Genomic DNA, 55010 nt, shown 5'->3' with positions numbered 1-55010 from the left:
TGGGCCAGGTCAACAGCAGCAAGCCGCTGAAGGCCGGCATCGTGAACCCGACCCGGGACGCGGCCGGCCTGTCCGGGCTGCTCTCGCTGACCACAGCCGCCGCCGCTGCCGGCAAGGACGCCCAGGCGTCCCGGGTCGGCGCGCTGCGCGCGCTGGCGACCGGCAGTTCGAACCTGCGCCAGGACCTGCTGGCGAAGTTCCCGACCGCCGCGGATCCCACCACGATCGCCCGTAGCCTCAACGCGGCGGCGCTGTCCGAGGAGGACGTGGTCTCGTACAACGCCAAGAAGCCGGCGGTGCCGCTGGCCGCGCTCTACCTGGAGCCGGCGGCGATGCCGCTGGACTACCCGTACGCGGTGCTGCCGGGGATCGAGCCGGCCAAGGCGTCGGCGGCGCGGGTGCTGTTCGAGGTGCTCACCACCCCCGGCTTCAAGGACCGGCTGGCGCCGCTGTCGCTGCGCGCGCCGGACGGCAACTGGGGCGCCGGGTTCAGCGCACCGCCCGGCGCGCCGAGCCCGGAGGCCGCCGGCGCGTCGGCCCAGCAGGCCGGTGGCGGCAACGCGGCCGGTGACCTGGATCCGCAGGCGGTGGACACGGCGGTCACCGGCTGGTCGGTCGCCACCCAGTCCGGCCGGATGCTCTGCGTCATCGACGTCTCCGGTTCGATGAAGGAGGCGGTGGCGACCGCCAACGGCGCGAGCCGCCAGCAGGTCACCGTCGACGCGGCCAGTCGTGGCCTCAACCTCTTCGACGACAGCTGGCAGATCGGCCTGTGGGAGTTCGCCACGAACCTCAACGGCGAGCGGGACTACCGGCGGCTGGTCGAGATCGGACCGCTGAGCACCCAGCGCGGCAAGCTCGAGCAGGCACTGGGCCAGATCCAGCCGACCCGCGGCAACACCGGCCTGTTCGACACGATCCTCGCCGCGTACCAGGCCGTCCAGGAGGACTGGGACCCGGGACAGGTCAACTCGATCGTGCTGTTCACCGACGGCAAGAACGAGGACGCCAACGGCATCAGCCAGCAGGAGCTGCTGAAGAAGCTGAAGGACATCAGTGACCCGGAGCGGCCGGTGCAGGTCGTCCTGATCGGGATCGGGCGTGACGTCAGCAAGGCTGAGCTGGAGTCGATCACCAAGATCACCGGCGGCGGCTCGTTCGTCACCGAGGACCCGACGAAGATCAGCGAGATCTTCCTGAAGGCCATCGCGCTGCGAAAGGCTGGTGCCTGAGGGTTGACTCAGGGGCGGGGCCTGTCGTCGACGGTGGATCCGGTACGGCAGGCCCCTTTCCGGCACCTGACGCGCCGGGAAAACTGACGGTAATACGTCCGAAGCAATCGGTAGTCATAATTCTCGGGGCAGGATGTCGTCGTGCTCCGGGCGACGACCGGGCCACCCCCGCCGGTCCCACCGGCGGGGCGGAGGCGAAGTGGGGAGAGGCCGTTGAGTTCGGCGACGCTGTTGACCCCGGCGCGGGCGACGGCTGCCGCCGGCCACGTGTCCCGCCCGGCGGCGCGCACCGCCGAGCGGTCCTACATCCGGGCCCTGGTGGTGCTCGACACAGCGGTGCTGATCGTCGCCGTCCTGGTGGCGTACGTCGCCCGGTTCGGTGACGAGCCGCCGACCGGCTCCGAGATCCCGTACGTGTTGGCCGCCCCCGGTCTGGTGCTGGCATGGCTGGTCTCGCTGAAGGCGCTGCGGTGCTACGACGACCGCGTCCTCGGCTACGGCGCCGACGAGTACCGGCGGGTGAGCTCGGCGAGCCTGCGGCTCGCCGGTGGCATCGCCATCGCCGGCTACGTGTTCGACGTCGGCTTCTCCCGGGGGTTCCTCGGCATCTCCATCGCGGTCGGCACGCTCGGCCTTGAGGCCGCGCGATTCGCCGCCCGCAAGCGGCTGCACCGGGCCCGTTCGCGGGGCAGCGGCTGGTCCCGCAAGGTGCTCGTGGTCGGCGACACGGCGCACGTGCTGGAGCTGGTGCACACGCTGCGGCGCGAGCCGTACGCGGGCTACCAGGTGGTCGGGGCGTGCATCCCCGACGCGCTGCTCGCGCCGGTCCCGCAGCGGCTCGGCGACGTGCCGGTGGTCGGCTCGTTCCGGGGCATCCCCGAGGCGGCCACCGCCATCGGCGCCGACACCGTCGCCGTCACCGCCTCCGGTGAACTGACCGCCACTCGGCTGCGCCGGCTCGGCTGGCAACTGGAGGGCACCGGGGTCGACCTGGTGGTCGCCCCGGCCCTGACCGACGTCGCCGGCCCCCGCATCCACACCCGCCCGGTGGCCGGGCTCCCGCTGATCCACGTGGAGGCGCCCGAGTTCCGCGGCGCCCGCAAGCTCGTGAAGGGCCTCGTCGACCGCTCGGCCGCCCTGTTCGCGCTGGCGCTGCTGCTGCCGATGCTTGCCGTCATCGCGCTCGCCATCAAGGTCGACAGCCGCGGGCCGGTGCTGTTCCGCCAGACCCGGGTGGGCCAGGGCGGCCGCGAATTCGGCGTCTGGAAGTTCCGCACCATGGTGGTCAACGCCGACGCCCTGCTGGCGGAGCTGTCCGCGCGCAACGAGACCGACGGCCTGATGTTCAAGATGCGCGACGACCCGCGGGTCACCCGGATCGGCCGCCTGCTGCGCAAGTGGTCGCTTGACGAGCTGCCCCAGCTCGTCAACGTCCTGCTCGGGCAGATGAGCCTGGTCGGGCCCCGCCCGCCGCTGCCGTCCGAGGTCGCCCGCTACGACGGCGACGTCGCCCGGCGACTGCTGGTCAAGCCCGGCATGACCGGCCTCTGGCAGGTCAGCGGCCGGTCCGACCTGAGCTGGGAGGACGGCATCCGGCTCGACCTGTACTACGTGGAGAACTGGTCGCTCGCGGCCGACCTGACGATCCTGTGGAAGACGTTCGGCGCCGTGCTCAACAGCCGCGGCGCGTACTGAGCCGGTCAGGAGCGGGGGCCGGTCCAGTCCAGGCAGACCACCACCGCGTCGTCGACCAGGTCGCCGGCGACGAAGGCACGCAGGTCCCCGATGAGTGAACGCACCGCGTCCAGCGGCTGCATCGGCCCGGTCCGCCGCAGGAACCGGTCCAGCGCCGTCTCCCCGTACCGGATGTCCCGGCCGGTCGCGTCCACCACCCCGTCGCTCACCACGAAGAGCCGGTCGCCGGGGCGCAGCGCGAAATGCTGCTCCCGGTAGTCGGTGTCCTCGAACATGCCCAGCGGGAACTGCTTCTCCAGCGGCTGTTCGTGGACCTCGCCGTCGCGCAGCAGCACCAGCCGGGGCGACCCGGCGTCGACCACCGTCAGCACCCCGGAGTGCAGGTCGAGTTCCATCAGCAGCACGGCCAGGTGCCGTTCGCCCCGGTGCACCTCGTACACGGCCTGGTCGGCGAGCGCCGCCTGATCGCCCAGGGACAGCCCGGCCCGCCGGGCGTTGCGCAGGGCGAACGTCGCGAGCGAGGTCAGCAGCGAGGCCGCTGTCCCGGTGCCGGACCCGTTGATCGTGGCGAGCCACACCCGGTCGCTGTCGTCGGACCAGTCGAAGCTGTCGCCGCGCACCGCGTACGCCGGCTCCAGCTGCCCGGCCAGGCTGAACGTCGGGCGGACCCGGCTGCGCCCCGGCAGCAGCTCCCACTGCATCTCGGCGGCGAGGGTGAGCCGTCGGCTGCGCCGGGCCACCCGGTACACGTCGGTCCCGGGGGCGACTGCGGTGATCTCGTGCGCCAGCGCGGTGGCGATCTCGGTCAGCTCCGCGAGGACGGCCACGTCGGCCGGCGCCGGCGACAGCCGCAGCACCCCACGGCGCTCGCCGCGCATCGAGACCGGCAGGTACGCCTGGCCGTCGGCCACCAGCGGGGTCTGGTGGTCGAAGCAGCGCCAGGCCGGGTGTCCGGGGTTCGTGACCGCCTCGTTCCCGGCCATCGGCAGCAGCGCCGACAGCCGGTAGTCGACCTGGAACAGATCCACCTGGTCGACCCCGTACGTCCGGCACACCACGTCGGCGACCCGGTCGACGAGGAGGTCGGCGGGTGCCTGGATGAGGGTTCTTCGTGCCCGCTCGACCGGTTCGCTCATGCCCGCTCCTTGATCGCCGGCCCGGCCGCCCGCACCGGCGGAGTACGCTCGGGCCCACCATGGTCGAAGTACAGGGTCCCGGAGGACCACAGACGAGTATGGCTGCCGAGGTGGACGCCGCGGCGAAGGCCCTGCTGACCGTATGGGAAACGGCGCGGGAGAGCACCACGAGCCGGGTCTCGGGAGCGCAGCTACGGGTGATCATGGTCGTCGAGCAGCACGACGGCATCAACCTGCGCCGCCTCGCCAACCGCCTCGGCATGCTGCTCTCGTCGGCCAGCCGGCTCTGCGACCGGCTGGTGGCCGCCGGGATGCTGGAACGCGAGCCGGGCCGCCTCGACCGGCGGGAGATCTCGCTGCACCTCACGGTGGAGTCCCAGCGGCTCCTCGCCGAGCTGCGGGAGCACCGCCGGAGCCAGCTCACCGAGATCCTCGCCGGGATGACCCCGGAGGGCCGGGAGGCGCTGCTGCGGGGCCTGCACGAGTTCGGCGAGGCGGCGCGCCGGCACGACGCCACCGTCCCGTACGCCGAGCCCTCCGCCCCCTGGCTCGGGGCGGCGGCCGGGCCGGAGCCCTCCGGCTGGCCGGAGGAACCGCCGGCCGTACGCTCGGCCTGAGGGCTCTGCCCGCCGGGGCGGAGTGTTAAGAAGGGGCCCTTGTACAACGCCAGGCGTTAAGAGGGGGCCCTTCCTTTCATCGCGAGCAGGGCGATGTCGTCCTGGCTCTGCCCGTCGAGCCACTCGTCGACGAGTTGGAGCAGCCGGTCCACAAGCACGGCGGGTGGCAGCCCGGCGGCGGAGGCGAGCGCCCGGTGGAGCCGGTCCTCGCCGAACAGCTCCCCGCCGCGCGGCCCGCCCCGCGCCTCGATCACGCCGTCGCTGTAGGCGAGGAGCACCTCCCCGGGAGCCAGCCGGACCTCGGCCTGGTGGAACCGGGCGGCGGCCAGCGCGCCCACCGGCATCCCGCCGACCGGGACCGGTTCCACCGTGCCGTCCGCCCGCAGCAGCAGCGGATCCGGGTGCCCGCCCCCGGCGATCCGCGCGCACACGTCGCCGTCCGGGCCGCGCTCCAGCGTCCCGAGCAGCAGGGTGGTGAACTGGCTGTGGCGGCCCGCCGCGGGGGTGTCCTGCAGGGCCCGGTCCAGCAGGCGCACGAGCTCAAGTGGCCGCCGCTCGACCAGACGGAGGGTCTGCAGGGACTGGCGTACCCGCCCGGTGAGCACCGCGGCGCCGACGCCCTTGCCGCACACGTCGCCGAGCGCGAACATCGCGCCGCGCGGGGTCGGGAACACCTCGTAGAAGTCGCCGCCGATCCGCAGGGTGTCCCCGGCGGCGCGGTAACCGCCGGCCAGGGTGAGGCCCGGCACCGCCGGCAGGTCGGGCGGGAGCAGACTGGCCTGCAGGACGCGCGCCAGGTGGGCCTGCTCGCCGTACAGGTCGGCGGTGGCGAGGGCGGCGCCCGTCCGGGCCGCGAACTCCCGCGCCAGCTCGATGTCCCGCTCGGCGAAGGTGCCGGTCCGCCGGAACAGCACGAGCGCGCCGGCGGGCCGCCCGGCGCCGGGCAGTGGGCTGACCAGCGCCGTGCCCGGACCGTCGCAGGAGGCGGGGAGCAGGTCGCCCAGGTCGGCCCGCGCGACGGGCCGGGGTCCCGGCGCACCGGCGAACGCCTCCGCCAGGGCGGGTGGCACGGCCGGCACCGGGACCGTGCCGGTCACCGGGGCGGGATCGCCGTCGGCGTAGCGCACCCAACGCGGCCGGCTCTCGGTCGGCGGGTGCGGCTGGCGTACCGTCAGCGCCACGTCGGCCAGGTACGGGACCGCCAGCGTGACCGCCGTGCGGAGCGTGTGGTCGTGGTGCAGGGACATGCCGAGCCGGCGGCCGGCGCGGGCGAGGAAGGCGGTGTGCGACCGCTCCGCCGAGAGCGCGACCGCCCGCTGGTGTTCCTCGGTGACGTCTCGGAGGTACCAGGCGTACCGGCCGCCGGTGAGACGGCGGCGCGTCCCGCGCAGCCGCCGGCCGTGGTGCACGGCGTCGAGGGTCGCCGCGTGCGCCAGCGCGGGCAGGGGGCCGGCGGCCAGGTCGGTGCCGGGGACGAGCTCCGGCAGGAGCTCGACCGCCATCGCGTTGACAAACGTCACCCGTCCGCTGCCGTCGGCGGTCACGACGGCCTCGGCCAGCCCGTCGAGCAGCTCCCGGGCCATCTCGGGCGGCGGGGACGCGGCGGCGGAGCGGGCGCCGTCGTCGCGGGCCGCCCGCACGGGGGCGCCGACCGGGCCGGTACGGCCGCCGGGCGGGGGCGTGCTCACCGCCCGGCGCCGGGCGCGCGGGTCCGGGTCCGTCGACCGGTGCGCATGCTTGTCGGGCACTCCTCGGCTGGGGGTCCTTGCTCCCGGGCTAGGGTACCGAGGGTGGGCGACGGCATGCCCGTGAAGGCGTGGGGTCAGGATCGGTGCGCGAGCCAGCCGGCCGGGTGGGCGATGATCCGGCGGACCACCGAGCCGGCCGCGCCGACGGCCGCCGCCTGGGTGCCGAGCACCGCCGGACGGACGGTCACCGGTGACCAGGCCGCCGTCAGGACCCGGCGGGAGACCTCGGCCAGCACCGGCGGGCGCAGCCACGGCTCCAGCGGGGCGTAGCCGCCGCCGAGGACCACCGTGTCGAGGTCGAGCAGGTTCACCACGCCGGCCACGGCCACGCCGAGCGCGGTCCCCGCGTCGCGCAGCGCGGCCAGGGCCGCCCCGTCCCCGGCCCGGGCCAGTTCGGCCAGCCGGTCGGCCGCCCGGTCGCCGGGCAGGTCCGCCCCGGCCAGGCCGGCCGCGGCGAGGACCGCCTCCTGGCCGGCGTAGCGTTCCAGGCAGCCGCGACCGCCGCAGCGGCACGGGCGGCCGTCCGGCCGGACCGGGATGTGGCCGATCTCGCCGCTCCAGCCCCGCGCCCCCCGGTACAGCGTTCCGTGCAGCACGATGCCGGCACCGATCCCGACCTCGCCGGAGATGTGCAGGAAGCTGGCCGGGCCGGGGGGACCGGCGTGCAGCTCGCCGAGGGCGGCCAGGTTCGCCTCGTTGTCGACGGTCAGGGCCGGTACGCCCGGGACCCGCTCGGTCAACGCCGGGTGCCGGGCGAGCAGCGCCGGCACGGGCACGTCCCGCCAGCCCAGGTTGGGCGCGAGCCGGACCAGGCCGGCGTCGTCGACGAGGCCGGGCACGGCGAGCGCCGCCCCGGCGAGGGTGAGATCCTGCCCGGCCGCGTCCGCGCGGGCGGCGGCGGCCAGGGCGGTGAGCCGGTCGAGTGCCTCGGCGGGCGGGACCGGGCGCAGGTCGGCCCGCTCGACCGTGTGGTGCCGCACCCGGCCGGCGAGGTCCACCACGCAGGCGGCCAGGTAGTCGACGTTCACCTCGAGACCCAGCCCGGCCGGCCCGTCGCCGGCGAGGACGAGCCCTCGCGCGGGTCGGCCGGCGCCGGCCCGGGGCGCCGGCTCCACCTCGCTGACCAACCGGCCGAGCAGCAGGTCCTCCACCACCGCGGAGACGGTGGCCCGGGTCAGGCCGGTCCGGGCGGCGAGGTCGGCCCGGGACGGCGGGCGGTCGGCGGCGGCGATCCGGCCCAGGACCAGGGCGAGGTTGTGCTCCCGCAGGCTGCCCTGTCGCGCGGCGGCGGCGGGTACGGCGGGTCGGGTCACCGCTTGACTTTGCCACACGGCCGCCAAATAATTCAACCACTGAACAAATAGCGGACGACACCCCGGAGGCCTGCCATGGCGACCCGTCCCACCCCCGCCGACAAGTTCTCCTTCGGTCTCTGGACGGTGGGCTGGCAGGCCCAGGACCCGTTCGGCGACGCCACCCGCCCGGCGCTGGACCCGGTCGAGACGGTGCACCGGCTCGCCGAGCTCGGCGCGTACGGCGTGACCTTCCACGACGACGACCTGGTCCCGTTCGGCTCCGACGCGGCCACCCGCGACCAGCACGTCGCCCGGTTCCGCAAGGCTCTCGACGAGACCGGCCTGGTGGTGCCCATGGTCACCACCAACCTGTTCAAGCACCCCGTCTTCAAGGACGGCGGCTTCACCAGCAACGACCGCGACGTGCGGCGGTACGCGCTGCGCAAGGTGCTGCGCAACGTCGACCTCGCCGCCGAGCTGGGCGCCCGCACCTTCGTCATGTGGGGCGGCCGGGAGGGCGCCGAGTACGACCTCGCCAAGGACGTGCGCGCTGCCCTGGACCGCTACCGCGAGGCGGTCGACCTGCTGTGCCAGTACGTCGTCGACCGCGGCTACGACCTGCGCTTCGCCCTCGAGCCCAAGCCGAACGAGCCGCGCGGCGACATCCTGCTGCCCACCGTCGGGCACGCCCTCGCCTTCATCTCCACCCTGACCCGTCCCGACCTGGTCGGTCTCAACCCGGAGGTCGGCCACGAGCAGATGGCCGGGCTCAACTTCGCCCACGGCATCGCCCAGGCGCTCTGGCAGGGCAAGCTGTTCCACATCGACCTCAACGGCCAGCGCGGCATCAAGTACGACCAGGACCTGGTCTTCGGCCACGGCGACCTGCTCAACGCGTTCGCCCTGGTCGACCTGCTGGAGCACGGCGGCCCGAACGGCGGGCCGGCCTACGACGGTCCCCGGCACTTCGACTACAAGCCCTCCCGCACCGAGGACCTGACCGGCGTGTGGGCCTCGGCCGAGGCGAACATGCGCACGTACCTGCTGCTCAAGGAGCGCGCGGCGGCCTTCCGGGCCGACCCGGAGGTGGCCGAGGCGCTCGCCGCGAGCCGGGTGGGCGACCTCGCCACGCCGACGCTGGCCGACGGCGAGAGCTACGCCGACCTGCTCGCCGACCGGTCCGCCTTCGAGGAGTACGACGTGGACGCGGCCGGTGCCCGCGGCTTCGGCTTCGTCCGGCTCAACCAGCTCGCCGTCGAGCACGTGCTCGGCGCCCGCTGAGGCGGTGGTCATGCCTCTGGTGGCGGGGGTCGACTCGTCGACCCAGTCCTGCAAGGTGGTGCTCCGGGACGCGGAGACCGGCGCCCTGGTCCGCGAGGGCCGGGCGCCGCACCCGGACGGCACCGAGGTCGACCCCGCCGCGTGGTGGTCGGCGCTGGGCGAGGCCATGACGGCCGCCGGCGGGCTCGCCGACGTCGCGGCGATCTCGGTGGCCGGGCAGCAGCACGGCATGGTGTGCCTGGACGAGGACGGCGCGGTCGTCCGCCCGGCGTTGCTGTGGAACGACACGCGGTCGGCGGCGGCCGCCGCCGAGCTGATCGCCGAGGCCGGCGACGGGGAGGCGGGCCGGCGGTTCTGGGCCGACGCGGTGGGCTCCGTACCGGTGGCCAGCTTCACCGTCACGAAGCTGCGCTGGCTGGCCCGGCACGAGCCGGCGAACGCCGCCCGGGTGGCGGCGGTCTGCCTGCCGCACGACTGGCTCACCTGGCGGCTCGCCGGCGCGCCCGGCCTCGACGCGCTGCGCACCGACCGCAGCGACGCGAGCGGCACCGGTTACTGGTCCCCGGCCGCCGGCGAGTACCGGCCGGACCTGCTGGAGCGGGCCCTCGGCCGGGCCGTCACGGTGCCCCGGGTGCTCGGCCCCGCCGAGACCGCCGGCCGGCTCGACCCGGCCGCGCTCGCCGGCCCGGCCGCGGCGGCCCTGCTCGGCCCGGGGGCGGGCGACAACGCCGCCGCCGCGTTCGGCGTCGGCGCTGGCCCCGGCGACGTCGTCGTCTCGATCGGCACCTCCGGCACGGTGTTCAGCGTCGCGGACGCCCCGGCCGCCGACCCGAGCGGCATCGTGGCCGGTTTCGCCGACGTCACCGGCCGGTTCCTGCCACTGGTCTGCACGCTGAACGCCGCCCGGGTGCTCGACGCCGCCGCGCGAATGCTCGGTGTCGGCCTCGACGAACTGGCCGATCTGGCGCTCGCCGCCCCACCTGGCGCGGACGGCCTGGTCCTGGTGCCGTACCTGGAGGGGGAGCGCACCCCGAACCGGCCGGACGCGACCGGCGCGGTGCACGGGCTCACGCTGCGCACGTCGACCCCCGCGCACCTGGCCCGGGCCGCCGTCGAGGGGATGCTCTGCGCGCTCGCCGACGGCCTGGACGCCCTCGTCGCGCAGGGCGCCACCGTCCGCCGGGTGGTGCTGGTCGGCGGTGGCGCCCGCTCGGCCGCCGTCCGGCGGATCGCCCCGCAGGTCTTCGGCGTCCCGGTGGTCGTCCCGCCGCCCGGCGAGTACGTCGCCGACGGCGCGGCCCGCCAGGCCGCCTGGGTCGCCCTGGGCGGGGCGGAGCCACCGGTGTGGACGCCCGCCGACACGCAGACGTACGAGCCCGATCCGGTGCCCGCCATCCGGGAGCGGTACGCGCAGGCCCGGGACCACGTTCTCGACCGGCGCCGCTGACCCGACCGCCGACCCCGGTGACCGGGCCGTGACCTCGCCCTGGTTGGCTGCCGGACATGACCTTGGCCACCGGCGGCCCGGCACGGGCGTGGGGCGGCGGCACGGCGCACCGGTTCTACAGCGTCGTGGTGTTCGTGGTGCTCGCCTCGCTGGACAACGTGGCGATCGGCCTGGTGCCCCCGCTGTACGGCTCGATCGCCGACGCGTTCGAGGTGCCCCAGCGCATGCTCGGCCTGGTCACCGCGGTCAGCTTCCTGGTCAGCGCGGTGGCCGCCGTCGGCTGGGCGTACGTCGGCGACCGCACCAACCGCAAGCCGCTGCTGATGGTCGGCACCCTGCTGTGGGCGGTGGGCACCGGCGGCAGCGCGTTCGCCGGGGACTACCCGACGTTCCTGGCCGCCCAGCTGATCGGCGCCGTCGGGCTCGGCGCGGTCGGCTCGGTCGGCTTCTCGGTGGTCACCGACCTGATCTCACCGCGCCGGCGGGGCCTGGTGATGAGCTTCTGGGGGCTGTCCCAGGGCGTCGGTACGCTGGCCGGCACCCTGGTCGGCGGGCTGCTCGGCGCGGCGGACTGGCGGCGGCCGTTCCTGGTCCTCACCGTCGTAGGGCTCGGCGCCACCGCCGCGTACCTGTTCACCTACGACATCCGGCGCGGGCAGAGCGAACCGGAACTCGCCGAGCGGCTCGCCGGCGGCGCCGACTACGACTATCGGATCAGCCGCGCCGACCTGCCGAGGATCCTGGGGCGGCGGACGAACCGCTGGCTGATCCTGCAGGGCCTCACCGCGCAGGCGGCGTTCGGCTCGCTGGTCTGGCTGCCGGTGCTCTTCACCGAGCGGGCGGAGGCCCAGGGCTACTCGGCGGCCACCGCGGTCGTGGTCGGCAGCGTCTTCGCCACCCTGTTCCAGCTCGGCGGTGTGTTCTCCATCGTCGGCGGGCTGGTCGGCGACGCGCTGCAGCGCCGTACGCCCTCCGGGCGGGCGCTTGTCGCGTCGGTCGGCATCCTCGCCGCGCTCCCGTTCTACCTGGTGCTCTTCTTCGTGCCGATCCGGATCGACGTGCCCGACGGCGCAGGCTCCGGCGCGGTCGTCCGCGCGGTGCTGACGAGCGTGCTGACCGAACCGACGGTCGGGCTCAGCCTGCTGGCGGCGCTGCTGGCGCTCGCCCTCACCTCGGCGAACTCGCCGAACTGGTTCGCCCTGATCGCCGACGTCAACCCGCCGGAGCACCGGGGGACCGTCTACAGCCTCGGCAACCTGGTGAACGGTGTCGGCCGGGCCGCCGGGAACGGGCTGGTCGGGCTGGCCTTCCACGGGCTGCGGGCGGCCTTCCCGCCGCCCCTGAACTACGCGGTCGGGCTCGCCGCCTTCCAGCTGTTCTTCGTGCCCACCGGCATCATGTACTGGCTCGCCGCGCGCACGTCCCCGCGCGACATCGCGGACGTGCACGACCTCCTGCACACCCGCGCCGAGCAGATGCAAGGAAGGGCCCCTTCTTAACGCCTCGCGTCGTAAAAGGGGCCCCTCTTAACACCTCACGTCGCCAGCACCCACACCGTCACGTCGGTGGGCACGAGACCCTCGTCGGTGAGCGGGGCGCTCGCGACGAGCACCTCGCCAGCCGGCGCCGGCACCGGCACGTCGCCGAAGTTGGTCAGCACGGTCAGCGGGCCGTTCCGGAAGCTCAGCACCTCGTCGCCGGTCGCGAGCCAGGTCAGCGCGCCCCGGCCCAGCCCGTGCCGGCGGCGCAGCCGCAGCGCCGCCCGGTACAGCTCGTACGTCGAGCCGGGCACGTCGCGCTGCCGGTCCAGGGCGTACTCCGCCCACACCGGCGGCTGCGGCAGCCAGCTCGCGTCGGTCGGCCCGAAGCCGTACGACGGGGCGTCGGCCTCCCACGGGATCGGCACCCGGCAGCCGTCCCGGCCGCGCTGGGTGTGGCCGCTGCGCTCCCACGTCGGGTCCTGCCGCGCCTCGTCCGGCATCGTGGTGTGCTCGGGCAGGCCCAGCTCCTCGCCCTGGTACAGGTACGCCGAGCCGGGCAGGGCGAGCATCAGCACGGTCGCCGCCCGCGCCCGGCGCAGGCCGAGCGCGGCGTCCGGCTGCGGATCGCCGATGCCGATGCCGTTCGGCCGCGGGGTACCGACGGGCAGGCCGAGCCGGGAGGCGTGCCGGACCACGTCGTGGTTGGACAGCACCCAGGTGGTCGGCGCGCCGACCGAGTCGGTGGCCTCCAGCGAGCGGGTGATCACCGCGTACTGGGCGGGCGCGGTCCAGGACGCCAGCAGGTACTCGAAGTTGAAGGCCTGGTGCATCTCGTCCGGGCGTACGTACCGGGCCAGCCGCTCCGCCGGCTCGACCCACGCCTCCGCGACCAGGACGCGCTCGCCGGGGTAGCCGTCCAGGAGCGCGCGCCAGTCGCGGTAGATGTCGTGTACGCCGTCCTGGTCCCACATCGGCGGGCGCGGCTTGTCGATCTCGGGGCCGGAGAGGATCTCCTGCGGCTCCTGCCAGTCGGCCAGGTCGGTCTGCTTGACCAGGCCGTGCGCCACGTCCACCCGGAACCCGTCGACGCCCCGGTCCAGCCAGAAGCGCAGCACGTCGAGGAACTCCGCCCGGATCTCGGGGTTGTCCCAGTTCAGGTCGGGCTGTCCGGGGTCGAACAGGTGCAGGTACCACTGCCCGGGCCGCCCGTCGGCCTCGGTGACCCGGCTCCAGGCCGGCCCGCCGAAGACGCTCTGCCAGTCGTTTGGCGGCCGGTCGCCGTCCGGCCCCCGGCCGTCGCGGAAGACGTACCGGTCCCGCTCCGGGCTGCCCGGAGCGGCCGCGAGGGCGGCGGTGAACCACCGGTGTGCCGACGAGGTGTGGTTGGGTACGAGGTCGACGATGACCCGCAGGCCTCGCGAGCGGGCCTCGGTGATCAGCTTGTCCGCGTCGGGGAGCGTGCCGAACAACGGGTCGACGTCCCGGTAGTCGGCGACGTCGTACCCGGCGTCGGCCTGCGGGGACGGGTAGAACGGCGAGAGCCACACCGCGTCCACGCCCAGCTCCACCAGGTGGTCGAGACGGCCGGTGATGCCGGGCAGGTCGCCGACCCCGTCGCCGTTCGAGTCGGCGAAGGAGCGCGGGTAGATCTGGTAGATGACGGCCTCGGTCCACCAGCCGGTGGCCGGGTCGGTGGACTGCTCCTGGTGCGTCGGGTTGCTGTTCAGGGCCTTCTCCCATGATCGAGCCGTACGGGGTTGGCGGTCTGCCGGGCGACCGGGTGGACTGTCGTTCAGTGTGCCCGTGGGGGTGCGGTCGATTCACGCACGACGAGCCGAGTGGGCAGGATCACCGGACCGTCCGCCGCGCCGGCGCAGAGCGGGTCGACCGGCCGGCCGGACAGCGCGCCGAGCAGGATCTTCACACCGAGCAGCCCCTGGTCGGTCGCGGACTGCGCGATGGTGGTCAGGCCGAGCACCCCGGAGAGCGCGTGGTCGTCGATGCCGACGACGCTCACGTCGTCCGGCACCCGCAGCCCGGCGTCGCGCAGCGCGGTCAGGGCCCCCATCGCCATCTCGTCGCACGCGGCGAAGATCGCCGTCGGTGGGTCACCCCGGCGCAGCAGCTCCTCCGTGGCCCGGGAGCCCCCGTCGACGTCGAACCGCGACTCGATGTCGAGGCTCGGGTCGGGGCGGACGCCCGCGGCGCGCAGCGCCTCCCGGTAGCCGCGGCGCCGGTCCAGGTGGGTGGTGAAGGCGAGCTCGTCGTCGGGATCGCCGGAGATGTGGGCGATCCGCCGGTGGCCGAGGTCGAGCAGGTGCCGGGTCGCGGTCCGCGCGGCGGCGACGTCGTCGATCCGTACGCACGGCCAGCCCGGCACGCTGGTCCCGGAGCTGACGGTCACGCCGGGCAGCTCCAACGCGCCCAGGAAGGCCAGCTCCGGGGCCCGCAGCGGGGTGGCCACCAGCATGATCCCGTCCACCCGCTTGTGCAGGTTGGTGGTGCGCAGCACCCGTTGCCGGGTTTGTTCGCGCCCGCCGAGGTTGTGCAGCAGCAGGTCGTACCCGGCCTGGTGGAGGAAGTCCTCGACGGCCTCGACGACGACGCCGAAGAACCAGCGGGTGATCCGGGGGACGACCACCGCGACGGTGCCGGTCCGCCCGCCGGCCAGCCGCGAGGCGCTCGGCGAGACGGCGTACTGGAGTTGCTCGGCGGCGGCGAGCACCCGCCGCCGGGTCGCCGCCGACACCGTCGGGAGCCCGCGCAGCGCCCGGGAGACGGTGGCCGTCGAGACCCCGGCCAGCCGGGCGACGTCGTCGATCCTGGTCACGCTCACCCCGCTTCCGCTTTCCGTCCCGCCGCCGGCGCCGGCGGCGGGACGCAAAGCGTGGATCAGCCCTTGACGCTGCCGGCGAGCAGCCCGCGCACGAAGTAGCGCTGCAACGACAGGAAGACGAGCAGCGGTACGATGATCGCGACGAACGCGCCGGACGTGAGGCGTTGCCATTCGTTGCCGCGGGTACCGGCCAGCTCGGCCAGGCGGACCGTGAGCGGGGCCGTCTCGTCGCCGCCACCGGCGAAGATCAGCGCGACCAGCAGGTCGTTCCAGACCCACAGGAACTGGAAGATGCCGTACGCGGCAAGCGCCGGGGTGATCAGCGGCAGCACGATCGTGCGGAAGATCTTCGGGTGGGTGGCGCCGTCGACCCGGGCGGCCTCCATCAGGTCCCTCGGCAGCTGCGACACGAAGTTGTGCAGCAGGAAGACGCCCAGCGGCAGTGCGAAGCAGGTGTGGGCGAACCAGACCTGGATGAACCGCTGCTCGTCGTCGAGGTTCCAGGCGGGCAGCAGGTTGACGCCGCCGACGCTGACGCCCTCGGAGAAGAAGCTCAGCAGCGGGACCAGCGCCATCTGCAGCGGCACGATCTGCAGCGCGAAGACGCCGATGTAGATCCAGTCCCGGCCCCGGAAGTTGATCCACGCCAGCGCGTACGCGGCCAGGGCCGCGAAGGCCAGCGGGAACAGCACCGACGGCAGCGTGATGACGATCGAGTTGACGAAGTAGCTGGCCAGCTGCCCGGCCGACGAGGAGCGGCCGAACAGCACCTGCTGGTAGTTCTCGAGGGTGACCTGCGGGTCGGAGAAGAACGTCCACCAGCCGGTCGTCTTGATCTGGTCCTCGGGCCGGAAGGACGAGATGAACAGCCCGAACGTCGGGATCGTCCAGACGACCGCGATCACGATCGAGGCGAGCGTCGCCCAGCGGGTGTTGAGCCGCTTGCGGACCCGTCCGGCGACGGTCTTCGGCTGCGGGTCGGGGGCCACACCGGTCAGCGGGGGAGTCGTCGTGGTCACGGGTCATACCTCCCGCTGCCGGCGCAGGTTGCGCACCTGGTAGATGACGATCGGGACGACCAGGATGAACAGGACGACGGCGAGCGCCGAGCCCTGCCCGGTCTGCCCGAACCGGAACGCCTGGTTGTACATCTCGGTGGCGATCACGTTTGTGTTGAAGTTGCCGTTCGTCATCGTGCGGACGATGTCGAACAGCTTCAGCGTGGCGATCGAGATCGTCACCACCACGACGATCAGCGCGGGCCGGATGCTCGGCAGGGTGATCCGCCAGAAGAGCTGCCAGGCGTTCACGCCGTCGATGCGGGCGGCCTCGATGATGTCGGCCGGGATGGCCTTGATCGCGGCGGAGAGCACCACCATGGCGAAGCCGGCCTGGATCCAGATCATCACCACGATCAGCAGCAGCGTGTTCAGCGGGGCGTTCAACAGCCACTGCTTGGGCTCGCCGCCGAGCCACACCCAGATCTGGTTGAGCAGGCCGATCTGGTCGGCTCCCTCGGGCCGGAAGGCATAGACGAACTTCCAGATGATGCCGGCGCCGACGAACGAGATCGCCATGGGCAGGAAGATCAGGGACTTCGCCAGGGCCTCCAGCCGGGCCCGGTCGACGAGCACCGCGTAGATCAGGCCGACGGAGGTGGCCACCAGCGGCACCAGCAGCACCCAGATGGCGGTGTTCACCAGGATGTCGATGATCTCGGGCCGGTCGAACATCCAGCCGTAGTTGCGCAGGCCGACCCAGTCCGTGCTGTCGCCGTTCTTGAAGGACAGCACGAGGGTGCGGATCGCGGGGATCACCAGCCCGATGCCGAGCATCAGCAACGCGGGCAGCAGGAAGAAGAGGGCGAACAGGCCCTCGCGGGATCGGCGGCGGCCCGGCTCGATCGGCGTCCCGGCGGCGACGGCCGCGGCAAGCCGGGCCTCCCGCATCCGGGCCAGCCGGGTGGGCACGAAGTCGAGCAGGAGCAGGAGGCCGCCCACCACCACCACGAAGGCGACCACCCCGTACAGCAGCATGACGAGTTTCGGTGCCTCGTCGGCGAAGTCGAAGTTCATCCGCCCCTCCTGTGAGCGTGCGGGCTGGGAAGCGGTGGCCCGGCCCGTGCGGGCCGGGCCACCGGGGCGGTCGGATCAGTTGGGCCAGGAGCTCTCGATGGCGTCGAGCGCCGCCTTGGTGTCCTTGCCGTTGATCCAGGACACCATCTCCTTCCAGAACGTCCCGGCGCCGACGGCGGCGGGCATCAGGTCGGAGCCGTCGAACCGGAAGACGCTGCTCTCGTCCTGGAGGATCTCGACCGACAGCTTGTCGATCGGGTTGGCGACGTTGGCCACGTCGAGCTTCTTGTTCGCCGACACCCAGTTGCCCAGCTTGGCGCGGCTGTTGGCGTACTCACCGGAGGCGAGGTACGTCTGCACCGCCTGGACCTCCGGCCGGTCGGCGAAGGCGACGGTGAACTCGCCGCCACCCAGCACCGGCTTGCCCTTGGCCGGGTCGATGGCCGGGAAGTAGAACGCGAAGACGTCGCCGTCCTCGGCCACCCGGGTGCCCTCGGGCCACTGGTTGGCGTAGAACGACGCCTGCCGGTGCAGGGCGCACTTGCCCTGGACGATCGGCAGGCCACCCTCCTGGAACGAGGTGGTGGCGATGCTCTTCACGCCGCCGTAGCCGCCGTTGACGTACTTCTCGTTACGCAGGATGGTGCCGGCGCGGTCGACGGCTTCGACGACCCGCGGGTCGTTGAACGGGATGCCGTGGGTCGTCCACTGGTCGTAGACCTCGGGCGTCTGCGTACGCAGCATGACGTCCTCGATCCAGTCGGTGGCCGGCCAGCCGGTGGCGTCACCGGACTCGATGCCGGCGCACCACGGCTTCATGCCGCTGCCCGCGATCGTGTCGCTGAGCTTGATCATCTCGTCCCAGGTGGTGGGAGCCTTCCAGCCCTTCTCCTGGAACATCTTCGGCGAGTACCAGACGAACGACTTGACGTTCGACCCCAGCGGGGCGCCGTAGAACTGCCCGCCGACGGTGCTGTACTTCAGCCAGTCGGCCGGGTAGTTCTCCTCGGCCATCGCCTTCGTGTCGGCCGACGCCGGCTTGAGCTTGCCGGCCTCCGCGAAGCGGGCCAGCAGGCCCGGCTGCGGGATGAACGCGATGTCGGGCGCGTTGCCGCCGTCGACCCGAACCTGCAGCTGCGCCTCGAACTCGCCGCTGCCCTCGTAGTCGATCTCGATGCCGGTGCACTCCTCGAACTGCTCCCACGACTGCTGGAGCAGGTCGGCCTCCGCGTCCCGGATGGACGCGTAGATCGAGACCTCCTTGCCGTCGTTGCCCTGGTACTTCTCGTATGCCGCGCACTCCGCGGAATCGGCGTTGCCGCTGCCGCCGTCGTCGCCGCTGCCGCAGGCGGTGGCGCTGAGCGCCAGGCCGAGCACGCCGGCGATCACGAAGGCCTGGCGTGGTCTGGCAAAGACCGCCATGCCGTCCTCCTTCCTAGCCGGCGCGGGCCCGGTGTTCACGGGAGGACCTTGCGCCGGTCCGATGGGCGTGACCACATGTAAGCGCTTGCATGGCGAGGTGGTCCACCCCTGGGACGGACACGACTGAGTAACAGTCCGGAAATCTGGCGGTCGCGGCGACGTGTTCAGCTGTTGAGCTGCCAGATCGCCAGGTTGAGCGCTCCGGCGTAGGTGACCCAGGCCCAGTAGGGGAGCAGCAGCGTCGTGGCCGCCCGGGAGACCCGCCAGAAGAGCAGGACGGTGACCCCGATCGCCAGCCACAGCAGGACGATGTCGGCGAAGGCCAGGCCGTACCGGCCGGCGCCGAAGAACAGCGGCGTCCAGATCGCGTTCAACACGAGCTGCCCGATCCACGCCCAGACGGCCGGCCCGAACCCGGCGCGCCGCCAGACCAGCCAGCCGGCCACCGCGATCAGCGCGTACAGCACCGTCCAGACCGGGCCGAACAGCCACGACGGTGGTGCCCACGCGGGCTGCTCAAGGCTCTGGTACTCGGCGCCGGTGCCCCGTACGCCCAGCCCGCCGATCGCGGCCGCGACGAAGACGGCCGCGCCGAAGCCGAGCAGGACCAGCCACTGCCGGGCGCCGTCCGTTCGTCGGGCACTCCGAGAAATCTCCATGGTCGAGATAACTCCCCGTCAGCCGGGCACTGAAACCTCGTGGCGGCACGAACGGCGCCGGGGTCGTCGCGTCCGGATGCTCCTGTCGGGAGGACGGAGCTTCCGGCGGCGACGACCCCGGCGGGTCCCGGTATCGGCGGCATCGGTCTGCCGCGCCGTGGCGCGGCGACGAGCCGCCACGTCAGTTGAAGATGCTGACACCACCCGGCCCGACCAGCAGGCCGACGATGATGAGGACGACGCCCCAGAGGATCTGCCGCCGGAACAGCGCGAGAATGCCGGCGACCACCAGTACGACTGCGAGAATCCAGAGAATCAGCTCCATGCCGGCTGAGTACCCGAGGTGCTGATCCGGGAAACCTCGCCCGGATCGAGGTGATCGCCCAGATGGAAGACGCTGTACGCCTGCTTGATCACCGGGTGCGCCACGTTGCGTACGCGTACCCCGCCGGGCGTCGTGCCCCGTTCGCTCCCGTGGTGTGCGTGCCCGTGCAGGGCCAGTGCGGTGGGCGCCGAGTCGATCGCCTGCCCCAGCTGGTAGCTGCCGAGGAAGGGGTAGATCTCCAGCGGCTCGCCGGCGAGCGTGTCCGGCACCGGCGAGTAGTGGGTGAGTGCGACGAGCACGTCGCAGTCCAGCGAGCGCAGGGCGTTCCCGAGCGCGTCCGCGCTCTCGGTGGTCGTCCGCACGAACGCCTTCATCTCCGGTTCCCCGAAGTCACTGGCGCACCGACCGGCGAACCCGCCGCCGAACCCCTTCACCCCGGCGATGCCGAGCCGGCCCTGCGGGCAGTCCAGCACGACGCCGGTGCCCTCCAGCACGGTGATCCCGGCGTCCTCCAGCACCCGGACCACCTGCGGCACCTGGTCGCACTGGTGTTCGTGGTTGCCGAGCACGGTGACCACGGGCACGCCCAGGTCGCCGAACTCGCGGGCGACGCAGCGCGCCTCGGCCTCGGTGCCGTGCCGGGTCAGGTCGCCGGCGAGCAGCAGCACGTCGGCGTTACCGGGCAGTTCCTCAAGGGCCGGCCGGAAGCGGCCGACCACGTCCTCGTCCAGATGCACGTCGCCCACGGCGGCGATCCGGATCACCATTCGTGCCTCCCTCAGGGCAGTTGCTCGATCTCCGTGGGCGCCTGCGCGCGGATCACCCCGATGTCGCTGGTGATCGGCACGTCCGGGAAGCGCTCCGCCACCCGGCGCAGGATCTCCTCCCGCCGGTGCGGGCTCTCCACCTCGCCGTACAGCACGAGGCCGCGCTCCCGGCGGACCACGGTGATGCCCTGCTCGGCCACGTCGGGATCCTCGGTGAGCAGCCGGTGGATCTCCGCCTCCACGTACTCGTCGGGTGGTCCAGTGGCGACGTCGCGATGCTCGGTCACGGTCTCCCCTCTCCCTCCGGGGTGCCGGTGTACGGCACCACGTCCAGCCGGTCCAGCAGCACCAGGAACGCCTCGGCGTACGGCGAGTGCTGCGTCTCCTTGCGTACCCGTTCCCAGTCGATCTGCTCGCGCAGTGAACGGGCCAGTGGCAGGCCGCGGGCGAAGTCGCAGTAGTGCTGGGAGAAGCTGAGCAGCTTGTGCACCATGAGCTGGGTCGCCGAGAGCACCGGCATGTGGATCGCGTCGACCGGGCGGACCACCGTGTCGGCGAACGTCTCATCGGTCACCGGGGTCTCGATCGGCCGGTGGATGAGGTCCACCATGCGGCCGTCGTCGAAGACCTTGACCAGCCAGTCCTCCGGCGGGCGCTCGGCCGTGAAGCCGGCCGCGACCAGCGCCTCCAGGGCCGGTTCGACGTCTGCCTCGCGGATCAGGAAGTCGACGTCGTGCTCGCTGGAGTGGCCGCCGTGCGCGTACACCGCGAAGCTGCCGCCGAGCGCGAAGGGGATGTCTTCCTGCTTGAGCACGGCGGCGACCTTCTTCAAGGTGTGCACCAGGGTCTCGTCCCCGCGCTCGGCCATCTGGATCTCCCGTCGTGGTGGGTCAGGGGGAAGGCGTCGAAGTCGGGTACCCGGCATCGCCGTCGGCCACACCTGGCAGGCGCGCGGGTAGCTAGCAACCCTTCCTAAAGCGGTCATAACGGACAGGAGGTGAGCGTGGATCGGATAGCCTCGACAGGGTGGCCAGATCGAAGGGGGCGCGGCGCGGCAGGGCCCGGTTGCGCACCGTCGCCCTGATCGGCATCGACGGCTCGGGCAAGACGACCCAGGCGCACCGGCTCGCCGACGCGCTGACCGCGGCGGGCCTACCCGCCACCTACCACCGCAACGCCGGCGGCCGGCGCTTTCTCGGCCGGGTGGCGCAGCGGCTGGGCCGGCCGGACGCCCAGCGCCTCCTCGGGCGCGGCGGGCTGCTGGTCGTGGAGTCCCTGCTGCGCTGGCTCGCCATCGCCGCCGCCCTCCTCGGTCGCCTGCTGACCGGCCGGGTCGCGGTGATGGACCGCTACTCCGCCTGCCAGTACGCGAGCATCCGGGCGCACGGCGGGCAGCGCTGGGAGCGGCTGGCCCGCCTCGGCTACCGGTTGTTCCCCCGGCCCCAGGTGACCTTCCTGCTGGCCGTCGACCCGCTCGAGGCGTACCGGCGGATCGAGCGGCGCGGCACCGACCACGAGAGCATGCGCTACCTGGCCGCCGCCGACCGGGCGTACCGGACGCTGCCGGAGCACCCCACGTTCGTCCTGATCGACGCGGGCCGCCCGGCGGACGAGGTGAGTCGGGACATCCTCGGGCACCTCGACGGCTGGCTGGCCGTCCCGGCGGGGCAGGTCGCCGCGGTCGCCGGGCCCGTCCCGTCCCGCGCTCCGGAGCCGGACCCCGTTCCGGTCCAGGCGTGAGCCGGCGCCGGCCCGCTCAGGCCCGCCCGTACACCGGGACGCTCGCGCCGCTGGTCGGCGCCGACTCCGGCGAGGCGAGGAAGCGGACGACCGGAGCGATCTCCGCGGGGGAGACCCAACGGGAGTGGTCGGCGTCCGGCTGCGCCGCGCGGTTCGCCGGGGTGTCGACGACGCTGGGCAGGACGGTGTTGCAGCGTACGCCGGAGGCTTTGTACTCCACCGCGACCGCGTTCGCGAACGCCAGCACCGCCGCCTTCGCCGTCGCGTACGCCGCCGCGCCGGGGAACGGCGAGACCGCCGCCCGGGACGAGACGCAGACCACGGCGCCGCCGCCCGCCGCGACGAGGTGCGGCAGCGCGGCGCCGGTGACCAGCCAGGTCGGTCGGAGGTTGAGGGCGAGCATCCGGTCCAACTCGTCGACCGGCGTCTCGTGCACCCGTCCGCCGGCGGCGTACCCCCCGACCAGGTTGACCACCGCCCGCAGCGGCGCGCCCGGATCCCCGGCGGCGACCCGCACCGCGCGCCGCGCCCCCTCCGGGTCGGTCAGGTCCGCGACGACCCGGACGACGTCGCCGGGCACCGGCGCCGCGTCCGGCGTGCCCCGCGACGGTACGACCACCCGCCAGCCCGCCTCCGCGAACCCGGTGGTGACCGCCCCGCCGAGCCCGCCCGTGCCTCCGGTGACCAGCACACTGCGATCCGCCATGGCCCACACGCTAGCGCCGCGGCCGGTGGGGCGGGGCCGGGGCCCGGGCGGTACGGTCGGGCCGGCGACGGGGCGGCGGGTTGGTGGACGGCCCGTCCGGCAGGTCGGCCCGGCCTCCCGGTGGAGGCGGCGGGCTCCGCCGGGTGGCACGCTTGGCGGGAGGCGGCGTCCGACCGTCGGGCGTACTTTTCCCGACACGAGCGGTGATGGTTGACGCTCCGGCCCTATGAAAGTAAGTTTCATCCGTGGCGAAGAGTCCGAAGATTTCTGCGAGTCACGAGCCCGGTGGACTGATCGTCCACATCAGCGGGCTGCTGCCGTCGCTGTCCCCCGCCGAGCAGCGGGTCGCCCGGCTGGTCGTGGCCGACCCGGCCGACGCGGCACGGCGGACGATCACCGACCTCGCCACCGCCGCCGAGACCTCCGAGGCGACAGTCATCCGGTTCTGCCGCTCGGTCGGCATGGACGGCTACCCCCAGCTGCGCATCCGGCTCGCCGCCGAGGCCGCCCGCCGGGTCGAGCCGCCGGACGCCCGGGTCGTCGGCGGCGACATCCCGCCCGGGGCCGACCTCGCGCAGATCATCGCCACCATCGCCTTCAACGACGCCCGCGCGGTCGAGGAGACGGCGGAGCAGCTCGACCCGGCGGTCTGCGAGCAGGTCGTCGACGCGATCGCCGCCGCCGGCCGCATCGACGTCTACGGTGCCGGTGCCAGCGGCTTCGTGGCCTCCGACTTCCAGCAGAAGCTGCACCGCATCGGCCGGACGGCCTTCTACTTCCCGGACGTGCACACCGCCCTCACCTCGGCCGCGCTGCTGGGGCGCGGCGACGTCGCCGTGGGCATCTCGCACACCGGCACCACCTCCGACGTGATCGAGGTGCTGGAGCAGGCCCGGGCCCGCGGCGCGGCCACCGTCGCGCTCACCAACTTCCCGCGCTCGCCGATCACCGAGGTCGCCGACTTCGTGCTGACCACCGCCGCCCGCGAGACCACCTACCGCTCCGGCGCGATGGCCAGCCGGCTCGCGCAGCTCACCGTCGTCGACTGCCTGTTCGTCGGGGTGGCGGCGCGCAACCGCGCCCGGGCCCGCAAGGCGCTGGAGGTGACGGCCGCGGCGGTCCAGTCGCATCGGGTCGGCTCCGCCCGGAGGCGGGCATGACCGCGGTGGAGCCGGAGGAGGCCGCCCCCGAGGCGGCTCCGGCCATCCGGGTCGGCGCGCCCACCGAGCTACGCAACCCCCGCAGCGTCGACCTGGACCTCATGTCGACCCGGGACGTCCTGACGGTGATCAACGAGGCCGACCGGCGGGTGCCCGGCGCGGTCGCCGCCGTCCTCGACGAGATCGCCGCCACCGTCGACCTGGCCGTGGCCGCGCTGCGCGCCGGGCGCCGGGTCCACTACTTCGGCGCGGGCACGTCCGGCCGCCTCGGCGTGCTCGACGTCGCCGAACTCGCGCCCACCTTCAACTCCCCGCGGGACTGGTTCTGCGCCCACCTGGCCGGCGGTCAGGACGCCATGTTGCGGGCGGTCGAGAACGTGGAGGACGACGACCGGGGCGGCGCGGCCGAGGCCGCCGAATGTGTCGCGGCCGGTGACGTCGTGGTCGGCCTCGCCGCCAGCGGACGCACCCCGTACGTCCTCGGTGCGCTCGCCGCGTCCCGGGCCAAGGGCGCCGCGACCGTGCTGCTCTGCGCGAACCCGCAGGCCGAGGCCGCCGGGTCGGTCGACGTGTTCATCGGGGTGGACACCGGACCCGAGGTGGTCACCGGGTCGACCCGGATGAAGGCGGGCACCGCGCAGAAGCTGGTGCTGAACACGTTCTCCACGGCCGTGATGGTGCGGTTGGGGCGGGTCTACTCGAACCTCATGATCGACATGGTGGCCACGAACGCCAAACTCCGGGGCCGGATGATCTCGATCCTGATGGAGGCCACCGGTTGCGGCGAGGAGATCTGCCGGCGGGCGCTGCACGAGGCCGACGGCGACCTGAAGACCGCCCTCGTCTCGCTGGTGTCCGGTGCCGGCGTCACCGCCGCACGGGCCGCGCTCGCCCGCTCCGAGGACCACGTCCGCGACGCCCTGGCGCTGCTCGCCTCCTGACGCCGGCGACCCCCGCCCAGGGGCGGGGCATAGAACCGGCCTGCGGATTGTTCACCTGAGCGTGGGGTATTACACGGGCGTGGATGAACCGACCGGTCCGCCGACGCGTATCTGGCAGTGACCAGGATCGCAGCTCGGTGGTGACCCCGGTCGCTGCGTCCCGGTCCAGGCAGTGCTGCCATGGAGTCCGGGGACGGTGACCGTCGATCCACCAGCCCGTACGTGGTGCCCGCCGGAGAGCCGCCACATGGGTGCTGACAGCAAACGTGGACCGCGCTCTCAGCTGATTATCAGGCATTCGTGACACTTTCGACTCACGACATGGAATCCCCGACGCGTCTCATCTGTTGTGTAGGTGTCAGCACCGTGGGGCACAGCGGAAGTTACGGGGAGGGAGCTGACGGACGTGGGGATGGCAAGGAACCGGGCAGCCGGCGCTAGCGAGGGGACCGTGGGCAACGTGGACAAGAACATCGGCATGCGGACCGACGAGGTCGCCGAGGAGCGCGACCTGGTCGGCGTCTACCTTCACGAGATCTCCCGGACGCCGTTGCTGGACGCCGCCACGGAGGTCGACCTCTCCAAGGCCATCGAGGCCGGGCTCTACGCCGAGCACCTGCTCGACGAGGACCGCGTCCCGGCCGGTGTGCAGCGGGAGGAGCTCGAGCGGCTGGTCGCCGAGGGTGAGCGGGCCAAGGACCTGTTCATCCGGGCCAACCTGCGGCTGGTCGTGTCGATCGCCCGGCGGTACGTCCGCTCCGGGATGCCAATGCTGGACCTGATCCAGGAGGGCAACACCGGTCTGGTCCGGGCCGTCGAGAAGTTCGACTACGAGCGCGGATTCAAGTTCTCCACCTACGCCACCTGGTGGATCCGCCAGGCCATCAGCCGGGCGATCGCCCAGCAGGAGCGCACCGTGCGCCTGCCGGTGCACCTGGTGGAGGACGTCAACCGGATGCGCAACGTGGCCCGGCAGCTGACCCGCGAGCTGGGCAGCGATCCGGAGCCGGAGCAGATCGCGGCGGCGCTCGGCGTCACCGTCGAGCGGGTCAACGAGCTGGTCCGCTGGTCGCAGGACACCGTGTCACTGGACACGCCGGTCGGCGACGACGGCGACACCAACCTCGGCGACCTGGTCGCCGACAGCGACGCTCCGTCGCCGGAGGACATCGTCCTCACCGGCCTGGAGCGGCAGCGCATCGAGGGCCTGCTCAACCACCTCGACGACCGGTCGGCCGGCATCATGCGGGCCCGGTACGGCCTCGAGGACGGCCGGGAGCACTCGCTCACCGAGGTGGCCTCGCGGTTCTCGCTCTCCCGGGAGCGGATCCGGCAGCTCGAGATCCAGGCCCTCGGCCGGCTGCGCGAGCTGGCCCGAGCCGAAGGCCTGCAGGCGGCCTGAGCTGGTAGGAATGACGACGAACGGCCGGCGTCCGATAGGGGGACGCCGGCCGTTCGTCGTCGCCGGGGACCGGGCGCCGGGTCAGCGGACCCGGCCGTAGCCGACGATCGGCATGATGTTCATGTCCCGCTTGAGCACGTTGCGCCCGGCGCTGGGCGCGTCGATGATCTGACCTCCGCCGACGTAGAGGCCCACGTGCCCGAGGCCGCTGTAGAAGACCAGGTCGCCGGGTCGTAGGTCACCGCGGCCGATGTGCGCCACGGCGCCCCACTGCATCCGCGTGTTGTGCGGCAGCGACTTCCCGGCCGCCCGCCAGGCGGCCGAGGTCAGGCCGGAGCAGTCGTAGCCGTCGGGGCCGTCGGCGCCCCACCTGTAGGGCTTGCCCAGGGCGCCGTACGCGTACCGCACCGCGACGCCCGCCGAGCCGGCCACGGCCGGCGCCTGCTCGGCGCTTCCCGGGCGGGTCGCCGGTCGTTCGGTCGCCCGCCCGTACGCCCGCCGGCGCAGCTCGTACAGCCCGGCCAGGTCGCGCTCGATGCGCTCGCGGGTCCTGGACAGCTGCCGGGCCTGCGCGGCTTCCCGTTCGAGGACGAGATCCAGCCGGGTCTTCTCCTCGATGAGGCGGCGCTGGTCGCGGTTGAACGCGTCGATGCGTTGCTGCCGCTCCCGGGTCAGGTGGTCGACGGTGGCGAGCCGGTCGAGCAGCGACGTGGCGTCGCCCGGCCGTAGCAGCGCCGCCGCGGTGCTGACGTCGCCGGTCTTGTACGCGGTGACCGCCAGTTCGTCGACCTCGGCCCGGCTCTGGTCGGCCTGCTGCTGCAGGGGGCCGAGCCGGGCCTGCAGCCGGGCCGCGCTCGCCTTGTTGGCCTTGATCTGCTCGGCGAGCGCGTTGTACGCCTCCACGACGCGTTCCAGCTGGGCGGAGGAATTCTCGATCCGCCGGTTCAGTTCGGCGGGGGACGGTTCGGCCCGGGCGGGCACGGCCGGTGCGACAAGTGCGACCGACACCGCCGCGACCGCGAGGGCGCGCAGCGTCTTCCGGATGGACGACAAGAGCGTGGGGCTCCTCTCCACCGGCCGTCGGGGGGTGCCGGGGTCCCCGGACGGCGCCGGACCCGTGCCGTCCCTGGTGGACGGCGGTCGACGGGGCCGACCGGGACAACGTAACCCGGGACGGAAGTCGCCCGCAGTGGAAGCAGGGGCGATTGTTGCGAAACGGCAGCAAGTGAACATGAGTGTCGTATCGGTTCAGCCGTGATTCATGCGATTCCCTGCCCCCTTCTGCGGCCTCTGCCGGGTTGGCGGCATTCGTCGTTCTGACCGGATGCCGTCAGCGGCTGGGCTGGTATGCCGGATAAGACGGACTTGCCGGCGTCAATCCGACGGCATCGATGTCTGCTGCACCCTTGCAGGACGGCAATTGCGTACGGCCAGTGGCGCGGGGGCAACACAATGGGGCGCGGAGCCGGGAGTCCCGCCGACCGGCAACACCTGGTACGGCGGGCTGCCGACCGACCCGGCACCGAGCCGCGGGAGGTATCGCCGTGGACCCACAGGCCACCACACGACCGAAGTCGTCACCGCACCCCACGTCCGCGCCGCGCGCCGCGGTGCTCTACGCACAGCCCGGGATCGTCGTGACCGTCGACCGGTTCACCGTGGGCAGCAGCAGCTGGCCGGTCGCCGAACTCACCCACCTGCACACCACACGCGGCCCCCACGACCGGGTCGCCGTCCGCGCCGTCCTCCTGACCGGCGGCACCGTGGCCGGCGTCGGGCTGCTGCTCGGCTTCACCGGCGGCCTGCAGCGGCTCACCGCCGGGGCGTACCTGACGCTCGGCGTGGTGTTCCTGCTGCCGGTGCTGCTGGCCCTGGCGGGCGACCGCTGGCGGCCCCCGGCGTACGAGCTGTGGGGCCGGCGCCGGGGCACCGACGAGCTGCTGTTCGCCAGCGACGACGAGCGCCAGTTCGGACAGGTCACCCGCGCGCTGCGCCGGGCCCTGGAGATGCAGCGGTACGGCGGCTGGAAGGACCCGCTCGCCACCGTCGACCCGTGGCGGCCGAACCGCTGAGGCGCCGCCGCGGTCAGCGGGCGGGCGAGCCGGTGACCGGCTCCGGGGCCGCCTCGGGGTGCCGGGTCACCCAGGTGCTCACCCGACGCTCGGCGAAGAAGGACACGAACGGCACGGTTCCGGCCAGCATCACCAGGATCATGCGCTTGAGCGACCAGCCCGCCCGGCGGGCGAGGTCGAAGGTGGCGACCAGGTAGACCATGTAGAGGAAACCGTGGGCCTGACCCACCGTCTCCACCACCACCGGGTTGTCGAAGCCGTACTTGAGCGGCATGCCGATCACCACGAGCAGGATCAGCACCACGCCGACGATCCAGGCGATCACGCGGTACCGGGTCAGGGCTGCGCCCACCGTCGTCCGTCCTTCCGACCCGGCCCTCAGCCGGGGTAGTCGCCGGGCCGGGCGCCCGGGTTGTCGTTCAACCACCGCAGGTAGCGGTTGTAGGCGGCCAGGTCCGGGTCCGCACCGTCGGGCACCGGCACCGCGCCGCGGGCCACCCGCACGGGCCGGCGTACCGCCGGGCGCGTCGCGGCGGCCGGGGACTCCTCGGCCGGCCGCGGCTCGGCGGCGCCCGCCGCGTCGCCGGAGCCGGCGCGGCCGCGCAGCTCGTGGCGGACCTCCCGCCACCACACGAAGACCACGAAGCCCGCGAACACCGGCCACTCGACGGCGTAGCCCCAGCTGATCGCGTTGCCGCCGGTGGCCCGGCTGAGCTGCCACCAGCCCAGCCACAGGAAACCCACCACCAGCACGACCATGGCCACGTGGCGCACGATCCACGCCGGGGTCCAGAGCCGCTTCATGGCATCGAGGGTACCGGGGCGGGCGGTCCTCTCCGACACGGCGTCGTAGTGGCGGGATGGTTTGGTGCCACCCGGTGTGGGCATCCGTCTAGACGCCAGCCCAAAACAGACCAGGGGGGCGATGATGACCGGATCCGTACGGCAGGACGAGTTCCCGAGCCCGGAGCAGCGGATGCCCGAGTGGGACGGGGACCATGTGCACGACATGGCCTCCGGCGGCGCCGACGCCGACGGTGAGCTGCTCGGCATCGACCCCGCCGAGCTCGCCGACGACGACCTGATGCGCGAGATGCACAGCCTGCACCGCACGCGCCTGGACACCCTGCGGCACGCCACCGACTCGGCGCTCGCCAACCACCTGCGGCGCACCGCCGAGCTGGAGACCGAGTACCTGGCCCGGCACCCGGGGCGCGAGGTCGACCCGAGCCGGTTGCGGGACGCGTGATGGCATCCGCGGAGCGGGGGATGTCCGCGCCGCCGGAGGTGGTGTTCAACACGGCCACCGACCCGGACCGGGCCTCGGCGTGGCTGCCGGAGCCGCTGCGCGCCGACGGCTCGCCGGCCGAGCAGGTAAGCGCGGAGGAGCTGGCGGCGCGGTGGCGGGCCGCGGGGGACTGGTCCGCCGAGATCCGGGTCGACCCGGCCGACGCCGGCGGCGCCCGGATCCGGCTCGACCTGACCGGCGGCGACGACGCCGACCGCCTCGCGGACGAGGCCCTGGAGAGCCTCGCCCGGGAGGTGGCCGACAACCTCCAGGCCGGCTGAGCCGGCGAGACCCGTACGCCGGACGGGCCGGCGTACCCGCAGGCCGGCTGGGCCGGCGCACCTCCGGGTCGTCGGCGGCCCGGCGGCCAGGACCGAGGGAGACCGGGTGACCGAGCTGAAGGAGAAGGTGGCGCGACTGCGCCGGGCCTACGCGCCGCACGAGCACCGGCCGCTGGGCGGCTACCTCGCCGCGATGGGCACCTACGCCGGGGTGACCGCGACGATCGCCGGACTGGTGAAGGCGACCGGCCGGCCGGTGCCGGACCGCCCCGCGCCCGCCGACGTCGTGCTGCTGTCCATCGCGACGCACAAGCTCAGCCGGCTGCTGTCCAAGGACGCGGTGACGAGCCCGCTGCGGGCGCCGTTCACCCGCTACGAGCGGCCGATCGGCAGCGGCGAGGTGATGGAGGAGGTACGGGACTCGGGCAGCTCCACCCGCCACGCGATCGGGGAACTGCTCAGCTGCCCGTTCTGCCTCGCGGTCTGGGTGGCCACCGGGCTCACCGGCGGGCTGGTGCTGGCGCCGCGCCTGACCCGTCTCGTCGCCACCGCACTCACCGCCGTGGCGGCGTCGGACTTCCTGCAGATGGCGTACGCGGTGTCCCAGCAGGCGGCCGAGGGCGACCACGAGGACTGAGCACGGGAGAGGGCCGGCGCGCCGCGCCGGCCCTCTCCCGTCGGTGCCTCGGCTTCAGCTCTCCTCGCCGGACCAGCCCCGCGGGGACTCCTCCTCGTGCTCCTCTTCGTCCTCGTCACCGGTGATGATGTCCCGGTCGACCGCGGTGCGGTCGTGCTCGTTGGCGAAGTCCGGCTCGGGCAGCGTGTCCCGGCCGCCGGGGGGCTGCCCGAGCGCCGCGAGGTGTCCGCCGGGCTCGTCCTTCTGCTCCTCGTGGTGGGACATGCCGCTCTCCTTCGCGTCGAGCTGTGGGGGTCGGGGGCCCGTGCCGTCCCGCGACGGTGAGCGGGCAGGGCCTCAGGTGACCGAACCACCGAGCAGGTCGGCCGCCTCGTCGACGGAGTACTCGCCCTCGGGCAGCGCGTCGATCCGGGTGAGCAACTCCGCCGGCAGCTCCGCGGCCACGGCCCGCCGGTAGATGTCGCCCTGGCTGATCCGCTCCTGGCCGCGGTACAGATCCTCGAGCAGGTCGTCGAGGCGCCGCAGCTCCGACTCGGTTCCGGGTGCCTCGGTCACAGGTGGGTTGTCGGTCACCCCGCCCACCTACCCGCCGCCCGACCCCACAAACACCCGGGTGCGGGTCAGGCGGAGGTGGTGGCCGGGGTGCGGCGGCGGGTGCGGACGGCGGCGGCCAGGTCGGCCAGCACCTCCTCCGTCGTGTCCCAACCGATGCAGGCGTCGGTGATCGACTGCCCGTACGTCAGCTCGCGGGTCGGGTCCAGGTCCTGCCGGCCCGGCAGCAGAAAACTCTCCAGCATCACGCCGACGATGCCACGCTGCCCGGCGGCGAGCTGGGCGGCCACGTCGGCGGCGACCAGCGGCTGGTTGCGGTGGTCCTTGCCGCTGTTGGCGTGGCTCGCGTCCACCACCAGGCGCTCGGGCAGCCCGGCGGCACGCAGCAGCCCCAGGGCGCCGGCGACCGACTCCGCGTCGTAGTTCGGCCGGCCGCCACCGCCCCGCAGCACCAGGTGACCGTCCGCGTTGCCCCGGGTGTGCATGATCGCCGGGGTGCCCGAGACGTCGATGCCGGGGAACACGTGCGGCACGCCCGCCGCCCGGATCGCGTCCACCGCCGTGTCGATGCTGCCGTCGGGGCGGTTCTTCATGCCGATCGGCATCGACAGGCCGGAGGCGAGCTGGCGGTGCACCTGGCTCTCCACCGTCCGCGCGCCGATCGCGCCCCAACCCACCGTGTCGGCGATGTACTGCGGGGTGATCGGATCCAGGAACTCGCAGCCCACCGGGAGCCCCAGCCGCAGCACGTCCAGCAGCAGCGCCCGGGCCTTCCGCAGGCCCGTGTTCACGTCGCCGGAACCGTCCAGCCCGGGGTCGTTGATGAGCCCCTTCCAACCCACCGTCGAGCGCGGCTTCTCGAAGTAGACCCGCATCACCACGAGCAGGTCGTCGGCGAGGCGCTCGGCGGCCTCGCGGAGGCGGTGGGCGTAGTCGAGGGCGGCGGCCGGGTCGTGCACCGAGCACGGGCCGACCACCACCAGCAGGCGGTCGTCGGCGCGGTCCAGCACCCGGCCGACCGCGCGCCGGCCGGTGAGTACGGCCGAGGCGAGCACGTCGTCCAAGGGCAGCTCGTGGTGCAGCAGCGCGGGGGTGGTCAGCGGCACCACGCGGTCGATCCGCTGATCGCTGACCCGGTCCGTCTCCGGGGTCGTCACGGTGGGCATCCTTCCGCCGACCGTGCCCAGGGCCGGCGCCCGGGACGAGCCGGCTGCTCGTACGCAAAAGGGCAGGAACGGAAAGCTCCTGCCCGGCCGGCTCGTGTGCGGTGACGTCAGATCACGATGAGGTCACCGGCTGGCGAGCCGGCTGCCTAAACCATCGATACGACCGCGTCACGTCGGCCAGCGTACCCGATCCGACGGCCACCGCTAACCCCCTCGACCGGAAAGCATCGTCTCGCGTTCACCCCCGTCGATGTGTCGGTCGGTAATTTCAGCGCCACCGACCGCTCCCGCTCCCGGAGGTTTCCCGATGGACCGTCGTACCCTGCTGCGTGCCGGCGTCGCCGGTGGCGCCGCCGCCTTCGCCGGCAGCCTGTGGGCCGGTGCCGCGACGGCCGCCCCGGCCCAGCCCGGCGCCAGCCCCTACGGGCCGCTCGGCGCGGCCGACGCCCGCGGCATCCAGCTCCCCGCCGGCTTCACCAGCCGGATCATCGCCCGCTCCCGGCAGGCCGTCACCGGCACGCTGTACACCTGGCACGACGCGCCGGACGGCGGCGCCTGCTTCGCCGCCGGCACCGGCTGGATCTACGTCTCGAACTCCGAGATCTCCAGCACCGGCGGCGCGTCCGCGGTGCGCTTCAACAGCGACGGCAGCATCGCCTCCGCGTACCGGATCCTGTCCAACACCAACCGCAACTGCGCCGGCGGTGCGACGCCGTGGGGGACGTGGCTCTCCTGCGAGGAGGTCAGCAGGGGCTTCGTCTACGAGACGTACCCGGAGGGCGGCCGGGCCGCGGTGCGGCGGGCGGCGATGGGCCGGTTCAACCACGAGGCGGCGGCCTGCGACCCGGTCCGCAAGGTGATCTACCTGACCGAGGACGAAAGCAGCGGCTGCTTCTACCGGTTCCGCCCGACGACCTGGGGTGACCTCTCCGCAGGCACCCTGGAGGTGCTGGTGGCCGGCACCGCGACCAGCGGACCGGTGACCTGGGCCCGGGTGCCGGACCCGGACGGCTCGCCGACGTACACCCGCAACCAGGTCTCCGGCGCCAAGAAGTTCAACGGCGGCGAGGGCTGCTGGTACGCCGACGGCACGTGCTGGTTCACCACCAAGGGTGACAACCGGGTCTGGGCGTACGACGCGGTCAACCAGCGCATCAGCCTCGCGTACGACGACTCGCTGGTTTCCGGGACGCCGCCGTTGACCGGGGTGGACAACATCACCGGCTCCCGCTCGGGCGACCTCTTCGTGGCCGAGGACGGTGGCAACATGGAGATCAACATCATCACGCCGGACGAGATCGTCGCCCCGTTCCTGAGGATCACCGGCCAGTCCTCGTCGGAGATCTGCGGGCCGGCGTTCTCGCCCGACGGCACCCGGTTCTACTTCTCGTCGCAGCGGGGCACGTCCGGCTCGTCGTCCGGCGGCATCACGTACGAGGTGCGGGGGCCGTTCCGTTCCTGACGCGGGGTGCGGCGTTAAGAAGGGGCCCTTGCACCTCGCCAGGCGTTAACAAGGGTCCCTTCCTTTCACGCGTGCGCGCGGTGGGGGCGGGGTATGAGAGCCGGCATGAGTGACGAGCGAAGCGACCAGGAGCGGATCGAGTCCCGCGCGCACCTGCTGCCGGAGGAGGCCGCCGTGGGCAGCGACGACCCGGAGGCGCAGGCCGACGCCATCCTCACCGAGTCGGACATCCGCGAGGCCGACCGCAACGCCGCGCCGGACACCGTCCTGGAGCGTCGCACCTCGGATCAGACGGTCACCGCGAGCGAGCCGCCGGACTGACGCTCGCCCGCTCCGGAGTCGCACCGCGCGTGCGCTGCGAGGCCCGGTAGGTGTGCTCGCGGAGCCAGGCCAGCGGCCCGGCCGCCCGCAGGCCCGGCGGCAGGTTGCCGATCGGGTCGAAGGCGAGCCGCGCGTCCTCCCGGGCGCTGAGCTGCGGACCGACGCTCACCTGGCCGAACGGCCGCCACGGCCCGGCGGCGGACGCCACCGCCAGCACCAGCCGGGGTGCGTCCGCCCGCGCCGCGGCGGCGACGTCGGCGAGGCTGCTGCCGAGGTCCACCGACTCCGGATCGGCGAGCGCGGCGAGGAACAGCCGCCGCCGACCCGCCCGGTAGGACATGATCGTCGAGTACGTCCCGGCGAACCGCCGTCGGGGCAGCGGCAGGTGGCGCAGCACCGGTGGCGAGCCGGCCGAGCTGACCAGCAGGTCGAACGGGTGGCCGGCGTCGAGGTGGACGCGTACCGCGAGCCCCAGCACGTCCGGCCAGCCGCCCGGCGTCGGCACCCCCTTGGAGAGCCGCACCGTCGCCCGGTACCGGCCCGGCCGGTCGATCAGGGGCACCCCCGTCGGTGGCCCCGGCCGGCCCCACACCGTCACCTCACCCGCGAACGAGCGGCCCAGCGGGTGCAGCAGCCGGGCCCGGCGCAGCCGGGTCAGTGCGGCGGTGGTCCCCTCCACGGCGGCGGCGATCCGGTCGAGGGCGGTGACGGCACGCGGCATGCCCCTCCGGTACCCGTCGACCGCCAGTCGAAGCCTGCGCCGCCCCGGCGCGCGCAGCGGCGGAGCGTGACCGTGTCCCGTCCCGAGATCGGATAGCGTCGTGCCATGCCCGACAGCGGTTACCCCTGGCCGATCGAGACGACCCGACTGGACAACGGCCTGCGCGTGGTGGTGAGCGAGGACCGCACCGCCCCGGCCGTGGCGGTGAACATCTGGTACGACGTCGGCTCCCGACACGAGCCGGAGGGCCAGACCGGCTTCGCGCACCTCTTCGAGCACCTGATGTTCGAGGGCTCGGTCAACGTGGCGAAGACCGAGCACATGAAGCTGGTGCAGGGGTGCGGCGGGTCGCTGAACGCGACCACCAACCCGGATCGCACCAACTACTTCGAGACGGTCCCCGCCGAGCACCTGGAACTGGCCCTGTGGCTGGAGGCCGACCGGATGGGCGGGCTGGTCCCGGCACTCACCCAGGAGACGCTGGACAACCAGCGGGACGTGGTGAAGAACGAGCGGCGACAGCGCTACGAGAACGTGCCGTACGGCGACGCGTGGCTGCGCCTGCTGCCGCTGCTCTACCCGCCCGGGCACCCGTACCACCACGCGACCATCGGTTCGATGGCCGACCTGAACGCCGCCGACCTCGCCACGTTCCAGGCGTTCCACACCACCTACTACGCCCCGAACAACGCGGTGCTCACCGTCGTCGGCGACGCCTCGGCCGCCGAGGTGTTCGACCTGGCCGCGAAGTACTTCGGCGCGCTCCCGCCCCGCCCGGAGATCCCGCCCGCGCCGGACGGCCGGCACGTGCCGGCCACCGGGGTGGCGGCCGTGGAGACGGTCGTCACCGACGTCCCGGCGCCCCGCGTGTACGTCGCGCACCGCACCCACGCCTTCGGCACCCCCGGGTACGACGTGACCACCGTGCTCGCCACCGTGCTCGGCAGCGGCCGGGGCAGCCGGCTCTACCAGCGCCTCGCCGACGGCGAGCGGATCGCGCAGCCGGACCTGGTCGGGGCGTACGGCGTGGACCTGGCACACGCCCCGGCGCCGCTGATCGCCACCGCCACCGCCCGCCCCGGCGTGACCGCCGAGCGGCTGGCCGCCGGGCTGGCCGAGGTGGTCGACGAGCTGGCGACGGTGCCGGTCACGGCCACCGAGCTGGACCGCGCGAAGGCGCTGCTCAGCACCGCGTGGTGGCGACAGATGTCCACCGTGGACGGCCGCGCCGACACCCTCGGCCGGTACGCCACCCAGTTCGGCGACCCGCGGAAGGCGGCCGAGCGGCTGCCGGCGTGGCTGGCGGTGACCGCGGACCAGATCGCGGAGGTGGCGGCCGACGTGCTCGCCGCCACCGACCGGGTGACCCTGACCTACGTGCCCGAGGAGACCTCATGACCCTGATCGCCACCCGTCCCGGCCCGGGTGCCGCCCGCCCGTACCGGTTCCCGCAGGTGGTCCGGCGGTCCGTGGCGGGTGGGCAGGTCGTCGCCGCGCACCTGCCGGGGCAGTCCCTCGCGGTGGCGCTGCTGCTGCTCGACGCCGGCGCCGGCCGGGAGCCGCGCGGCCGGGAAGGGCTCGGCGCGGTGCTCGCCAAGGCCCTGGAGGAGGGGACGGCGCACCGCGACGCGACCGCGTACGCGCTGGCCATCGAGGCGCTCGGCACCGAGCTGGTGACCGGGCTGGACTGGGACTCGTTCCAGGTGAGCGTGCAGGTCCCGGTGGACCGGCTGGCCGCCGCCGTCGAGCTGCTGGCCGAGGCGGTCCGGACGCCCCGGCTGGACCCGGACGACGTCCGGCGGGTCCGCGACGACGAGGCGACGGCGCTGCGGATGGACTGGGCGAACCCGGGCCCGCGCGCGGACGCCGCGCTGCGCGCCGACCTGTTCGGGGAGGGGAACCGGTGGGGCCGCCCGCTCTACGGCGACCCGGACTCGGTGGCCGCGCTCGACGTCGAGGACGTGCGGGTCTTCCACTCGGAATGGTTCCTCCGGCCCGGCACGCTTGTCGTCGCCGGCGACCTGGACCGGCTCGACCTCACCGCGCTCGGTGCGGCCGCCTTCGCCGGTGCCGGCGGCGGCCCGGTGGACCGGGGTGACCCGATCGTGGTGACGCCGCGCGAGGGCCGCCGGATCATCCTGGTCGACCGGCCGGGCTCGGTGCAGTCGACGTTGCGGCTCGGGCATCCGTCGCCGCACCGCGCGCATCCGGATCACGTACCGATGACGCTCGCGGGCACCGTGCTCGGCGGTGCCTTCACCTCCCGGCTCAACCACCTGATCCGTGAGGTGCGCGGCTACACGTACGGCATCCGGGGTGACTTCGCCGCGTCCCGCCGGTTCGGGCGGTTCGCGGTCAACTCCGGCGTGCAGACGGCGGTGACCGCGCCGGCTCTGGTCGAGGCGGTCGGCGAGATCACCCGTACCCGGGAGACCGGGGTGACCGAGGAGGAGCTGGCCGTCGCGCGGTCCTGGCGGGCCGGCCAGCTCTCGGTCGAGCTGCAGACGCCGCGGGCGATCGCGGCGGCGCTGGCCACACTTGTCGTCCACGACCTGCCGGACGACTACCACGCCCGCCTGCGCGAGGAGCTGCTGGCCGCCGACGTCGACCAGGTCTCGGCCGCCGCCGCTCGGCACCTGCACCCCGAGTCGCTGACCTTGGTGATCGAGGGCGACGCCGCCGTGATCCGCGACGACCTGGCGGCGACCAACCTGGGCGAGATCACCACGTCCACCCTCTGATCCTGTCGATCATGGAGTTGTGGTGGGCGTGATGCCACTCTTCGCCCCTTTCGGCGCCACCACAAGTCCATGATCGTCCAGCGGGGGCGCGGCGGGGCGCGGTGTGACGTGTGCCCGGGCGGTGGGAAAGCGGTGCCGGTCGACCGGCCCGGCTGGGTAGCCTCGCGGGCATGAGGATCGGCATTGTGGGAGCCACCGGCCAGGTCGGTGGCGTGATGCGGCAGGTGCTGGCGGAACGCGAGTTCCCGGCGGAGCAGGTCCGGCTCTTCGCCTCGGCCCGGTCGGCGGGGCGCGCCCTGCCGTGGCGGGACGGCGAGGTGACCGTGGAGGACGCCGCCACCGCCGACTACTCGGGGCTGGACATCGTCCTCTTCTCGGCCGGCAAGGGCACCGCGAAGGAACTGGCCCCCCGGGTCGCCGCCGCCGGCGCGGTCGTCATCGACAACTCGTCGGCGTACCGCACGGACCCGGCGGTGCCGCTTGTGGTCGCCGAGGTCAACCCGCACGCCGTGGCGAACCGCCCGAAGGGCATCATCGCCAACCCGAACTGCACCACCATGGCGGCGATGCCGGTGCTGCGGCCGCTGCACGCCGAGGCGGAACTGGTGAGCCTCGTCGTGTCGACGTACCAGGCGGTCTCCGGCGCCGGCCTGGCCGGTGTCGCCGAGCTGGACGAGCAGGTCCGCAAGGTCGTCGAGCACGCCAGCGGTCTCACCTTCGACGGGGCGGCCGTGGAGTTCCCGGCGCCGCGCTCCTTCGCCCGCCCGATCGCGTTCAACGTGCTGCCGCTCGCCGGGTCGATAGTGGACGACGGCTCCGACGAGACCGACGAGGAGCAGAAGCTGCGCAACGAGAGCCGCAAGATCCTCGAGATCCCCGGCCTGAAGGTCTCCGGCACCTGCGTCCGCGTGCCGGTCTTCACCGGCCACTCGCTCCAGGTCAACGCCCGCTTCGCCCGGCCGATCACGCCGCAGCGCGCGCGGGAACTGCTCGACGGCGCGCCGGGCGTCGCGCTCTCCGACGTGCCGACCCCGCTGCAGGCGGCCGGCCAGGATCCGACGTACGTGGGCCGGATCCGGGCCGACGAGACCGTCGAGCACGGCCTCGCCCTGTTCTGCTCGAACGACAACCTGCGCAAGGGCGCCGCGCTCAACGCGGTGCAGATCGCCGAACTGGTCGCCGCCGCACGCTGAGCCACCCGAGCGCCCGGCCGGCCGAACCGCCGACCGGCCGCCGCCGACCCGACACCGGCACCGTCCGCACCGCGCGGGCGGTGCCGGCGTGCTTGGATGGGTGGCGACTCGACGAGGAGGGTGCCGTGTCCGACGACCGGAGCCAGGCCGCGTTAACCGATCTCATCGCGGGCCGCCGGCTGGGCGTGCTGGCGACGCTCAAGCGGGACGGGCGGCCGCAGCTGTCCACTGTGCTGTACGGGTTCGACCGCGCCGCCGGCCTGATCCGGGTGTCGGTCACCGACGGCCGGGCCAAGACCGCCAACCTGCGCCGGGACCCGCGCGCCAGCTTCCACGTCGGCAGCGAGGACGGCTGGGCGTACGCGGTGGTCGAGGCGCGGGCCGAGCTGACCCCGGTGGCCGAGCGCCCGGACGACGCGACGGTCGAGGAACTGGTCGCGCTCTACCGGGCTTTGCAGGGCGAACACCCCGACTGGGACGACTACCGCCGGGTCATGGTCGCCGACCGCCGGCTGGTGCTGCGGTTGCACGTCGAACGCCTCTACGGGATGCCCCCGCGCGGCTGACCGGCCGCCGTCGTCTCCGCACGGGGTCTGCGTTACCTGCCGCGCGGCGGCGGGTAGACGCGCGGTGCCGACACCGAGAGGGGAGCACCATGACAACGGTCGGAGAGTTCATGACGACCCGGTTGGTGACCATGGACGGCAACGACACGCTGATGGCCGCGGCGCAGGAGATGCGGGACAGCGCCATCGGGGACGTCGTGGTGACCGACGGCGACAACGTGGTCGGCATCGTGACGGACCGCGACATCACCGTCCGGGCGGTGGCGGAGAACATGGACGCCGCCTCGACCCGGCTGAACCAGATCACCACCAAGGACGTGGTGACGGTCAGCCAGTACGACGACGCGGTGGCCGCCGCCGACCTGATGCGGACGTACGCCGTACGCCGCCTGCCGGTCGTCGAGGACGGACGGCTCATCGGCCTGGTGTCGATGGGTGACCTGGCGGTGGAACGCGAGCCGCAGTCGGTGCTCGCCGACATCAGCGCCGACGACCCGAACAACTGACGTCCGCCGCGGACGCGCCGGCTCCCGCCGTACGGGGGCCGGCGTCACCCCGTCTCGACGCGGACCCGTGCCTCGCCCAGGCCCCGCGCCCGCGCGACGAGGCCGGCCTCGGCGTCGAGCTCCCGCCGGACCCGGGCGGGCAGCCCGCCGGCGAACGGGCGCACGGTGATCTCCACCGCCGTCCGGCCCGCCTGCCGGGCCCGCCAGGTGCCCGCCACGTCCCCGTCCACCAGCAGGGCGCCCGGGTTGCCGATGATCCGCCACAGCTGCGCCTGGTGGGCTTTCCCGGGCACCAGCACGGCCCGGTCGCGGGCGGCGAGGAACGGATCGCCCGGCGGCAGCAGCCGCACCCCGGCGAGGGGCTCGGCCGACGCCAGGGCGGGCAGGTCCTCCGGGGCCAGCCAGGCCCGTCGACCGTCGACGCGCACCTCCGCCAGCTCCGCCGGCCACACCGCGCGCAGCTCACCGGCGCTGGTGCCGAGGAAGCCCGCGACGTCGGCCGGCGTGGCGGGGCCGAGCAGCCGCAGGTACGTCCGGACCAGGTCCGCCGGGTCGGCGGCCGCCGGCCGGCCGGACCACCCGGCGAGGGGTGCCAGCGTCGTCGCCCGTCCGGACACCACGAGGTGGACGCCGCCGGCCAACCCCGCCTGCTGGAACAACGAACCGGAGATGTGCCGCGCGGCGCAGGGGCCGCAGTCGTACGTCAGCTGGGCCGGAACCCGGTCGCTCACCGCCCGGCTCACCTCGCCCTTCGGCATCGGCGCGGTGACCACCTCGGCGAACGCCTCCACCGTGGCGGCGAACGCGGCCAGCCCCGACCGGGCACCCGCGCGGATCTGGCCGCTGCCGATCCGCCGGGTCGCGTCGGCGTCGGACAGCGGCCAGACGGCGGCGGCCAGTGCCGGCAGCTCGGCGCGGCGGTGCAGGTGCGGCGCGCCGCGCATCGACCAGACCAGTTCCAGCCGGTCGTCGTCCGGCGCGACGCCCCGCGCGGCGAGTGCCAGCCGGGCCGACCCGTACGGCGTGTCCTGCACGCCCAGTCCCGCCACGGCCAGGTCGGCCGCCCGGCCGCTCGGCCGGTGCAGTTGCTGGGCGGCCGCCCGGTAGGCAAGCACCCGGCGGCGGTCGACCTGCGTCACGGCTCACCCCTTCCGGTCCTCCGCAGGCTAGCGCCGCGCTACGACGTCCCGCGCCGGCGGCTCACCCGATCCGGGCGAGGTTGACCGCGCCCGGGAGGGGGACCCGTGCTCGGACGTCCGTGTCACCGAGACGTCGTGCCACCCGCCGGGGACGGACGACCCGGCCGGGTGGGAACTGGACCGACGGGAGGAGAAGGCCCCATGGCCGACGCGACCATGAAGTTCTTCGAGGATCTCGACCGGCGGGCGTACGAGCCGCTGCTCGCGAAGGCCTCCGGGACCCTGCGGTTCGACCTGCACGAGGGGGCGCACACCACGCACTGGACGGTCATGATCGACCGCGGGAGGCTGCGCGTCAGCCAGGAGGACCTGGACGCCGACACGATCGTCGGCGTCAGTCCCGAACTCTTCGAGGAGTTGGCCGCCGGGCGGGAACACGGGATCGCGGCCATCCTGCGCGGTGACCTGACCGTCGCCGGCGATCCCCGGCTGATCGTCCAGATCGAGCGGCTCTTCCCCGGCAGTCCCCACTCCCGCGGTCCGCGCCGGGTCTTCCAGAGGGAGGTGCGCTGATGGCGCAGAGCAACACGATCCGCATCCTCGACGGCAACACCTTCGTGGTCTCCGAGGACACCGGTGACATCGAGGCGACCCCGACCGAGCCGACCGGGCTCTTCTCCATCGACACCCGGTTCCTGTCCACCTGGGTCCTGACGGTCAACGGCGAGCGGCTCAACCCGCTGTCCTACGACGACCTTCAGTACTACGAGGCCCGGTTCTTCCTGGTGCCGGGGATGGCGACGCACTACATCGACGCGAAGCTGTCGGTCATCCGGGAACGCGCGGTCGGCGGCAGTTTCCGGGAGACGCTCACCATCCTCAACCACGACGAGAAGCCGGTCGACCTGGAGATCCGGATGGACGCCGCGTCCGACTTCGCGGACCTGTTCCAGGTCAAGGACGAGATCCTCAACAAGAAGGGGGAGATCTACACCGAGGTCGAGCCGGACCGGCTGCGACTCGGTTACCGGCGGGGGAACTTCAAGCGGGAGACGGTGATCTCCTCGTCCACGCCGGCCCGCTACGACAAGGGCGGCTTCGCGTACAACATCCACCTGGACCCCAACGAGCAGTGGGACACCCAGATCGACGTGCAGACATTCGCGGTCGGGCCGGGTGGGCGGGACCTGCGGATGGGTCTTCGCGCGCACGGCACCGAGCGGCTCGCCCTCCAGCAGGACCTCGAGGAGTGGGTGCGCAACGCGCCGACGGTGAACAGCCAGCACGAGGAGCTGGCCCACACCTACCGGCGCAGTCTGATCGACCTCGCGGCGCTGCGCTTCTCCCCGCTCTCGCTGGGCGGGGCCACCCTGCCCGCGGCCGGCCTGCCGTGGTTCATGACGATGTTCGGGCGGGACAGCATCCTGACCTGCCTCCAGGTGCTGCCGTTCACGCCGGAGATGTCGAAGACCACGCTGCGGATCCTCGCCGCGCTCCAGGGCACCCGCTTCGACGACTTCCGGGAGGAGGACCCGGGGCGGATCCTGCACGAGATGCGGTACGGCGAGACCGCGGCCTTCGAGGAGCAGCCGCACTCGCCGTACTACGGGTCCGTGGACGCGACACCGCTGTTCATCGTGCTGCTCGACGAGTACGAGCGGTGGAGCGGCGACGCCGCGCTGGTCAAGGAACTGGAGGCCGAGTGCCGGGCCGCGCTGAAGTGGATCGACAACTACGCCGACCTGGTCGGTAACGGCTACATCTGGTACGAGCGACGCAACACCGACACCGGCCTGGAGAACCAGTGCTGGAAGGACTCCTGGGACTCCATCTCGTACCGCGACGGCACGCTGCCCCCGTTCCCGCGCGCCACCTGCGAGGTGCAGGGCTACGCGTACGACGCGAAGCGCCGGGCCGCCCGGCTGGCCCGCGAGTTCTGGGGCGACCCGGCGTTCGCGGAGGAGCTGGAGCGCGAGGCGGCCGCGCTGAAGGAGCGGTTCAACCGCGAGTGGTGGGTGGAGGACGGCGGGTACTACGCGCTCGCCCTCGACCCGGAGGGCCGGCAGTGCAACGTGCTGAGTTCCAACATCGGACACCTGCTCTGGAGCGGCATCGTCGACGACGACCGCGCGGAGAAGATCGCCCAGCACCTGGTCGGGCCGCGGCTCTTCTCGGGTTGGGGCGTCCGGACGTTGGCCGACGGGGAGATCCGCTACAACCCGATCGGTTACCACAACGGCACGATCTGGCCGTTCGACAACTCCTTCATCGCCTGGGGGCTGCGCAACTACGGCTTCGCGGAGGAGGCGGCGACGATCGCGAGCGGCATCCTCGACGCCGCCCGGTACTTCGACGGCCGGCTGCCGGAGGCGTTCGGCGGTTACCAGCGGGAGCTGACCAAGTTCCCGGTGGAGTACCCGACGGCGTGCAGCCCGCAGGCCTGGTCCACCGGAACCCCGCTGCTGCTGCTGCGGACAATGCTCGGCCTGGAGCCGCACGAGGGGCACCTGGCCGTCGAGCCGCGGCTGCCGGTCGGCATGGGCCGGATCGAGGTGCTGGACATCCCGGGCCGGTGGGGCCGGGTGGACGCCTTCGCCCGCGGCCGGCTCGAACTCCCCGACTGAGGGTGTAAGGAGGGGCCCCTTGTTAACGCCTGGCGTTGTACAAGGGGCCCCTGTTAACACCACAAGCCGTGGCCACGGGACCTCCGCCCCTACGGTCGCGTAACTTACTCGGGGTAAAGTTGCCGGATGCCGGAACTCGTGTATCCGCCCGTGATCGCCGCCGCCAAGACGATGTTCCGGGTCCTCGACCTGAAGATCACCATCGAGGGCGCCCACCACGTCCCGCGTACCGGGGGCGCCGTCCTGGCCAGCAACCACGTCAGCTACCTGGACTTCATCTTCTGCGGGCTGGGCGCTCACGAATCGAAGCGACTGGTCCGGTTCATGGCGAAGAAGTCGGTGTTCACCCACCGGATCTCCGGGCCGCTGATGCGGGGGATGCGGCACATCCCGGTGGACCGGCGGGCCGGCGCCGGCTCGTACGCCGAGGCGGTCGGCGCGCTGAAGCGCGGCGAGGTCGTCGGCGTGTTCCCCGAGGCCACGATCAGCCGGTCGTTCACGGTCAAGGAACTCAAGAGCGGGGCCACCCGGATGGCCCGGGACGCCGGCGTGCCGCTGCTGCCGGTGGCACTCTGGGGAACCCAGCGCCTGTGGACCAAGGGCCGCCCGCGCACCCTCACCCGGCGGCACACGCCGATCACCATCCTGGTGGGCGAGCCGCTGGACCCGAGCGCCTACCCGGACGCGAACGCGATGACCGGCGACCTCAACGAGCGGCTGAGCACGCTTGTGGACCGGGCCCAGCGCGAGTACCCGGAGAGCCCGGCGGGCCCGGACGACACGTGGTGGCTCCCGGCCCACCTGGGCGGCACCGCCCCCACCCCCGCCGAAGCCGCCGCCCTGGACCGCACAAGCCCCTGAGGTGGCGGGATCGGTCCGGGGTGGGGCGGGATCGTGGCTCGTCCGGGCGGGTGGGGCAGGGCAGAGTTTCCGGCATGAGCAGAGCGGCACTCGTCGTCATCGACGTCCAGGAGTCCTTCCGGCAGCGCGCCATCTGGGCGTACGCCTCGCAGCCGGACATCGTCGGCCAGGTCGACCGACTGGTCACCGCCGCCCGGCATCGCGGTGACCTGGTGATCTGGGTCCTGCACGCCGAGCCCGGCAGCGGCGGCGTCTTCGACCCGGCCAACGGTCACGTACGCCTCATCGACGGTCTTGCCGCCGCCGACGGGGAACCCACCCTCGTGAAGACGTCGCACAACGCCTTCACCACCACCAACCTCCAGCAGCTACTGACCCTCGCCGGGATCCGGGAGATCACGGTCTGCGGCATCCGCACCGAGCAGTGCGTGGAGACCACCGCCCGGGTCGGCTGCGACCTCGGCTACGGGATGACGTTCGTGACCGACGCGACCGTCACCTTCCCGACGCCGCACCGGGACCTGCCGGCGACGGCCACGCTCGCGGAGATCCTCGCCGACCCGCGCACGCTGTCGGCCGGGGAGATGACCGCCCGCACCGAGTACGCCCTGGCCGGCCGGTTCGCGACGGTCCGTACCGTCGCCGAGGTGACCGGCGCGCGGTCCGTGGCCGTCGGCGTGCGAGGCTGACCCCATGGCCCGGGTCGTCTTCCTGCTCGTCCCGCAGTTGCACCTGCTGGACCTCGCCGGACCGGCCCAGGTCTTCTCCACCGCCGCCGACCTCGGGTACGACTACCGCCTGCACTACGTCGCCGACCGGGAGCAGGTGCCGACGGTGCAGGGCGTACCGCTGGTGGCCGGGCGTGAATGGCCCGAGCTGACCCGTGACGACCTGGTGGTCGTACCCGGCTGGCGGCCCCGCGCCCACGGGCCGGCGGGGCCGGTCGGCCCGGACGACCTGCGGCGCCTGGCCGACCATCACGCCGGCGGCGGCACGGTGGCGAGCGTCTGCGCCGGGGCGTACGCCCTGGGTCGGGCCGGCCTGCTCGACGGCCGGCGCTGCACCACCCACCACGAGGTGCAGGAGGACCTGGCCCGCCGCCACCCGGCGGCGCGCGTGGTCCGGGACGTGCTGTACGTCGTCGACGACCGGGTGGTCACCTCGGCCGGCATCGCCAGTGGCATCGACGTGGCGCTGCACCTGATGGCGACCCGGCACGGCCCGGCCGCTGCGGCGCGGATCGCCCGCACCCTCGTGGTGTACGCCCGGCGCAACGGCCACGAGCCGCAAGCCAGCGCGATGATGCGGCACCGGTCGCACCTGTCCGACGCGGTGCACCGGGTGCAGGACCTGATCGACGCCGGGTACGACCGGTCGCTGCCGCTGGCGGACCTGGCCGCCGCCGTCGGGGTCGCCGAGCGGACCCTGAGCCGACTGTTCCGCCAGACCACCGGGTTGACGCCGCTCGGCTACCAGCAGCTCCTGCGGGTGGAGCGCGCCGAGCACCTGATCGGGCACGGCGCCACCGTCGAGGCGGCGGCCCGGGCCGTCGGGTTCACCGATGCCCGGATGCTGCGTCGGCTGCGGGCCCGGGCCACGCCCGGTCGGAGCCGTCCGGCCGGTAGTAGTCGTCCCGCGACCGGAACTCCACCGGTAGCGACCCGGGCAGGGTGACCCGCCCGTCCGCGGTGAGCGGACCGCCGGCGGCGCGCAGCGCCAGCACGTCCCGCTCCGGCGGGGACAGGTCGACCAGCTCGGGGTGGGTCAGCCGGAACGCGGCCACCGCCCGCCGGATCTGCCGGGCCAGGTGGACCACCCCGTCCGGGTGGGCGAGCGCGAGCGCCGGCTGGTGGATCGTCCGCAACGCGTCGCAGACGACGAGCACCTGCCCCGGCCGTCCCGGGCCGGGTGGCACCACCTCCAGGCGCGACGGCCACTGCCAGCGGATCTGGCCGCTGACCAGACCCGGCAGCCGTACGCCCCGCCGGTGCCGGGGCTCGTCCGTACCGCCCACCACGGACAGCTGCGAGCCGCTGCCCACGTACGCGAGCCGCCGGTCGGTGACGGTGACCGAGACCAGCGCCGGCAGCTCCCAGCTCCGCCAGGCATCGGAGGGACCCAGCAGGTATCCCGCGACGCGCACCCGGTGCCGCCCGAGCAGCCGCTCACCGGGCTCCGGCACGAGTTCGTGCCGCCGGTCCAGCACCGGGCCGGTGTCGTCCACGGCGTCGAAGCGGTGCGGGGCGATGAAGAAGGGTGACGCGTCGTCGTGCATCGTCACGACCTCCCGTGCAGACGGCGGTGGGACTGCCGGTACCCCACCGCGGAGCCTCTCGTTCCACGCAGAGCGTCGCTGACGCACCGTACCGTTGTCATGACGCCCGTTAGGGGGTCGGCCGGTCGTACGACGCCTGCGACCGGTAGGTGCCGATCTCTTCCGGCCGAATGAGGCCGTCCTCGATCGCCCGGGCGAGCAGAGCCGCCTTTGTGGCCGCCGGCCGCCCTGCCCGGGTGTACTTGATCCGCGCCCGGTCGACGTACTGCTTGACCGTGTGTTCACTGATCTGCATCCGCCGGGCCACCGACGCCTTCGACATCGACTGGAACCACAGGAGCAGCGCCTCGCGCTCCTTGTCGGACAGCACGGGCCGGTCCGGCCGGGGGTCACCGACCATCGCACCGGCCAGCGCCGGCGGCACGTACGCGCGGTCGCTCGCCGCGGCCAGGACGGTGGCCACGCAGTGCTCCCGCCCCTCGTGCTTGGCGAGGAACGCCACCGCGCCGGCGTCCAGGGCGGCCAGCATCGTCGCCGGGTCGGTGTGTTCGGAGTAGACGATCACCCGCCGGCCCGCCGCGCTGAGCTCGGCGAGCTTGTCCAGCGCCATCCGGCCGTGCAGCCGCAGGTCGAGCAGGATGACGTCGGCGTGCGGCGCCGCCCGCAGCACCTCGTCCGGGTCGTCGCCGGTGGCGAGCACCTCGAGCCGCGGTTCGGTGGCGAGCCACGCCCGCACACCGTCGATGACCACCGGATGGTCGTCGACGATCGCCACACCGACCGGCCGTGCGTTCACCGCCGCCACCGGGTCTGCGTCCATCTGATCTCCCCGTCCCGTTCGTCGAGGTACTCCACCCCGCCGTCACCGCCGTCCACCGCCGCCGCGCCGCCCGCGGGCGGGCAGCCGCCGGAGTCCGGGGCGACCAGGCTGACCACCACCTCGTCCGGCCCGGCGACCACCGTCAGCCGGGCCCAGTCCCGTGCGCCGGCCAGCGTGGCGGTCAACGGGTCGGCCAGCCTGCGGCGGGTCTCCACCGGAAGCGGCGGGGGTGTGCCGATGGTCACCAGGTCGATCGGCAGGCCGTTCCGTTCGGCCAGGTCGGCGGCGGCCCGCAGCTCGTGCAGCAGCGGGTCGGGCACGTCGTCGGACTCGGCGATGAGCCGGCGCAGGCGCGCCGCCGCCAGCACGCACCGGCGCTGGACGTCCGGGTCGACCGGGTCGGCCCGGCCGTCGGCCAGTTCGGCGAGGACGGCGCCGGCGGCGGCGCCCGCCAGGGCCAGCCGGTCCCGCCGCTCCCGCCGGCCGCGCTCGGCGGCCTCCCGTTCGGCCACCAGCGCGTACGCGGCCGCGGCGGTCGCCGCCCGCTCCCGGGCCAGCGCGGCGATCGCGGCGCCACCGGCGAACACGGCGACCGGCAGCGAGAAGGTGCCGTACACGTACATCGCGCAGCGGGCCAGGTCGGCGGCCGACGTCGCGCCGTACCCGAAGACGGCCGCCACCGCCGTCGCCGAGTGCGCGGCGAGCAGCACCACCAGCCCGGTCAGCCGGCGGCCCCACAGCAGCACCACGAAGAACCAGCCCAGGGTGCCCCACACCCAGTTGGCCGCGGTGAACAGCTGCCGCTCGCCGGCCGCGGCGAAGACCGCCACGTCCACCGCCAGCAGCGCACCGGCCAGCGGCCAGGGCGGCAGCGGCGTTCCGCGCAGCAGGCGTACTCCGGCGGCGACGCCGAGGGCAGCGACGAGCAGCCAGCCGCCGAGGACCGGCACCGGCGCGGCCAGGTCCGCGTACGCCGTCAGCACCGCGGGCAGCGCGATCACCGCGTGCCAGGTGAGCGCGATGCCCACGACGACGATCCGGGCGCCGCGGTCGGAGGCGTCGGCGACGGCCGCGGCGGCGTCCGTGCCGGCCCGACCCTCGACCGGGGTACGCGCCGCCGGCACCGGAGGCGCCGTCAGGTCAGTGGACATCGGACCACTCCAGCCGGATCCGCGTCCCCGCGCCGGGGCTGGAGTGCACCTCGGCCCGCCCGCCGACACCGGCCGTCCGGCCCCGGACCGACTCCCGCAGCCCGTACCGGTGCGGCGGCACCGCCGCCGGGTCGAAGCCCGGACCGTCGTCGACCACCTCGATTACGACGATGCGCCCGACCCGGGCCAGGCGCAGCGTCGCCGACGCGCCCGGCGCGTGCCGGGCCACGTTGGACAGCGCCGCGTACGCGCTCTCCGCGAGCGCGTCGGCGACCGGCGCCGGCACGTCGCACGCCGCCAGTTCCAGCGTCACCGGAAGCTCGGGCAGCCTCGCCCGCACCTGCCGCAACCGGTCGTCGAGCCGGCCGCCCCGATCGGCCGAACGGGTCTCCACGAGCGCGTCGAGCGTGCGCAGGTCATCCGCGCAGCGTTCGCGCAGCGGACCCGAGGAGCCGGCGACCGCGCCCAGGCCGACCATGGTGAGCGTCGCCAGGACGGTGTCGTGCAGGTCCCGGTTCTGCTGCCGCTCGGCTTCGCGGGTGGCCTGGGCGACCCGGCTCTCCCGGGCGAGCCGCTGGTGGTTCACGAAGCCCCGGTCGGCGGCGGCGATACGGCGACGCATCACCGTGGTGATCAACGTCATGATGCCGGTCTGCACCAGCAACGTCGCCGCGTGGGCGCGCGCCTCGACGGGGTCGCCCGCCGCCTGCGCGCCGATGGCGTACGCGGCGACGACCAGCAGCCCGGCCGGGATCGACCAGCGGGGCGGCGCGGTCGCCTGCGCGTTGATCACGGTGGTGCTGGCGAGGACGGCGATCCAGCTCGCCTCGCCGGGCAGCACCTCCGGCGCGACGAGCGCGGGCATCGCCAGGCAGGCGGCCGTGGTCAGCGCGACGTCGCCGACCACCAGCGGGGCGCACACGCCGGCCCGGAACGCGCGCAGCGCGTACAGGACGGACCAGGCGGTCAAGACCCCGACGGCGGGTAGCAGCAGCGCCGTGTCGACCGGTGGGGTGCGTACCGACAGCGCCACCGCCGCGGCCGCCAACCCGCAGGTGAGCCGGAGCAGGGCCGGGATCGTGGTGAAGATGAGGGTGAAGGCGCCACCGGCCGGCGTGTGCAGCACGTCGGGTGCCGCGGTCGGCGGGTCGGGCGCACCGGGTGACGCGGTCGGCGTGCCGATCGCGCCGGGTGGCGCGGTCGTGGCGGGAACGACCGGCATCGGGGGAGACGTCCTTCCGAAACGACCCGATCCGGGTCCGCGCTGCGGAAATCGACGCCGGAGAATAACACGAGGACTGGCTCGTCATCACCCTCGGTGCCCGTCGTGTCGCTGATCGGTCAGCCCGGCTCCGCGGGCCGAACGGCGACCGTCAGCAGGTGCGCGCTGGCACCGAGCACCTCGGGGTCGCACTCCATGAGCGCCGCGCAGCGCAGCACCTCATCGAAGAGCCGCCCGTCCTCCGCCGGGCCACCGGTCACCGGCAGCAGCGGCCAGAGCGGGCCTTCGATTCCGTAGCGCCGCGGCGCCGGCAGCCCGGCGGCGTGGAACTCGTCGAACACCTCGTCCGGGCGGTGGAAGTAGGCGGTGGTGAAGCCGCCGACCGGGTCGTTCACCCCGGTCGTGTACGCCGCCAGCAGGGCCGGCCGGCTGCCGTCGTCCACCCGCCCCTGCCGGACGAGGTCCAGGAACGGTGCGTGCCGGCTGATCGTCGCGGCGGCCACCACACCGCCCGGGCGGGTCACCCGCACGGCCTCCCGCAGCGCCGCCATCCGGTCGGCCCGGCCGGTCAGGTGGTACAGCGGACCGAGCAGCAGCGTCACGTCCGCGACGGCGTCCGGCACCGGAAGGCGCCGGGCGTCGCCGACGGTGGCGCCCACCGCCGGGTACGCCCGCCGCGCCGCCGACACGTGCGCCGGAACCAGGTCGACCAGGTGGACGCGGTGGCCGAGACCGGCCAGCCACCCCGCGTAGGCGCCCGGACCGCCGCCGACGTCGAGCACCGTGGCCGGCGCCGGCGGCAGCAGCCGGGACAGCAGATCCCGGGTACGCGCCGCCTCCAGGCGCCCGAGTGGGCTGCGGTCCAGTCTGTCGGCCTCGACGTACCGGTCGGTGTAGAAGCGGACGACGTCCGGCTCGGGCTGAGTCATCCGTCGATGTTGCCGGTGGCGTCCGGGTGCCGCACACCGGTTTTCCACTCCGCGGCGGCGGTCTCCGCCCCACTGAAACTGTCGGTGGGTGGCCGTAACGTCCAGAGCACCGAAGCCGATCCGGGGAGAGACCGTGACCACTCTGGAAGACCGCCCCAACACCGCACTCCTCGTCGTCGACGTCCAGACCGGCGTGGTCGCGGGCGCCCACGAGCGTGACGCCGTCGTCGCCAACATCGCCCACCTCGTCGACAAGGCACGGCAGGAGCGGGTGCCCGTCGTCTGGGTGCAGCACTCCGACGAGGGGCTGATCCAGGGCAGCGACGACTGGCGCATCGTGCCGGAGCTGAAGCCGGCCGACACCGAGCCGCTCGTCGGGAAGAACTACGGCGACTCCTTCGAGGCCACGAACCTGGAGGCGGTGCTGGCCGGGCTGGGTGTCGGGCGGCTCGTCGTCACCGGCGCGCAGACCGACGCGTGCATCCGCTCGACGCTGCACGGCGCGCTCGTGCGGGGCTACGACGCCACCCTCGTCAGCGACGCCCACACCACCGAGGACCAGTCCGCCTGGGGTGCGCCGCCGCCGGCGCAGGTCATCGCACACACCAACCTCTACTGGACCTACCAGTCGGCGCCGGGGCGCACGGCCGGCACCGTGCAGACCGCCGACGTCGACTTCAACGGCGCGTCCTGACACGGTGCCTGTCGAGTCCCACCAGGATCACGCTGGAACGCAGATGTGGTGGCCTCCGCGAGTCGATGAGGCCACCACATCTGCCCTCCGGCACGATCCTGCCGGCTGATCCGTGGCCCAGTTGCTCAGGTGCCGACGGCGTAGCCGGGCACCGACGGCCAGCGCACGGTCAGCACGACCGACTCCTCCTCGGCGTACCAGGAGTGGTCTACGCCGTGGCCCCAGACGACGTAGTCGCCCCGGCGGGACAGCACCACCGTGCGGTCGGGCAGTTCGACCCGGAAACGACCGCTGATCAGCACCAGCAGGGCGGTGCGCTTCTCGCCGGTGACCCACTGCGCCCGGCGGTCGCCGGGTGGGTGCACACCCCACTTGATCTCCACGTCGCCGCTGTGCCGAGGATCGCCGACGGGCTTGAAGTATCCGAGCAGCCATCCGCGGTCGCCGGCGGCGTCAGCGTCGGCATTGCCGACGTAGATGGTGTCGGTCACGGGGGCCGACGCTAACACGGGACCGACAGGGGAATGCGTCGCCGGCCGGTCCGGCGGTGCCCGGCCGACGCCAGCCGGCCTGACGTCGCGCGATCGCGGTAGCGTCGTCGGCGTGGGTGGCGACTTCGCTTCGATCATGCGCGGGTTGATGGACAACCGCCGTCTCACCGCGCGAGCCGTCAGCCGCGCATCGGGACGAGCGGAATCGACGATCCGCCAGCTGCTCGTCGGCCGACTGTCGCCGACGGCCGAGTTGCTTCAGGACATCGCCCCGGTGCTGCAGATCGACGTCGCCGACCTGTTGGTCATTGCCGGGCTGCCGGTCGACTACGACGCGAGCCGACCGGGGCCGTACCAGGCGAGCCAGGAGATCGGGAGTCTCGTCGCTGCCGCAAGTTGGCTGACCCCCGAACAGGTCGAGCGGCTGACGACACTTGCAGGGGACCTGCGCAGCAGCAACGCCTGACCCGAGCTGCCCGGCCCGGCCGGTGAGCTGTGGCAGGTGGGGCGCGCCCGGCAGGATTCGAACCTGCGGCCTTGGGATTAGAAGTCCCCTGCTCTATCCGCTGAGCTACGGGCGCGTGCCGTGGATCGTCGCGCGAGAAGGGTACCGCCGCCTCCCCGCCCAGCGGGGAAACGGGTGGCGCCGGCCACGTCGGCGGCCAGCCTGCCACGGGGCGTCCCCACGGGTCACCCGGATTCCCGCCCCCGGCGGTCCAGCGCCGGTCAGGGCCGTACGCTCGGCGTCGTGCTGCTCGATCCGGACACCGAGAGCGACGTCGCGTACGAGCTGTGCCAGGTCTTCGGCCGGGCCATCCTGCCGTTCCGCGCGGGCGACGGTCTCGGCACCGCGTTCCTCTGCACCGTCGGCGGCGGCGAGTACCTGCTGACCGCCGAAGCGTTGACCCGGGCGCCGGTCGGTGAGGTCGGGCTGCGGCCCAGCGTCGTCGAGCCGGCGGACGTGGCGGGCGATTCGCTCACGCTGCCGGACTTCGCCGGGCGGTGGTCCCGCGAGCCGGAGCTCGGTGTGGCGCTCATGCCGACCGGGGGCCTGCACGAGCTGGCGGGCGACGCCGGCTGGCAGTGGCGTACCCAGCAGGTGCCGGAGGTGATCGTGGCCGACGCGGACGCTATCGCCGGGATCGGCTCGGAGCCGGGGTCGGCGATCGTCCTCGCGCTCGGCGTCGGTGACGGCGGCGCGCGGCCGCTGGAGGTGGCGATCGAACGGTACGCGCGGGAGGGCGACGCCGTCCGCATCACGGCGGAACTGCCCGACGGGTACGTCGGCGCGCCGGTCTTCGGCGTTCTGGCCACCGACGACGGCGAGCCCGGACTGTGCTGTCTCGGCTTGGTGCTGCCGGCCGAGCGGGGCGGGCATACGCTGGCGATGTTCGACCGTGTCCGGGCGGCGGTGGCGGACCGCGCCGGCTGACGGCCCGCGGCCGGGGCCGGCTGAGGCGACCGGAGAGGGCCGAGGGCGACGCCCGGGGGCGCGCCCGCGTCCGGCCGGTCAGGCCTGCGGCGCCGGCGTCTCCGCCTCGGTGGGCCGGCGGGGCGCCGCGACCTGGCCGTTGCCCGACGCCGGCTCGGCCCGGGCAACCGTCGGCCCGGCGCACAGGAATCCGTCGGCCCAGCGGCCGACCTCGGTGAAGACCTTCTCGCGTACGGCGGGACCGGAGAGGGTCAGGTCGTGCAGGCCGCCGTCGAAGCGGACCACCGTGACGTGCCGGCCCAGCCGGGGCGCCCAGCGGACCATGTGTTCCACGTCCAGCACGGAGTCGGCGAGGGCTGCCGCCTCCTGCCACTTCAGCCCCTTGTAGCTGCGCGTCGAGGCGGCCACCAGCACCGGCACCGGGACGTCCAGCCCGGCGCGGAGCTGCTGCTGGCCCCGGCGGATCGCGGCCAGCCAGCCGGCCCGCACCGGGAACCCGGCGAGCGGCTTCCACGCCAGGTCGTAGGTCCACTCGCCGCGGTGGTCGGCGTGGATGGTCTCGCCGTACACGGTGCCGAGGCCGGGACGGATGGCGCGCTTCGGCGCGGTGCGGGCCAGGCGCGCGACGGCGGTCATGCCCGGCCTGCGCAGCATCCACGGGAGGTTGAGGTCGAAGAAGGGGCTGTTCAGGAAGAGCCCGTCGACCGGGCCGGCGTCGCGCCGGGCGTGCGCCCAGAGCGGGAGGAGCAGACCGCCGGTGGAGTGGCCCATGCCGAGGACGACGTCGTGCTCCGCGCGCACGATCTGCGCGGCGGCGTCCAGCTCCGGGAAGTACTCGGCCAGGTCGAGGCAGAAGTTCGGCGTCTGGTGCGGCAACAGACTGCGACCGTACTTGCGCAGGTCGAGCGCGTAGAAGTCCCAGCCCCGCTCGGCGAAGAAGTCGGCGACGTGGGTCTGGAAGAAGTAGTCGGTGAAGCCGTGCACGTAGAGGACGGCCCGGCCGGTGGGCCGGTCCGCGCGGCGGCGGACCAGCGTGGCCACCACCGGGCCCTCGTCGTCGGTGCCCAGGTCGATCGTGTGCCGCTCGTACGGCGGCCCCAGCACGTCCGGTTCCACGACAGTGACGGTACGCGCGCAAGCTACCGGGCGGTAGCCCTCCTCCGGCCGGGGCGGGCGGAGGAGGGCGTACGCCTCAGGCCGTCTCCGCGTCGGCGCGGACCGGCTCGGTGTCGGCGGTCTGCGGCGGCTGGATGTCGCGCAGGTGCTTGTTGTTGCGGGGCTCCTGCCGGGTCTTCGCGTCGTTCAGGCGGCGCCGCAGGTCGTCCCGCACGTCGTTGAGGGCGGCGTGCAGGTCCTCCTCGGTCGAGGTCGTGACGATCTTCTGCCGACCGGCGATCCAACACTCCAGGGTGACCTTCTGGCCCTTCGTCTCGCGATCCTTGACCGACACCTCCAGCTCGGTGGCGTCGGCGTGGAAGCCGGCCAGCCGGGCGTCGAGGGTGGCGAACTGTTCCGCGATCCAGGCGCGGTCGCCCTGCGAGAAGCCCGCACCGACGCGTAGGCACTCCGCGACGGTGGCCGGGTTGGCCACGGCGCTCATCGCTGCACCTGCCGGTTGCCGGTGGTGGTGGTCTTCATGATCGCTGACCTTTCGTTCGGGGTTGCTGTGCCGTTGATCAAAGACGTACCCAACGACTTCCGATCCGGAACGTAATTGATCATGTCCACTACCTGCGGCGGGTCCCAGGGCCGCGCGGCCCTAGCACACGGGACCTTGATCAGGTCTTTGTCCACAGGCGGCCCGGTTGTCCACAGGTCGCGCCCGGCGGGTGGCGATGGCGGGCGACGACGACCAGGCTCGGTGCCGAGTCGACTCGCGAAGGCAATCCGATCTTTCCGTG

The 55010-nt window shown here is 73.5% G+C and carries 59 protein-coding genes and 1 tRNA gene (1 of these 60 cut by a window edge); 29 read left to right on the top strand and 31 right to left on the bottom strand.

Going from position 1 to position 55010, the window contains the following annotated elements; all coding sequences use genetic code 11:
* Window positions 1-1232, top strand: partial view of a substrate-binding domain-containing protein gene (locus tag ABTW87_RS15625; RefSeq protein ID WP_350651492.1) — the 3' portion only. It extends 526 nt beyond the left edge of the window; only the last 1232 of its 1758 coding nucleotides appear in the window; its start codon lies beyond the left edge, outside the window; its stop codon occupies window positions 1230-1232.
* A 213-nt stretch (window positions 1233-1445) separates the two neighbouring features.
* Window positions 1446-2927 (top strand): sugar transferase, encoded by a 1482-nt coding sequence (locus tag ABTW87_RS15620; RefSeq protein ID WP_350651491.1) that lies wholly within the window; start codon window positions 1446-1448, stop codon window positions 2925-2927.
* 5 nt (window positions 2928-2932) lie between these two features.
* Here the strand turns inward: ABTW87_RS15620 and ABTW87_RS15615 are convergent, their stop codons facing one another.
* Window positions 2933-4063 (bottom strand): PP2C family protein-serine/threonine phosphatase, encoded by a 1131-nt coding sequence (locus ABTW87_RS15615; protein WP_350651490.1) that lies wholly within the window; start codon window positions 4061-4063, stop codon window positions 2933-2935.
* A 98-nt stretch (window positions 4064-4161) separates the two neighbouring features.
* On the opposite strand from ABTW87_RS15615, the gene ABTW87_RS15610 reads away from it, so the two are divergent.
* The gene (locus ABTW87_RS15610) at window positions 4162-4680 is read left to right on the top strand and encodes a MarR family winged helix-turn-helix transcriptional regulator (RefSeq protein ID WP_350651489.1); all 519 of its coding nucleotides are present in this window, start codon (window positions 4162-4164) and stop codon (window positions 4678-4680) included.
* Between the two features lie 56 nt (window positions 4681-4736).
* Here the strand turns inward: ABTW87_RS15610 and ABTW87_RS15605 are convergent, their stop codons facing one another.
* Both ABTW87_RS15605 and ABTW87_RS15600 read right to left on the bottom strand, forming a co-directional pair.
* On the bottom strand, window positions 4737-6428 hold the full coding sequence (locus ABTW87_RS15605) for a SpoIIE family protein phosphatase (RefSeq protein WP_350651488.1): 1692 nt from the start codon (window positions 6426-6428) through the stop codon (window positions 4737-4739).
* A 74-nt stretch (window positions 6429-6502) separates the two neighbouring features.
* Window positions 6503-7741: an ROK family protein gene (locus ABTW87_RS15600; RefSeq protein ID WP_350651487.1), complete on the bottom strand. Its 1239-nt coding sequence runs from the start codon at window positions 7739-7741 to the stop codon at window positions 6503-6505.
* A gap of 75 nt (window positions 7742-7816) precedes the next feature.
* Here ABTW87_RS15600 and xylA point away from each other — a divergent pair, with 75 nt between their 5' ends.
* From xylA to ABTW87_RS15585, 3 genes are read left to right on the top strand one after another with little or no spacing between them, the layout of a single operon-like run.
* Complete coding sequence (gene xylA / locus ABTW87_RS15595) at window positions 7817-9004, top strand: xylose isomerase (RefSeq protein ID WP_350651486.1); 1188 nt, start codon at window positions 7817-7819, stop codon at window positions 9002-9004.
* A gap of 10 nt (window positions 9005-9014) precedes the next feature.
* Entirely contained in the window at window positions 9015-10451 is a 1437-nt protein-coding gene (gene xylB / locus ABTW87_RS15590) for a xylulokinase (protein ID WP_350651485.1), read from the top strand.
* Between the two features lie 56 nt (window positions 10452-10507).
* Window positions 10508-11950 (top strand): MFS transporter, encoded by a 1443-nt coding sequence (locus tag ABTW87_RS15585; RefSeq protein ID WP_350651484.1) that lies wholly within the window; start codon window positions 10508-10510, stop codon window positions 11948-11950.
* 35 nt (window positions 11951-11985) lie between these two features.
* Here the strand turns inward: ABTW87_RS15585 and ABTW87_RS15580 are convergent, their stop codons facing one another.
* The 10 genes from ABTW87_RS15580 to ABTW87_RS15535 form a co-directional block, all read right to left on the bottom strand.
* Entirely contained in the window at window positions 11986-13659 is a 1674-nt protein-coding gene (locus ABTW87_RS15580) for a glycoside hydrolase family 13 protein (RefSeq protein ID WP_350651537.1), read from the bottom strand.
* A gap of 65 nt (window positions 13660-13724) precedes the next feature.
* Entirely contained in the window at window positions 13725-14762 is a 1038-nt protein-coding gene (locus tag ABTW87_RS15575; protein WP_350651536.1) for a LacI family DNA-binding transcriptional regulator, read from the bottom strand.
* 62 nt (window positions 14763-14824) lie between these two features.
* A complete protein-coding gene (locus tag ABTW87_RS15570) occupies window positions 14825-15787 on the bottom strand; it encodes a carbohydrate ABC transporter permease (protein WP_502891589.1) in 963 nt (320 codons plus the stop codon).
* A gap of 3 nt (window positions 15788-15790) precedes the next feature.
* Window positions 15791-16843: a carbohydrate ABC transporter permease gene (locus ABTW87_RS15565; RefSeq protein WP_350651483.1), complete on the bottom strand. Its 1053-nt coding sequence runs from the start codon at window positions 16841-16843 to the stop codon at window positions 15791-15793.
* Window positions 16844-16918: 75 nt separating this feature from the next.
* The gene (locus ABTW87_RS15560; protein ID WP_350651482.1) at window positions 16919-18265 is read right to left on the bottom strand and encodes an ABC transporter substrate-binding protein; all 1347 of its coding nucleotides are present in this window, start codon (window positions 18263-18265) and stop codon (window positions 16919-16921) included.
* Between the two features lie 164 nt (window positions 18266-18429).
* A complete protein-coding gene (locus tag ABTW87_RS15555) occupies window positions 18430-18924 on the bottom strand; it encodes a TspO/MBR family protein (RefSeq protein ID WP_350651481.1) in 495 nt (164 codons plus the stop codon).
* 181 nt (window positions 18925-19105) lie between these two features.
* Window positions 19106-19249, bottom strand: a complete 144-nt coding sequence (locus ABTW87_RS15550) for a GPGG-motif small membrane protein (protein ID WP_350651480.1) — start codon at window positions 19247-19249, stop codon at window positions 19106-19108.
* Window positions 19240-20016, bottom strand: coding sequence for a metallophosphoesterase family protein (locus ABTW87_RS15545; RefSeq protein ID WP_350651479.1), 777 nt, complete (start codon window positions 20014-20016; stop codon window positions 19240-19242). The genes ABTW87_RS15550 and ABTW87_RS15545 overlap by 10 nt, the downstream gene beginning before the upstream one ends.
* Window positions 20017-20027: 11 nt before the next feature.
* Window positions 20028-20303, bottom strand: coding sequence for a hypothetical protein (locus ABTW87_RS15540; protein WP_350651478.1), 276 nt, complete (start codon window positions 20301-20303; stop codon window positions 20028-20030).
* The gene (locus tag ABTW87_RS15535) at window positions 20300-20884 is read right to left on the bottom strand and encodes a nucleotidyltransferase (protein ID WP_350651477.1); all 585 of its coding nucleotides are present in this window, start codon (window positions 20882-20884) and stop codon (window positions 20300-20302) included. The genes ABTW87_RS15540 and ABTW87_RS15535 overlap by 4 nt, the downstream gene beginning before the upstream one ends.
* A gap of 158 nt (window positions 20885-21042) precedes the next feature.
* Here ABTW87_RS15535 and ABTW87_RS15530 point away from each other — a divergent pair, with 158 nt between their 5' ends.
* Window positions 21043-21756, top strand: a complete 714-nt coding sequence (locus ABTW87_RS15530) for a dTMP kinase (RefSeq protein WP_350651476.1) — start codon at window positions 21043-21045, stop codon at window positions 21754-21756.
* Between the two features lie 16 nt (window positions 21757-21772).
* Here ABTW87_RS15530 and ABTW87_RS15525 read toward each other — a convergent pair whose 3' ends face one another.
* The gene (locus ABTW87_RS15525) at window positions 21773-22462 is read right to left on the bottom strand and encodes an SDR family NAD(P)-dependent oxidoreductase (protein ID WP_350651475.1); all 690 of its coding nucleotides are present in this window, start codon (window positions 22460-22462) and stop codon (window positions 21773-21775) included.
* Between the two features lie 245 nt (window positions 22463-22707).
* Between ABTW87_RS15525 and ABTW87_RS15520 the strand changes: the two genes are divergently transcribed.
* The 3 genes from ABTW87_RS15520 to ABTW87_RS15510 all read left to right on the top strand — a co-directional run bounded on the left by ABTW87_RS15520 (window position 22708) and on the right by ABTW87_RS15510 (window position 25965).
* Window positions 22708-23622 carry a MurR/RpiR family transcriptional regulator gene (locus ABTW87_RS15520; protein ID WP_350651474.1) on the top strand — a complete coding sequence of 305 codons (915 nt, stop codon included), beginning with the start codon at window positions 22708-22710 and terminating at the stop codon, window positions 23620-23622.
* Window positions 23619-24563: an N-acetylmuramic acid 6-phosphate etherase gene (gene murQ / locus ABTW87_RS15515; protein WP_350651473.1), complete on the top strand. Its 945-nt coding sequence runs from the start codon at window positions 23619-23621 to the stop codon at window positions 24561-24563. The genes ABTW87_RS15520 and murQ overlap by 4 nt, the downstream gene beginning before the upstream one ends.
* Window positions 24564-24975: 412 nt before the next feature.
* Complete coding sequence (locus ABTW87_RS15510) at window positions 24976-25965, top strand: sigma-70 family RNA polymerase sigma factor (protein WP_207228472.1); 990 nt, start codon at window positions 24976-24978, stop codon at window positions 25963-25965.
* Window positions 25966-26046: 81 nt separating this feature from the next.
* Here ABTW87_RS15510 and ABTW87_RS15505 read toward each other — a convergent pair whose 3' ends face one another.
* A complete protein-coding gene (locus ABTW87_RS15505) occupies window positions 26047-27018 on the bottom strand; it encodes a C40 family peptidase (RefSeq protein ID WP_350651472.1) in 972 nt (323 codons plus the stop codon).
* Between the two features lie 491 nt (window positions 27019-27509).
* Between ABTW87_RS15505 and ABTW87_RS15500 the strand changes: the two genes are divergently transcribed.
* A complete protein-coding gene (locus ABTW87_RS15500; RefSeq protein ID WP_350651471.1) occupies window positions 27510-28037 on the top strand; it encodes a DUF6232 family protein in 528 nt (175 codons plus the stop codon).
* A gap of 13 nt (window positions 28038-28050) precedes the next feature.
* Here the strand turns inward: ABTW87_RS15500 and ABTW87_RS15495 are convergent, their stop codons facing one another.
* Both ABTW87_RS15495 and ABTW87_RS15490 read right to left on the bottom strand, forming a co-directional pair.
* Complete coding sequence (locus ABTW87_RS15495; RefSeq protein WP_350651470.1) at window positions 28051-28389, bottom strand: DUF3817 domain-containing protein; 339 nt, start codon at window positions 28387-28389, stop codon at window positions 28051-28053.
* A 26-nt stretch (window positions 28390-28415) separates the two neighbouring features.
* Window positions 28416-28841, bottom strand: coding sequence for a hypothetical protein (locus ABTW87_RS15490; protein WP_350651469.1), 426 nt, complete (start codon window positions 28839-28841; stop codon window positions 28416-28418).
* A gap of 121 nt (window positions 28842-28962) precedes the next feature.
* Between ABTW87_RS15490 and ABTW87_RS15485 the strand changes: the two genes are divergently transcribed.
* The 3 genes from ABTW87_RS15485 (at window position 28963) to ABTW87_RS15475 (ending at window position 30243) form a co-directional block, all read left to right on the top strand.
* The gene (locus tag ABTW87_RS15485) at window positions 28963-29286 is read left to right on the top strand and encodes a DUF6158 family protein (protein WP_350651468.1); all 324 of its coding nucleotides are present in this window, start codon (window positions 28963-28965) and stop codon (window positions 29284-29286) included.
* Window positions 29286-29606 carry a hypothetical protein gene (locus ABTW87_RS15480; RefSeq protein ID WP_350651467.1) on the top strand — a complete coding sequence of 107 codons (321 nt, stop codon included), beginning with the start codon at window positions 29286-29288 and terminating at the stop codon, window positions 29604-29606. Before ABTW87_RS15485 ends, ABTW87_RS15480 begins: the two co-directional genes overlap by 1 nt.
* A 106-nt stretch (window positions 29607-29712) precedes the next feature.
* Window positions 29713-30243, top strand: a complete 531-nt coding sequence (locus ABTW87_RS15475; RefSeq protein ID WP_350651466.1) for a DUF1360 domain-containing protein — start codon at window positions 29713-29715, stop codon at window positions 30241-30243.
* Window positions 30244-30297: 54 nt separating this feature from the next.
* On the opposite strand, the gene ABTW87_RS15470 is transcribed toward ABTW87_RS15475, so the two are convergent.
* The 3 genes from ABTW87_RS15470 to ABTW87_RS15460 form a co-directional block, all read right to left on the bottom strand.
* Window positions 30298-30507 carry a hypothetical protein gene (locus tag ABTW87_RS15470; protein WP_350651465.1) on the bottom strand — a complete coding sequence of 70 codons (210 nt, stop codon included), beginning with the start codon at window positions 30505-30507 and terminating at the stop codon, window positions 30298-30300.
* A 72-nt stretch (window positions 30508-30579) separates the two neighbouring features.
* Window positions 30580-30825: a hypothetical protein gene (locus ABTW87_RS15465; RefSeq protein ID WP_350651464.1), complete on the bottom strand. Its 246-nt coding sequence runs from the start codon at window positions 30823-30825 to the stop codon at window positions 30580-30582.
* Between the two features lie 38 nt (window positions 30826-30863).
* On the bottom strand, window positions 30864-31961 hold the full coding sequence (locus ABTW87_RS15460; protein ID WP_350651463.1) for a 3-deoxy-7-phosphoheptulonate synthase: 1098 nt from the start codon (window positions 31959-31961) through the stop codon (window positions 30864-30866).
* A gap of 307 nt (window positions 31962-32268) precedes the next feature.
* On the opposite strand from ABTW87_RS15460, the gene ABTW87_RS15455 reads away from it, so the two are divergent.
* Entirely contained in the window at window positions 32269-33423 is a 1155-nt protein-coding gene (locus ABTW87_RS15455; protein WP_350651462.1) for an alkaline phosphatase PhoX, read from the top strand.
* Between the two features lie 105 nt (window positions 33424-33528).
* Entirely contained in the window at window positions 33529-33744 is a 216-nt protein-coding gene (locus ABTW87_RS15450; protein ID WP_350651461.1) for a hypothetical protein, read from the top strand.
* On the opposite strand, the gene ABTW87_RS15445 is transcribed toward ABTW87_RS15450, so the two are convergent.
* Window positions 33719-34465, bottom strand: coding sequence for a phosphodiesterase (locus tag ABTW87_RS15445; RefSeq protein WP_350651460.1), 747 nt, complete (start codon window positions 34463-34465; stop codon window positions 33719-33721). The genes ABTW87_RS15450 and ABTW87_RS15445 overlap by 26 nt on opposite strands.
* Window positions 34466-34570: 105 nt before the next feature.
* Here ABTW87_RS15445 and ABTW87_RS15440 point away from each other — a divergent pair, with 105 nt between their 5' ends.
* The 5 genes from ABTW87_RS15440 (at window position 34571) to ABTW87_RS15420 (ending at window position 39471) form a co-directional block, all read left to right on the top strand.
* Entirely contained in the window at window positions 34571-35863 is a 1293-nt protein-coding gene (locus tag ABTW87_RS15440) for a M16 family metallopeptidase (protein ID WP_350651459.1), read from the top strand.
* A complete protein-coding gene (locus ABTW87_RS15435) occupies window positions 35860-37206 on the top strand; it encodes a M16 family metallopeptidase (protein WP_350651458.1) in 1347 nt (448 codons plus the stop codon). Before ABTW87_RS15440 ends, ABTW87_RS15435 begins: the two co-directional genes overlap by 4 nt.
* 170 nt (window positions 37207-37376) lie before the next feature.
* The gene (locus tag ABTW87_RS15430) at window positions 37377-38399 is read left to right on the top strand and encodes an aspartate-semialdehyde dehydrogenase (RefSeq protein WP_350651457.1); all 1023 of its coding nucleotides are present in this window, start codon (window positions 37377-37379) and stop codon (window positions 38397-38399) included.
* A 125-nt stretch (window positions 38400-38524) separates the two neighbouring features.
* On the top strand, window positions 38525-38965 hold the full coding sequence (locus tag ABTW87_RS15425) for a PPOX class F420-dependent oxidoreductase (protein ID WP_350651456.1): 441 nt from the start codon (window positions 38525-38527) through the stop codon (window positions 38963-38965).
* Window positions 38966-39054: 89 nt separating this feature from the next.
* Entirely contained in the window at window positions 39055-39471 is a 417-nt protein-coding gene (locus ABTW87_RS15420) for a CBS domain-containing protein (RefSeq protein ID WP_350651455.1), read from the top strand.
* A gap of 44 nt (window positions 39472-39515) precedes the next feature.
* Here the strand turns inward: ABTW87_RS15420 and ABTW87_RS15415 are convergent, their stop codons facing one another.
* A complete protein-coding gene (locus tag ABTW87_RS15415; protein ID WP_350651454.1) occupies window positions 39516-40610 on the bottom strand; it encodes a winged helix DNA-binding domain-containing protein in 1095 nt (364 codons plus the stop codon).
* 201 nt (window positions 40611-40811) lie between these two features.
* Here ABTW87_RS15415 and ABTW87_RS15410 point away from each other — a divergent pair, with 201 nt between their 5' ends.
* The 5 genes from ABTW87_RS15410 (at window position 40812) to ABTW87_RS15390 (ending at window position 45769) form a co-directional block, all read left to right on the top strand.
* Window positions 40812-41183 carry an SCP2 sterol-binding domain-containing protein gene (locus ABTW87_RS15410; protein WP_350651453.1) on the top strand — a complete coding sequence of 124 codons (372 nt, stop codon included), beginning with the start codon at window positions 40812-40814 and terminating at the stop codon, window positions 41181-41183.
* The gene (locus tag ABTW87_RS15405) at window positions 41183-43234 is read left to right on the top strand and encodes an amylo-alpha-1,6-glucosidase (protein ID WP_350651452.1); all 2052 of its coding nucleotides are present in this window, start codon (window positions 41183-41185) and stop codon (window positions 43232-43234) included. The genes ABTW87_RS15410 and ABTW87_RS15405 overlap by 1 nt, the downstream gene beginning before the upstream one ends.
* Window positions 43235-43360: 126 nt before the next feature.
* Window positions 43361-44095, top strand: a complete 735-nt coding sequence (locus ABTW87_RS15400; RefSeq protein WP_350651451.1) for a lysophospholipid acyltransferase family protein — start codon at window positions 43361-43363, stop codon at window positions 44093-44095.
* Window positions 44096-44169: 74 nt separating this feature from the next.
* Window positions 44170-44784, top strand: a complete 615-nt coding sequence (locus tag ABTW87_RS15395; protein WP_350651450.1) for an isochorismatase family protein — start codon at window positions 44170-44172, stop codon at window positions 44782-44784.
* Window positions 44785-44788: 4 nt separating this feature from the next.
* The gene (locus tag ABTW87_RS15390; protein ID WP_350651449.1) at window positions 44789-45769 is read left to right on the top strand and encodes a GlxA family transcriptional regulator; all 981 of its coding nucleotides are present in this window, start codon (window positions 44789-44791) and stop codon (window positions 45767-45769) included.
* On the opposite strand, the gene ABTW87_RS15385 is transcribed toward ABTW87_RS15390, so the two are convergent.
* The 5 genes from ABTW87_RS15385 to ABTW87_RS15365 all read right to left on the bottom strand — a co-directional run bounded on the left by ABTW87_RS15385 (window position 45651) and on the right by ABTW87_RS15365 (window position 50492).
* Window positions 45651-46370 (bottom strand): hypothetical protein, encoded by a 720-nt coding sequence (locus ABTW87_RS15385; protein WP_350651534.1) that lies wholly within the window; start codon window positions 46368-46370, stop codon window positions 45651-45653. The genes ABTW87_RS15390 and ABTW87_RS15385 overlap by 119 nt on opposite strands.
* Window positions 46371-46479: 109 nt before the next feature.
* On the bottom strand, window positions 46480-47190 hold the full coding sequence (locus tag ABTW87_RS15380; protein WP_350651448.1) for a response regulator transcription factor: 711 nt from the start codon (window positions 47188-47190) through the stop codon (window positions 46480-46482).
* A complete protein-coding gene (locus ABTW87_RS15375; protein ID WP_350651447.1) occupies window positions 47163-48341 on the bottom strand; it encodes a hypothetical protein in 1179 nt (392 codons plus the stop codon). The genes ABTW87_RS15380 and ABTW87_RS15375 overlap by 28 nt, the downstream gene beginning before the upstream one ends.
* The gene (locus tag ABTW87_RS15370; RefSeq protein ID WP_350651446.1) at window positions 48331-49563 is read right to left on the bottom strand and encodes a sensor histidine kinase; all 1233 of its coding nucleotides are present in this window, start codon (window positions 49561-49563) and stop codon (window positions 48331-48333) included. Before ABTW87_RS15370 ends, ABTW87_RS15375 begins: the two co-directional genes overlap by 11 nt.
* A gap of 119 nt (window positions 49564-49682) precedes the next feature.
* The gene (locus tag ABTW87_RS15365) at window positions 49683-50492 is read right to left on the bottom strand and encodes a class I SAM-dependent methyltransferase (RefSeq protein WP_350651445.1); all 810 of its coding nucleotides are present in this window, start codon (window positions 50490-50492) and stop codon (window positions 49683-49685) included.
* A 133-nt stretch (window positions 50493-50625) separates the two neighbouring features.
* Between ABTW87_RS15365 and ABTW87_RS15360 the strand changes: the two genes are divergently transcribed.
* A complete protein-coding gene (locus tag ABTW87_RS15360) occupies window positions 50626-51186 on the top strand; it encodes an isochorismatase family protein (protein WP_350651444.1) in 561 nt (186 codons plus the stop codon).
* A 125-nt stretch (window positions 51187-51311) separates the two neighbouring features.
* Here the strand turns inward: ABTW87_RS15360 and ABTW87_RS15355 are convergent, their stop codons facing one another.
* Window positions 51312-51677 (bottom strand): cupin domain-containing protein, encoded by a 366-nt coding sequence (locus tag ABTW87_RS15355; protein WP_350651443.1) that lies wholly within the window; start codon window positions 51675-51677, stop codon window positions 51312-51314.
* A 112-nt stretch (window positions 51678-51789) separates the two neighbouring features.
* Between ABTW87_RS15355 and ABTW87_RS15350 the strand changes: the two genes are divergently transcribed.
* Entirely contained in the window at window positions 51790-52143 is a 354-nt protein-coding gene (locus ABTW87_RS15350) for a helix-turn-helix domain-containing protein (protein ID WP_350651442.1), read from the top strand.
* Between the two features lie 42 nt (window positions 52144-52185).
* Here ABTW87_RS15350 and ABTW87_RS15345 read toward each other — a convergent pair.
* A tRNA-Arg gene (locus tag ABTW87_RS15345) sits at window positions 52186-52258 on the bottom strand.
* Window positions 52259-52425: 167 nt separating this feature from the next.
* Between ABTW87_RS15345 and ABTW87_RS15340 the strand changes: the two genes are divergently transcribed.
* Window positions 52426-53109, top strand: a complete 684-nt coding sequence (locus ABTW87_RS15340) for a hypothetical protein (protein WP_350651441.1) — start codon at window positions 52426-52428, stop codon at window positions 53107-53109.
* 78 nt (window positions 53110-53187) lie between these two features.
* Here the strand turns inward: ABTW87_RS15340 and ABTW87_RS15335 are convergent, their stop codons facing one another.
* Window positions 53188-54225, bottom strand: a complete 1038-nt coding sequence (locus tag ABTW87_RS15335; RefSeq protein ID WP_350651440.1) for an alpha/beta hydrolase — start codon at window positions 54223-54225, stop codon at window positions 53188-53190.
* 76 nt (window positions 54226-54301) lie between these two features.
* Window positions 54302-54709, bottom strand: a complete 408-nt coding sequence (locus ABTW87_RS15330) for an HPF/RaiA family ribosome-associated protein (protein ID WP_350651439.1) — start codon at window positions 54707-54709, stop codon at window positions 54302-54304.
* Window positions 54710-55010: the final 301 nt, after the last annotated feature.

It is taken from the genome of Micromonospora sp. NPDC126480 (genome assembly GCF_040302465.1).
In the GTDB taxonomy this organism is placed as follows: domain Bacteria; phylum Actinomycetota; class Actinomycetes; order Mycobacteriales; family Micromonosporaceae; genus Micromonospora.
Note: the sequence above shows the minus strand (reverse complement) of the source record. Positions and strands in the feature narration are given on the sequence as shown.

Coding starts and splice junctions, on each gene's coding strand:
- ABTW87_RS15615 (WP_350651490.1), bottom strand. CDS start 4,063: ATGAGCGAACCGGTCGAGCGGGCACGAAGAACCCTCATCCAGGCACCC.
- ABTW87_RS15610 (WP_350651489.1), top strand. CDS start 4,162: ATGGCTGCCGAGGTGGACGCCGCGGCGAAGGCCCTGCTGACCGTATGG.
- xylA (WP_350651486.1), top strand. CDS start 7,817: ATGGCGACCCGTCCCACCCCCGCCGACAAGTTCTCCTTCGGTCTCTGG.
- xylB (WP_350651485.1), top strand. CDS start 9,015: ATGCCTCTGGTGGCGGGGGTCGACTCGTCGACCCAGTCCTGCAAGGTG.
- ABTW87_RS15585 (WP_350651484.1), top strand. CDS start 10,508: ATGACCTTGGCCACCGGCGGCCCGGCACGGGCGTGGGGCGGCGGCACG.
- ABTW87_RS15565 (WP_350651483.1), bottom strand. CDS start 16,843: ATGAACTTCGACTTCGCCGACGAGGCACCGAAACTCGTCATGCTGCTG.
- ABTW87_RS15560 (WP_350651482.1), bottom strand. CDS start 18,265: ATGGCGGTCTTTGCCAGACCACGCCAGGCCTTCGTGATCGCCGGCGTG.
- ABTW87_RS15555 (WP_350651481.1), bottom strand. CDS start 18,924: ATGGAGATTTCTCGGAGTGCCCGACGAACGGACGGCGCCCGGCAGTGG.
- ABTW87_RS15550 (WP_350651480.1), bottom strand. CDS start 19,249: ATGGAGCTGATTCTCTGGATTCTCGCAGTCGTACTGGTGGTCGCCGGC.
- ABTW87_RS15545 (WP_350651479.1), bottom strand. CDS start 20,016: ATGGTGATCCGGATCGCCGCCGTGGGCGACGTGCATCTGGACGAGGAC.
- ABTW87_RS15535 (WP_350651477.1), bottom strand. CDS start 20,884: ATGGCCGAGCGCGGGGACGAGACCCTGGTGCACACCTTGAAGAAGGTC.
- ABTW87_RS15525 (WP_350651475.1), bottom strand. CDS start 22,462: ATGGCGGATCGCAGTGTGCTGGTCACCGGAGGCACGGGCGGGCTCGGC.
- murQ (WP_350651473.1), top strand. CDS start 23,619: ATGACCGCGGTGGAGCCGGAGGAGGCCGCCCCCGAGGCGGCTCCGGCC.
- ABTW87_RS15510 (WP_207228472.1), top strand. CDS start 24,976: ATGGCAAGGAACCGGGCAGCCGGCGCTAGCGAGGGGACCGTGGGCAAC.
- ABTW87_RS15490 (WP_350651469.1), bottom strand. CDS start 28,841: ATGAAGCGGCTCTGGACCCCGGCGTGGATCGTGCGCCACGTGGCCATG.
- ABTW87_RS15485 (WP_350651468.1), top strand. CDS start 28,963: ATGATGACCGGATCCGTACGGCAGGACGAGTTCCCGAGCCCGGAGCAG.
- ABTW87_RS15480 (WP_350651467.1), top strand. CDS start 29,286: ATGGCATCCGCGGAGCGGGGGATGTCCGCGCCGCCGGAGGTGGTGTTC.
- ABTW87_RS15470 (WP_350651465.1), bottom strand. CDS start 30,507: ATGTCCCACCACGAGGAGCAGAAGGACGAGCCCGGCGGACACCTCGCG.
- ABTW87_RS15460 (WP_350651463.1), bottom strand. CDS start 31,961: ATGCCCACCGTGACGACCCCGGAGACGGACCGGGTCAGCGATCAGCGG.
- ABTW87_RS15455 (WP_350651462.1), top strand. CDS start 32,269: ATGGACCGTCGTACCCTGCTGCGTGCCGGCGTCGCCGGTGGCGCCGCC.
- ABTW87_RS15450 (WP_350651461.1), top strand. CDS start 33,529: ATGAGTGACGAGCGAAGCGACCAGGAGCGGATCGAGTCCCGCGCGCAC.
- ABTW87_RS15445 (WP_350651460.1), bottom strand. CDS start 34,465: ATGCCGCGTGCCGTCACCGCCCTCGACCGGATCGCCGCCGCCGTGGAG.
- ABTW87_RS15440 (WP_350651459.1), top strand. CDS start 34,571: ATGCCCGACAGCGGTTACCCCTGGCCGATCGAGACGACCCGACTGGAC.
- ABTW87_RS15435 (WP_350651458.1), top strand. CDS start 35,860: ATGACCCTGATCGCCACCCGTCCCGGCCCGGGTGCCGCCCGCCCGTAC.
- ABTW87_RS15430 (WP_350651457.1), top strand. CDS start 37,377: ATGAGGATCGGCATTGTGGGAGCCACCGGCCAGGTCGGTGGCGTGATG.
- ABTW87_RS15420 (WP_350651455.1), top strand. CDS start 39,055: ATGACAACGGTCGGAGAGTTCATGACGACCCGGTTGGTGACCATGGAC.
- ABTW87_RS15410 (WP_350651453.1), top strand. CDS start 40,812: ATGGCCGACGCGACCATGAAGTTCTTCGAGGATCTCGACCGGCGGGCG.
- ABTW87_RS15405 (WP_350651452.1), top strand. CDS start 41,183: ATGGCGCAGAGCAACACGATCCGCATCCTCGACGGCAACACCTTCGTG.
- ABTW87_RS15400 (WP_350651451.1), top strand. CDS start 43,361: ATGCCGGAACTCGTGTATCCGCCCGTGATCGCCGCCGCCAAGACGATG.
- ABTW87_RS15395 (WP_350651450.1), top strand. CDS start 44,170: ATGAGCAGAGCGGCACTCGTCGTCATCGACGTCCAGGAGTCCTTCCGG.
- ABTW87_RS15390 (WP_350651449.1), top strand. CDS start 44,789: ATGGCCCGGGTCGTCTTCCTGCTCGTCCCGCAGTTGCACCTGCTGGAC.
- ABTW87_RS15385 (WP_350651534.1), bottom strand. CDS start 46,370: ATGCACGACGACGCGTCACCCTTCTTCATCGCCCCGCACCGCTTCGAC.
- ABTW87_RS15380 (WP_350651448.1), bottom strand. CDS start 47,190: ATGGACGCAGACCCGGTGGCGGCGGTGAACGCACGGCCGGTCGGTGTG.
- ABTW87_RS15375 (WP_350651447.1), bottom strand. CDS start 48,341: ATGTCCACTGACCTGACGGCGCCTCCGGTGCCGGCGGCGCGTACCCCG.
- ABTW87_RS15370 (WP_350651446.1), bottom strand. CDS start 49,563: ATGCCGGTCGTTCCCGCCACGACCGCGCCACCCGGCGCGATCGGCACG.
- ABTW87_RS15365 (WP_350651445.1), bottom strand. CDS start 50,492: ATGACTCAGCCCGAGCCGGACGTCGTCCGCTTCTACACCGACCGGTAC.
- ABTW87_RS15330 (WP_350651439.1), bottom strand. CDS start 54,709: ATGAGCGCCGTGGCCAACCCGGCCACCGTCGCGGAGTGCCTACGCGTC.